The 57080-nt window shown below is 51.4% G+C and carries 56 protein-coding genes; 14 read left to right on the top strand and 42 right to left on the bottom strand.

Translation table 11 applies throughout. The features are described from left to right. Nucleotides 1-391: 391 nt before the first annotated feature. Nucleotides 392-673, bottom strand: a complete 282-nt coding sequence (locus tag FWJ25_RS12240) for a hypothetical protein (RefSeq protein ID WP_149600548.1) — start codon at nt 671-673, stop codon at nt 392-394. Between the two features lie 214 nt (nt 674-887). Here FWJ25_RS12240 and FWJ25_RS12235 point away from each other — a divergent pair, with 214 nt between their 5' ends. Both FWJ25_RS12235 and FWJ25_RS12230 read left to right on the top strand, forming a co-directional pair. Continuing rightward, the gene (locus FWJ25_RS12235; protein ID WP_149600547.1) at nt 888-1664 is read left to right on the top strand and encodes a DsbA family protein; all 777 of its coding nucleotides are present in this window, start codon (nt 888-890) and stop codon (nt 1662-1664) included. 1 nt (nt 1665) lies between these two features. Then, entirely contained in the window at nt 1666-1899 is a 234-nt protein-coding gene (locus tag FWJ25_RS12230) for a hypothetical protein (protein WP_149600546.1), read from the top strand. Between the two features lie 936 nt (nt 1900-2835). On the opposite strand, the gene FWJ25_RS12220 is transcribed toward FWJ25_RS12230, so the two are convergent. Both FWJ25_RS12220 and FWJ25_RS12215 read right to left on the bottom strand, forming a co-directional pair. Then, a complete protein-coding gene (locus FWJ25_RS12220) occupies nt 2836-7782 on the bottom strand; it encodes a DEAD/DEAH box helicase (RefSeq protein WP_149600656.1) in 4947 nt (1648 codons plus the stop codon). 92 nt (nt 7783-7874) lie between these two features. Continuing rightward, on the bottom strand, nt 7875-8438 hold the full coding sequence (locus tag FWJ25_RS12215; RefSeq protein ID WP_149600544.1) for a recombinase family protein: 564 nt from the start codon (nt 8436-8438) through the stop codon (nt 7875-7877). A gap of 361 nt (nt 8439-8799) precedes the next feature. On the opposite strand from FWJ25_RS12215, the gene FWJ25_RS12210 reads away from it, so the two are divergent. Together FWJ25_RS12210 and FWJ25_RS12205 are read left to right on the top strand one after the other, a co-directional pair. Then, complete coding sequence (locus tag FWJ25_RS12210) at nt 8800-9333, top strand: Xre family toxin-antitoxin system antitoxin (RefSeq protein WP_223163246.1); 534 nt, start codon at nt 8800-8802, stop codon at nt 9331-9333. Next, nucleotides 9330-9848, top strand: a complete 519-nt coding sequence (locus FWJ25_RS12205) for an RES family NAD+ phosphorylase (protein ID WP_149600543.1) — start codon at nt 9330-9332, stop codon at nt 9846-9848. Before FWJ25_RS12210 ends, FWJ25_RS12205 begins: the two co-directional genes overlap by 4 nt. Nucleotides 9849-10118: 270 nt before the next feature. Here FWJ25_RS12205 and FWJ25_RS12195 read toward each other — a convergent pair whose 3' ends face one another. The 3 genes from FWJ25_RS12195 to FWJ25_RS12185 are packed head-to-tail and all read right to left on the bottom strand — an operon-like array spanning nt 10119 to nt 12036. After that, on the bottom strand, nt 10119-10895 hold the full coding sequence (locus FWJ25_RS12195) for a hypothetical protein (protein ID WP_246166801.1): 777 nt from the start codon (nt 10893-10895) through the stop codon (nt 10119-10121). 53 nt (nt 10896-10948) lie between these two features. Beyond that, a complete protein-coding gene (locus FWJ25_RS12190) occupies nt 10949-11440 on the bottom strand; it encodes a hypothetical protein (protein WP_149600541.1) in 492 nt (163 codons plus the stop codon). Further along, nucleotides 11440-12036 (bottom strand): hypothetical protein, encoded by a 597-nt coding sequence (locus tag FWJ25_RS12185; RefSeq protein WP_149600540.1) that lies wholly within the window; start codon nt 12034-12036, stop codon nt 11440-11442. Before FWJ25_RS12185 ends, FWJ25_RS12190 begins: the two co-directional genes overlap by 1 nt. 24 nt (nt 12037-12060) lie before the next feature. Here FWJ25_RS12185 and FWJ25_RS12180 point away from each other — a divergent pair, with 24 nt between their 5' ends. Then, nucleotides 12061-12312, top strand: coding sequence for a hypothetical protein (locus FWJ25_RS12180; RefSeq protein WP_149600539.1), 252 nt, complete (start codon nt 12061-12063; stop codon nt 12310-12312). 164 nt (nt 12313-12476) lie between these two features. Here FWJ25_RS12180 and FWJ25_RS12175 read toward each other — a convergent pair whose 3' ends face one another. From FWJ25_RS12175 to FWJ25_RS12110, 16 genes are all read right to left on the bottom strand, one after another. Next, a complete protein-coding gene (locus tag FWJ25_RS12175) occupies nt 12477-12779 on the bottom strand; it encodes a hypothetical protein (protein WP_149600538.1) in 303 nt (100 codons plus the stop codon). A 3-nt stretch (nt 12780-12782) separates the two neighbouring features. Beyond that, complete coding sequence (locus tag FWJ25_RS12170) at nt 12783-13058, bottom strand: hypothetical protein (protein WP_014575775.1); 276 nt, start codon at nt 13056-13058, stop codon at nt 12783-12785. A gap of 12 nt (nt 13059-13070) precedes the next feature. Beyond that, the gene (locus FWJ25_RS19625) at nt 13071-13232 is read right to left on the bottom strand and encodes a hypothetical protein (RefSeq protein ID WP_188093622.1); all 162 of its coding nucleotides are present in this window, start codon (nt 13230-13232) and stop codon (nt 13071-13073) included. 83 nt (nt 13233-13315) lie between these two features. Beyond that, entirely contained in the window at nt 13316-13867 is a 552-nt protein-coding gene (locus FWJ25_RS12165; RefSeq protein ID WP_149600537.1) for a hypothetical protein, read from the bottom strand. Between the two features lie 288 nt (nt 13868-14155). Continuing rightward, on the bottom strand, nt 14156-14551 hold the full coding sequence (locus FWJ25_RS12160; RefSeq protein WP_149600536.1) for a group I intron-associated PD-(D/E)XK endonuclease: 396 nt from the start codon (nt 14549-14551) through the stop codon (nt 14156-14158). Between the two features lie 637 nt (nt 14552-15188). Beyond that, on the bottom strand, nt 15189-15551 hold the full coding sequence (locus tag FWJ25_RS12155; protein WP_149600535.1) for a hypothetical protein: 363 nt from the start codon (nt 15549-15551) through the stop codon (nt 15189-15191). Between the two features lie 93 nt (nt 15552-15644). Next, nucleotides 15645-16724, bottom strand: a complete 1080-nt coding sequence (locus tag FWJ25_RS12150; RefSeq protein ID WP_188093621.1) for a DUF7146 domain-containing protein — start codon at nt 16722-16724, stop codon at nt 15645-15647. A 78-nt stretch (nt 16725-16802) separates the two neighbouring features. Beyond that, nucleotides 16803-16970 (bottom strand): hypothetical protein, encoded by a 168-nt coding sequence (locus FWJ25_RS19620; RefSeq protein WP_188093620.1) that lies wholly within the window; start codon nt 16968-16970, stop codon nt 16803-16805. Between the two features lie 81 nt (nt 16971-17051). Beyond that, nucleotides 17052-17345, bottom strand: a complete 294-nt coding sequence (locus tag FWJ25_RS12145) for a hypothetical protein (RefSeq protein ID WP_188093619.1) — start codon at nt 17343-17345, stop codon at nt 17052-17054. Between the two features lie 75 nt (nt 17346-17420). Then, complete coding sequence (locus FWJ25_RS12140) at nt 17421-19193, bottom strand: vWA domain-containing protein (RefSeq protein WP_149600533.1); 1773 nt, start codon at nt 19191-19193, stop codon at nt 17421-17423. A gap of 10 nt (nt 19194-19203) precedes the next feature. Then, a complete protein-coding gene (locus FWJ25_RS12135) occupies nt 19204-20118 on the bottom strand; it encodes a DUF3150 domain-containing protein (RefSeq protein ID WP_149600532.1) in 915 nt (304 codons plus the stop codon). 90 nt (nt 20119-20208) lie between these two features. Beyond that, nucleotides 20209-20949, bottom strand: coding sequence for a hypothetical protein (locus FWJ25_RS12130; RefSeq protein WP_149600531.1), 741 nt, complete (start codon nt 20947-20949; stop codon nt 20209-20211). Nucleotides 20950-20951: 2 nt separating this feature from the next. Further along, nucleotides 20952-21911 (bottom strand): AAA family ATPase, encoded by a 960-nt coding sequence (locus tag FWJ25_RS12125; protein ID WP_149600530.1) that lies wholly within the window; start codon nt 21909-21911, stop codon nt 20952-20954. A gap of 304 nt (nt 21912-22215) precedes the next feature. Beyond that, complete coding sequence (locus FWJ25_RS12120) at nt 22216-23220, bottom strand: YqaJ viral recombinase family nuclease (RefSeq protein ID WP_149600529.1); 1005 nt, start codon at nt 23218-23220, stop codon at nt 22216-22218. Nucleotides 23221-23291: 71 nt separating this feature from the next. Next, nucleotides 23292-23585 (bottom strand): hypothetical protein, encoded by a 294-nt coding sequence (locus FWJ25_RS12115; RefSeq protein WP_227521132.1) that lies wholly within the window; start codon nt 23583-23585, stop codon nt 23292-23294. Nucleotides 23586-23659: 74 nt separating this feature from the next. Next, the gene (locus tag FWJ25_RS12110) at nt 23660-24616 is read right to left on the bottom strand and encodes a recombinase RecT (RefSeq protein WP_149600528.1); all 957 of its coding nucleotides are present in this window, start codon (nt 24614-24616) and stop codon (nt 23660-23662) included. A gap of 57 nt (nt 24617-24673) precedes the next feature. Here FWJ25_RS12110 and FWJ25_RS12105 point away from each other — a divergent pair, with 57 nt between their 5' ends. Then, the gene (locus FWJ25_RS12105) at nt 24674-24994 is read left to right on the top strand and encodes a hypothetical protein (protein WP_149600527.1); all 321 of its coding nucleotides are present in this window, start codon (nt 24674-24676) and stop codon (nt 24992-24994) included. Here FWJ25_RS12105 and FWJ25_RS12100 read toward each other — a convergent pair. The 7 genes from FWJ25_RS12100 to FWJ25_RS12075 all read right to left on the bottom strand — a co-directional run bounded on the left by FWJ25_RS12100 (nt 24981) and on the right by FWJ25_RS12075 (nt 28694). After that, a complete protein-coding gene (locus tag FWJ25_RS12100; protein ID WP_143743805.1) occupies nt 24981-25172 on the bottom strand; it encodes a hypothetical protein in 192 nt (63 codons plus the stop codon). The two genes, FWJ25_RS12105 and FWJ25_RS12100, sit on opposite strands and share 14 nt — an antisense overlap. Before the next feature lie 81 nt (nt 25173-25253). Further along, entirely contained in the window at nt 25254-25754 is a 501-nt protein-coding gene (gene ssb, locus FWJ25_RS12095) for a single-stranded DNA-binding protein (protein ID WP_438616567.1), read from the bottom strand. After that, nucleotides 25720-26061, bottom strand: coding sequence for a hypothetical protein (locus FWJ25_RS12090; RefSeq protein ID WP_149600525.1), 342 nt, complete (start codon nt 26059-26061; stop codon nt 25720-25722). The genes ssb and FWJ25_RS12090 overlap by 35 nt, the downstream gene beginning before the upstream one ends. Next, nucleotides 26061-26297, bottom strand: coding sequence for a hypothetical protein (locus FWJ25_RS12085; protein ID WP_149600524.1), 237 nt, complete (start codon nt 26295-26297; stop codon nt 26061-26063). Before FWJ25_RS12085 ends, FWJ25_RS12090 begins: the two co-directional genes overlap by 1 nt. A gap of 292 nt (nt 26298-26589) precedes the next feature. Then, nucleotides 26590-26715 carry a hypothetical protein gene (locus FWJ25_RS20010; RefSeq protein ID WP_281292539.1) on the bottom strand — a complete coding sequence of 42 codons (126 nt, stop codon included), beginning with the start codon at nt 26713-26715 and terminating at the stop codon, nt 26590-26592. Nucleotides 26716-26767: 52 nt separating this feature from the next. Continuing rightward, on the bottom strand, nt 26768-27058 hold the full coding sequence (locus FWJ25_RS12080; protein ID WP_149600523.1) for a hypothetical protein: 291 nt from the start codon (nt 27056-27058) through the stop codon (nt 26768-26770). A 526-nt stretch (nt 27059-27584) separates the two neighbouring features. Then, a complete protein-coding gene (locus FWJ25_RS12075; protein WP_149600522.1) occupies nt 27585-28694 on the bottom strand; it encodes a TolC family protein in 1110 nt (369 codons plus the stop codon). On the opposite strand from FWJ25_RS12075, the gene FWJ25_RS12070 reads away from it, so the two are divergent. Both FWJ25_RS12070 and FWJ25_RS12065 read left to right on the top strand, forming a co-directional pair. Continuing rightward, nucleotides 28682-29962, top strand: a complete 1281-nt coding sequence (locus tag FWJ25_RS12070; protein ID WP_246166799.1) for an ATP-binding protein — start codon at nt 28682-28684, stop codon at nt 29960-29962. The two genes, FWJ25_RS12075 and FWJ25_RS12070, sit on opposite strands and share 13 nt — an antisense overlap. Before the next feature lie 209 nt (nt 29963-30171). Then, complete coding sequence (locus FWJ25_RS12065; RefSeq protein ID WP_004581714.1) at nt 30172-30858, top strand: response regulator transcription factor; 687 nt, start codon at nt 30172-30174, stop codon at nt 30856-30858. 123 nt (nt 30859-30981) lie between these two features. On the opposite strand, the gene FWJ25_RS12060 is transcribed toward FWJ25_RS12065, so the two are convergent. Together FWJ25_RS12060 and FWJ25_RS12055 are read right to left on the bottom strand one after the other, a co-directional pair. Further along, nucleotides 30982-31710: a TorF family putative porin gene (locus FWJ25_RS12060; protein ID WP_004581713.1), complete on the bottom strand. Its 729-nt coding sequence runs from the start codon at nt 31708-31710 to the stop codon at nt 30982-30984. 528 nt (nt 31711-32238) lie between these two features. Continuing rightward, nucleotides 32239-32469: a hypothetical protein gene (locus FWJ25_RS12055; protein ID WP_004581712.1), complete on the bottom strand. Its 231-nt coding sequence runs from the start codon at nt 32467-32469 to the stop codon at nt 32239-32241. A 311-nt stretch (nt 32470-32780) separates the two neighbouring features. On the opposite strand from FWJ25_RS12055, the gene FWJ25_RS12050 reads away from it, so the two are divergent. After that, the gene (locus tag FWJ25_RS12050; RefSeq protein WP_227508341.1) at nt 32781-34148 is read left to right on the top strand and encodes a sensor histidine kinase; all 1368 of its coding nucleotides are present in this window, start codon (nt 32781-32783) and stop codon (nt 34146-34148) included. Nucleotides 34149-34235: 87 nt separating this feature from the next. Here FWJ25_RS12050 and FWJ25_RS12045 read toward each other — a convergent pair whose 3' ends face one another. The 3 genes from FWJ25_RS12045 to FWJ25_RS12035 are packed head-to-tail and all read right to left on the bottom strand — an operon-like array spanning nt 34236 to nt 39859. Next, nucleotides 34236-37433, bottom strand: a complete 3198-nt coding sequence (locus tag FWJ25_RS12045) for an efflux RND transporter permease subunit (RefSeq protein WP_058341913.1) — start codon at nt 37431-37433, stop codon at nt 34236-34238. Between the two features lie 14 nt (nt 37434-37447). Further along, nucleotides 37448-38698 (bottom strand): efflux RND transporter periplasmic adaptor subunit, encoded by a 1251-nt coding sequence (locus tag FWJ25_RS12040; RefSeq protein WP_004581709.1) that lies wholly within the window; start codon nt 38696-38698, stop codon nt 37448-37450. A gap of 24 nt (nt 38699-38722) precedes the next feature. Then, the gene (locus tag FWJ25_RS12035; RefSeq protein WP_246166797.1) at nt 38723-39859 is read right to left on the bottom strand and encodes a TolC family protein; all 1137 of its coding nucleotides are present in this window, start codon (nt 39857-39859) and stop codon (nt 38723-38725) included. Between the two features lie 356 nt (nt 39860-40215). Here FWJ25_RS12035 and FWJ25_RS12030 point away from each other — a divergent pair, with 356 nt between their 5' ends. Next, a complete protein-coding gene (locus FWJ25_RS12030) occupies nt 40216-40947 on the top strand; it encodes a hypothetical protein (RefSeq protein WP_149600519.1) in 732 nt (243 codons plus the stop codon). A gap of 50 nt (nt 40948-40997) precedes the next feature. Here FWJ25_RS12030 and FWJ25_RS12025 read toward each other — a convergent pair whose 3' ends face one another. The 5 genes from FWJ25_RS12025 to FWJ25_RS12005 all read right to left on the bottom strand — a co-directional run bounded on the left by FWJ25_RS12025 (nt 40998) and on the right by FWJ25_RS12005 (nt 48561). Beyond that, nucleotides 40998-41342, bottom strand: coding sequence for a P-II family nitrogen regulator (locus FWJ25_RS12025; RefSeq protein WP_036208664.1), 345 nt, complete (start codon nt 41340-41342; stop codon nt 40998-41000). A gap of 17 nt (nt 41343-41359) precedes the next feature. Continuing rightward, nucleotides 41360-44467, bottom strand: a complete 3108-nt coding sequence (locus FWJ25_RS12020) for an efflux RND transporter permease subunit (RefSeq protein ID WP_149600518.1) — start codon at nt 44465-44467, stop codon at nt 41360-41362. 14 nt (nt 44468-44481) lie between these two features. After that, nucleotides 44482-45666: an efflux RND transporter periplasmic adaptor subunit gene (locus FWJ25_RS12015; RefSeq protein ID WP_149600517.1), complete on the bottom strand. Its 1185-nt coding sequence runs from the start codon at nt 45664-45666 to the stop codon at nt 44482-44484. A 49-nt stretch (nt 45667-45715) separates the two neighbouring features. Further along, a complete protein-coding gene (locus tag FWJ25_RS12010; protein WP_149600516.1) occupies nt 45716-47017 on the bottom strand; it encodes a TolC family protein in 1302 nt (433 codons plus the stop codon). A gap of 290 nt (nt 47018-47307) precedes the next feature. Then, a complete protein-coding gene (locus FWJ25_RS12005) occupies nt 47308-48561 on the bottom strand; it encodes a DcaP family trimeric outer membrane transporter (protein ID WP_223163245.1) in 1254 nt (417 codons plus the stop codon). Nucleotides 48562-48893: 332 nt separating this feature from the next. Here FWJ25_RS12005 and FWJ25_RS12000 point away from each other — a divergent pair, with 332 nt between their 5' ends. Together FWJ25_RS12000 and FWJ25_RS11995 are read left to right on the top strand one after the other, a co-directional pair. Continuing rightward, on the top strand, nt 48894-49190 hold the full coding sequence (locus FWJ25_RS12000) for a hypothetical protein (protein WP_149600515.1): 297 nt from the start codon (nt 48894-48896) through the stop codon (nt 49188-49190). Nucleotides 49191-49376: 186 nt separating this feature from the next. Continuing rightward, on the top strand, nt 49377-50690 hold the full coding sequence (locus tag FWJ25_RS11995) for an ATP-binding protein (protein ID WP_149600514.1): 1314 nt from the start codon (nt 49377-49379) through the stop codon (nt 50688-50690). A gap of 30 nt (nt 50691-50720) precedes the next feature. On the opposite strand, the gene FWJ25_RS11990 is transcribed toward FWJ25_RS11995, so the two are convergent. The 3 genes from FWJ25_RS11990 to FWJ25_RS11980 all read right to left on the bottom strand — a co-directional run bounded on the left by FWJ25_RS11990 (nt 50721) and on the right by FWJ25_RS11980 (nt 54977). Next, nucleotides 50721-52259 (bottom strand): hypothetical protein, encoded by a 1539-nt coding sequence (locus FWJ25_RS11990; RefSeq protein WP_058341920.1) that lies wholly within the window; start codon nt 52257-52259, stop codon nt 50721-50723. A gap of 73 nt (nt 52260-52332) precedes the next feature. Continuing rightward, nucleotides 52333-53739, bottom strand: a complete 1407-nt coding sequence (locus FWJ25_RS11985) for a hypothetical protein (RefSeq protein ID WP_058341921.1) — start codon at nt 53737-53739, stop codon at nt 52333-52335. A gap of 248 nt (nt 53740-53987) precedes the next feature. After that, nucleotides 53988-54977, bottom strand: a complete 990-nt coding sequence (locus FWJ25_RS11980; protein WP_226595805.1) for a porin — start codon at nt 54975-54977, stop codon at nt 53988-53990. Nucleotides 54978-55652: 675 nt separating this feature from the next. On the opposite strand from FWJ25_RS11980, the gene FWJ25_RS11975 reads away from it, so the two are divergent. Continuing rightward, nucleotides 55653-56549: a cation efflux transmembrane domain-containing protein gene (locus FWJ25_RS11975; RefSeq protein ID WP_023011861.1), complete on the top strand. Its 897-nt coding sequence runs from the start codon at nt 55653-55655 to the stop codon at nt 56547-56549. Between the two features lie 4 nt (nt 56550-56553). Continuing rightward, complete coding sequence (gene lspA / locus FWJ25_RS11970; RefSeq protein ID WP_023011862.1) at nt 56554-57069, top strand: signal peptidase II; 516 nt, start codon at nt 56554-56556, stop codon at nt 57067-57069. Nucleotides 57070-57080 lie beyond the last annotated feature (11 nt).

Here is a 57080-nt window from a genome sequence, read left to right as displayed (position 1 = left end):
GTCGCCGAAGAAGTCAGCTTTTCGTTTCCATAAGGGACCATTTGACTTTGATGGCAAGGGGGTCCGCATACCGACTTGCATCCACGGGCCCGGGATTGAAGCGATGCTTCATCCGAGCCCGAAACTCATACCAACCCAAAATTTTCAGTAAAGTTTTCTTCATGATCTAAATTGAGATGTCCAATTTCGGCTACTAAGGAGCGTTTGGTCAACCTGGGCGACCAGGATCAGTTGAGCAATGGCATTGGGCAATCCATGAATCCAACAAGGAACATCAGTGGCAACGCTTGCTGGCCAAGAAGTGCGGCAGCGGACTTCTAATGGCCCCCGAGAGACGCTCCAGCTTATCAGCTGATGCATTGCCTAGACGGCAAAAGCCAGAAATAGCGGTTCAATCATAAAGGACAGATTTGATTTTTGGACTTCTGTCTATCAAGTCGAGGAGAGACTCATGGGTTTCATCCAGATCAGTTGGTTGAATGCTTACCGATCCGTAGCCGCCATCAGGAGTAATTGCGTAGGCCGCCACCCTGAAGGCTTCCATCCCTGACGATAGAACGGCAATCACATCCGAATTCGATTCCGCAACAATGGCACAGCGACCTGTGTACCCGGCGGGCAGGTAACTCGTTGCGGTCTCGCCGCCAATTTGATCTGCGACCTGTGCGATCACGATTCCACTGCTTTGGGTCTTCAAATTACGGGCCTGCCTATAAGTTGGCCAGTCAAGTCACCAGCCATTTTTGTTTGGATTTAACCGCTGGAATTCTACTTTGAGTGGCAAAGCCCAACTGAAAACAAAAAGTCATGCCTACCGGATCGTTTAAGTCTCTCTTATCAGTGCAGAGCCGATAGGATGTTGCAAAATTGTTCTGGATCCTTTCGTTATGCTCAAGCTCTCTCATGTTGTCGTGTTCGCAGCTCTTGGCGTTCTCTCTGTGAGCCATGCTTATCAGTACTCTGAGATCCAAACGCTCAAACAAGAGCGATCTCAGGCCACACAGACCCTCACGTCCAATGAAATTGTGTCCATCGTGGATCAACGGTTGGATGTCGCTGAACAAAGGCGGGCACAGGACAAATTTCAGACGCTGATAGCGGATTACGAACTGGCCTCTCCCAGAGTTCCGGAAGATCGACTCGTCTACGGCAGCCTTAACGCTCGCCTGACCATGCAGGAATTCAGCGATATTGAATGTCCGTTTTGCCGAAAAATGCATGGCGGTTTGAAATCCGTCGTTGATAACTCCCAGGGCGTCGTTAATTGGGAGTTCAAGCATTTCCCACTAAGCGGGCATAACCCGGCGGCGGCTATGCAGGCCAAGGCCGTAGAATGCGTGCGTGAGTCCTATGGCAATCGTGTTGCTTGGGCGGCTCTCGATCAGTTTTTCGAGAAAACGCGAAGTAATGGCCAGGGGGTCGGTGATTTGCCAACGTTTGCCCGATCAATGGGTTTGAGTGGGAAAGCAATGAAGCTATGTCTTCAATCCGATGCTCACCAAGACCGAATCTCCCAAGATTATCGGGAGGGATCGCAAATGGGTATTACCGGGACACCCGCTCTGAGAATTCTCGATCACAAAACTGGTCGGGATTACCTGATCAAAGGCTACAAGACACCTGAGCAGCTTACTCAAGCCCTACAGCAGATTCTGGGGACCTAACATGGCAATCTGCTTTATTGTTGATCGCGAAAATCCCCGAGAGCCTGACATCCTGGGCCCTATTGCTCATTTGCCACTGACCGTCGCGGATGCCCAAAAGAACATCGTGTTCGACATGGCGGCACCGGCAGACGGATGGACACAATTCCTTCTGGAAGCGGCCACAGCTCATCTGGAGTTCTCAGAACTGGATGCCTTTCTTGGTGCGGAATGGGTTGGATCTACAGAGGTTTGAGTGCGCCTATTGCGACCTGCCCTTTGTAACGTGGACAGCCTCGAGCTTTTCAGATTTTCCATAATCTTAGATTATGCGCAGTGTACTTGGGAGACCACCAGAGCCTGAAGCGGGTTCCAGGGCACGTCCTTGTGCCGACTTCGTTATTTTGTCTTCCGAGACGGTTTACTCTTTTCACCGACGGTTTCCCGCGGGTGTTTCTTGGCAAAGGTCTCGGTTACATAACGGCCTGTTACAGCGCTTCGGTATTTTTTGGACATGCGTCACCTCACATCAATGAAAAGATTCTAGCGATGCCCAGGGATGCCCTCGGCATCATCCTCATTTAGCGGTTTGGCCAACTCCGGAAATGGGCGCAAACACGCTGAAGCGTGCCGTTGACCATTCGGAAGTAGGCTCGAACGTAGACAGCGGGTCTGATGACCATGGCTGATCTCCTGTACGAGATAGCCAGTGAGGTGACGGTAAGAGGCGTTACGATCACGGGACGATAGATCCAAAGGGTATTGGCATACAAGCGTCTCGTTTTGTACTATTCTCAACCCATCAGTCTTACTGGCTGTGTGGATATAGGTAGGGGGTTATTCTTGGCGGAAGGCCCCTACCGCTTGGTAAAACCTCAGGGCTTCGGTCCTGGGGTTTTTTATCGCCTAAAGAAAGGCGATGGACTGATGATACTTGCCTTTGGCCACTTCGTCAGCCTACTTACCAAACAGACTCACAATATTGTGTTATCCAATATTTTCATTAAAAAACATATGGTTATATTGATTTTTCTAATTTCTATTTAAAAAATCAATGATTACTGCCAAGTACAATAGGATGAATGATTGGGCGGCAAGTTTTTCTGCCGTTTCAGACCGGTCTTCGATGATGTGAGGGTGCTCCTTTAATGCGACTAGGAGCACCATAATTTGATCGGAGATGGCTCCTATCCTAGAGGATATCCAGTTTCGGCAAATTCCTGACAATTTCCTGTGTTCTCATACTGACCGTAATCACCCGCAGGAACAGCTCAAGCGGATACCGTGGATTCCCCATGGTTTCGATCGCCCAGTCGTTTGCATCGTTGACGATGCCAGACTTTTTATCGGTCGTGACCGCCTGGCGTTCCATCACCCATTCCAGGGCTGGTTTGCCGTTTACGACGTAGTCGTAGGCTTCTTCCGGAATATTTTCGATGGTGATCTTGCCGTTGTAGATGACCTTGGATTTATCACCTCGCTTGGCGAATTTCATTTTGGTCACAGTGAAGTCGGCATCCTGACCACCTTTGACGCCCTGATCCGTGACTCGTAACCCCAGCGGGCCAGTAAGTTTGGCCTGGGTGTTTAGGTTCACGCTTTCGTAGTGCAGGTGCACCGCAGCCAGATCACGACCAGCCTGGGCAAAGGTAGCGAAGTCCGAATAGTGTTTCATACGCGGGATACGCGGCTGCTGTTTGCTGATGTTGTCGGCATAGCGCTCACGGTATTCCTCACTATGCAGAAGGCCGTAGATGTAATAGAAAATGTTCTCCTTGTTGATCGTTGAGCCAGAGTAAGCAGATTGGAAGTGCTCCAGAGCGTCATCAGTAATAGCATTCTGACGCTGACTATCTGAGTCAAAGTCAAGAGTGTCGGAAAGTCCTTGCGCATTTTCATTATAAAGATACAACGGGAAGTGTTGCCCATTAGCATTCAAGTGATACTCTGGAAAAATATCCGTAATAAGAACAGAAAAGTCTTTACCGGAGCCTGTGCCAGTCATATGAATTGATAAATTTTCTTTTTTGTAGAAAATCCTTTCATTTCTTCCAGGTCTTTCGATCAGGTCCTTATTGAATAAAAGGTTTTGCTTGAAGTATGGACGATACAGTATTTTTGAAATGTTACCTTCATCTAACTCTATAGTCTTTCTTTTCATGAGCTTACTAATCAGGCCGTCAGACCAAGAGTAGGATGCCGAGTCATAATTTACCGCATTTTTGACTACCGATTTTTCTCCTCGGCTAATGAGATCATCAAGTCTACCCATTTCGCGCTCATAGCCGTCTATAAGACTCTTTGCGTTTTTTAATAATTTATTCTTAGAGGAATTTACAACCCAAACATCACGATTAGTTTTTATGCCTCCGCTGTATAGTGAAAAAACACTATCTACAGACATATAGCGATCAAAGTTAGGATCTCTCTGATTCAGCCAGTCACCAAACTGGTCAGGTTGAATAGCCTGCCAACCTGCCTGCTGGGTAATGCCATCAATGCTGCCGAACGCAGAAACCGCTTCGAGTTTCTGTTCGCGGGTCAAGTAATCACCAATATCATGGAAGTAGATCTTACCGTGCTCGGCAGATTGGGGATTTTTGACCAGGATGGATACGGCAATAGGCGTGCGAGTGCCTTGTCCGAATACGTTGTCTTTCTCTTTTCGACGTCGCTCGCCTGAGGTTCGTGCATTACCTCGCAAATGGAAGACGTAAAGGTTACTGAACTCTTCAACCAGACACTTACGGAGCCCATCAGCCGTGTTGGCCTCGATGAACCCACCGTTGGTCACAAATCCAATCACACCACAATCTTTGACCCGGTCTGATGACCACCGAATAGCACGTACATAGGAGTCGTATAATGCATTCTTCAGCGTAGCTGATGATTTAGCTGCGTAGGTTGTACGGATGCGCTCGTCCAGCAATGGGTACTGCACATTAGCATTGTTGTCGTTCGCCGACTCCTGTCCTGCAGAGTATGGTGGGTTACCAATAACGACCCGAATATCCAGTGACTGCTGACGCTTACGCCGAGCACTGTTCTCTTCGAGAAGCTCATCAACCAGGTCAGCTTTTTCGCCCATCTGAAACGTATCAGTCAGACAGATCCCAGTGAATGGCTCATATTCTGGCTCGAAGATCAGATCATCATTTTCGCCACTCAGGTTGCCCGTCAGAATGCCGTGGTAGGTTGCCTCAATGTTGATTGCCGCAATGTAGTAGGCCAGCAGAACCAGCTCGTTGGCATGGATCTCGTGCTTGTATTTTTCAGGCAGGCGGTCGGCCGGGATGATTCCGCTTTGCAGCAAACGAGTGATAAACGTACCGGTGCCGGTGAATGGGTCCAGAATGTGGACATTCTTGTCGGCCATACTGGTGTTGAACTCGTTTTTTAGAACGTCTTCCACTGAGTGGAGGATAAAGTCCACAACCTCGATGGGGGTGTACACGATACCCAGACGATCCGTCATCCGAGGAAAGGCGTTTCGGAAGAACTTATCGTAGAGCTCCACGATGATTCGTTGCTTGCCTTCAGCGCTGTTAATGCCTTCGGCCCGAAGCTTTACGGATTCGTAGAAAGACTCCAGTGTGCTGCGCTCCTTGTCCAGGCTATGTTCATGCAGCTTATCCAGCACTTGCTGCATCGCCTGGGACATGGGGTTATGTTTGGCAAAACTATATTCTTCGAACAACGCATCAAAAACCGGCTTGGTGATCAGGTGCTGGGCCAGCATTTCGATGATTTCTTCATCTGGAATGCTGTTGTTCAAATCGTCGCGTAGTTCATTTGCAAATGCATTGAATGCGGCAATTTCCTCAACGTGGCTTTCATCTTCCAATATCGCTCTGATCCGGTCGATGTGGGTGTTGGCGATCTTGGCAATATCATTTGCCCAGTCTTCCCAGTGGTGCCTGTTGCCACATTTCTTAACGATTTTGGCGTAAAGCGCTCGCTCAATATCGCCGACCTCGAACACCAGCTCTGCCTGCTGATGATTCGGATTCGGATCATTAGAACCAATTGAACGTCCACCACGGGCACGACCGGCTTTACGCTCTTTTGTCGATTTTTTGGTGGCCTTCGGTGTCACCTTGTCTGCAACCGCCACGACCTCCATCTTGCTGGGCATGCTGCCGTTGAATTCCAGCTTGTTGATCATGGCGTCAAAGCGGTCATCGTGTGACCGAAGGGCGTTTAGAACCTGCCAAACCACGCGGTAGGTTTCGTTATTATTAAGGGCTTCTTCGGGCTCAACGCCCGCAGGAATAACGACCGGCAGAATCACGTACCCCAGGTCTTTTTCCGGAGCCAGGCGCATCACCCGGCCAACGGACTGCACCACATCCACTTGAGAGGATCTTGGTGTCAGGAACAGCACGGCATCCAGTGCGGGGACATCGACCCCTTCAGACAAGCAGCGCACATTCGAGAGAATACGGCAGGTATTGTCCTCCGTAGTGGCCTTCAACCATTCCAGTTTGGCTTCCTTTTCACTGGCGTTCATGCCACCGTCGACATGTTCAGCCTCGCAGGTCATGGTCAGCGCCTGATCAAGCGTGGCATCAGGATCTTTGTCGCGTAGCGCGGCTATTTCGGCTTCCTGATACTGCGACACTACCGCACCAAACATCTCAGAGATCAACTTCGAGCTGACCTTGTGGTTTTTGCCCTTGTATTCCTTTTCGATGACCTGGCAAAACGCAACCGCCCGCTTCATTGGGTCTGGTTCTTGCCCCATGGTTTCAACCAAGCCCTGTTTCGACAAGGCTTTCCAGCAACCCACGATCTTTGCGGCATCATCCACTTTGAGTGAGTTGTCGGCGTCTTTTAGAAGGCTCTGCAGGCGCCGGTTGACGTGGGTTTCCTCAACAGCGAGGACAATCACCTTGTAATCGACAAGCAGCTTGCGGGCTACGGCTTCGGAGAATGTGATGACATAAAGTTCCTCACCGTATAGCGACTTGTCATCCATTGAGCATAGTGTGACGTTCTCGGTGCTCTTGGCATCATCTCCATAGATGCGAGGGGTTGCTGTCATGTACAGGCGTTTGTTGCCCTGGATGTAGCTGTTGTCATGGACTCGAACAAAAGCTGATTCTTCCTCACCATCAAAAGTTGCACCGGTGGTTCGGTGCGCCTCGTCGCAGACGATCATGTCAAAGGCTGGGATCGGGTTGGCTCCAGTCGTCTGAGCCTCGTTCAGAACCCCAATGGAGTGATAGGTGGAGAACACAACGGTCATGGCGTCACCGCTGTGGTGATCTGCCATGTGTTTCTGCAGTGAGGCCGCGTTGGTGGTAGCTGGATATTGCAGGTCACTGATGCCGGCAATCACTCGGTCATCATCTTTACCGCGCCGCTTCCCGACATCGCTATCTGAGCAGACCGCAAAGCTTTTCAGGGGGATCGCAGATTCCTGAGTCCACTCTGTGAGTGTCTGACCAAGGAGAGAGAGGCTGGGGACAAGGAAAAGTACCCGTTTACCTTTACCAGCCATTGTTTCGGCTATCTTCAGCGAAGTGAACGTCTTGCCTGTGCCACAGGCCATAATCAGCTTGCCGCGATCAGCGGTCTTCAGCCCGCTCACCGCAGCGTTAAGAGCATCAACCTGGTGTTCACGGAGTTGCTTCTGAGCCTTGAGGACTGGCTTTGTATCCTCATGATACTGCGACCAGTCGATGACACTGTTTTCCAGGTTATGGAGGTCAATTCGGGACACGGGTGGGTGCTGATTCTCCAGGGAGTCCTGGGCATTGCCCGTCCATTTATCCGTTGTTGTGACAATGATCCGGTGACTGAAGTAGGTTTTGCCGGAGGCTGTGAAGAAGCTGTCGATGTCGCTTTTGCCGATCGTGTGGTCTGGCGAATAGTTCTTGCACTGAATTGCATGGAACTCGCCATCGGTGGTGATGGCTACCAGGTCGATACCGGTATCTTTCTTCGTGCTGATGCCAAGGTTTGTGCCGTATCGGTCAACCCAGTCGGAGTAGGACAGCACCTCAGAATATTGTTCTTTATAGAAGGGTTCCGTTTTGAAGTATTGAACCATCAGGTTCTCGAAGCTGGTTCCCTTGTCACGCTCTGTTAGCGTCATTTCTCTGAACTGCGACAGTATTCTTTGGAGGGCTGTCATCATCATTCCTTGGTCCATTGTTTTCATCCGCAGTCTAGGACTACTGCTTCTGGAATCTTTGCGGTAAAAATACCAGTTAGTTAGCACACAAGCTAAATAGGGTGCCCATTACGCCGAAGTGAAGCGTTGAGCGTGGTCCGACTAATCCCAAAGTGCTGCGCCACCTCTGTCTTGGTGATCTTCGGGTCCAATAACATTGCGGCAGCTTTCTGTGTGTCCGTCTTTGACAACGAGGGCTTCCGACCGCCCTTACGCCCCCTGGCCCGGGCAGCCTCCAATCCAGCCATCGTCCGTTCCCGAATCAGATCACGCTCAAATTCAGCCAGAGCCCCGAAGATATGAAACACCAAGCGGCCACCTGAACTGGTGGTGTCGATGGATTCCGTCAGGGACTTAAAGCCAATCCCGCGATCTTGGAGGTCCTGAACAATTTCTACCAGGTCCTTCAATGATCGAGCAAGGCGGTCCAGCTTCCACACGATCAGTACATCGCCCTGCCGGAGCATACGGAGACACTGCGACAACTCGGGTCGCTCACGTAAGGTTCCGGTAAATTTTTCCTGGAAGACCTGTTCGGCCCCGGCTTTCTCTAGGGCGTCCACTTGGAGTTCTGGGTTTTGGTCTTGGGTGCTGACGCGTGCATAACCTATGATCATGAAAGGGGCCTTTTCTTGTCATAGATTTTTGTACGTGATTGTTGGACACAAAACAAGACGAAATTGGTTAATTTTAAGGGGTAAGGCGGCGCGTTCAACAAACGACCGTTTTCCTGCTATCACGCGGTGCATGCTTCATTTGGATGTATTCGCAATTTAGTGGAGTTTAGCACCGCTGCAGCATGCTTCCTGTAACAGCCTAGAAATGCAATGCCCTCGGCGCTCCAGCTTCCATTGGCCAACCGCAAACAGATAGAAGGATTTGAAGGGGGCATCTTCGCTGGAGATACGAGGGACAGTTGTTGTTTCCGGCCATCTCCGGCTCTATACTGTTATCATATGAAGTATTGGAGCTTATCAAATGATAACTATTGAGTCCGGCGGAAAAGACAAATCCCGCAGCGAAGCAATGAAGGTGTTTAAGCCTCAGCTTGAAAAGCGGACGCAAAGCGATGATGAGCTACGCGCCCAAAAAGAGCTGGTGGTTAAGATCATCTTTAACAGAAACTCTACTTACCGAAAGGGAAATTCAGACATCGTTCATTCCATCATGGAAGGGTTTCCTGCGGCGGCAGTATCTCGGCTCGTTGAGTACCTCAACATTCGTCAGAATGAGATGCTAAAGCTTCTGCATATTACATCGGCAACTTTCAGTCGGCGCAGGAAAGACGGTAAGCTCGAGTCTGTAGAGTCCGATCGGGTCTACCGGTACACGCGTTTGGCTGCATTGGCTACGGATATGTTTCATGGTGATGGAGAGGCAGCCCGGCACTGGCTCAAGAGTCCTGCTTACGCCTTCAAAGGTGAAACACCGCTGGAACATGCTCAAACTGAATATGGTGCTCGTGAGGTAGAGAATCTGATCGGACGGATTCGACATGGAATTCCTTCATGAGTGATTTGAAGTTATTCAGGATATGCGACCCACAATACGCCGAGACTCCTGATCAGATGCTTTCTGGAGAGGGGGCTTTTCGATTTGGGGGGCGCTGGAATACTCCTGGGAATCGAGTTGTCTATTTAGCGGAATCCCTGTCGCTGGCTGCCTATGAGTTGCTTGTGCATGTTCCTGACCAAGTTATTGCACCCTACAAACGGATCCGGATTGAGGTTCCAGAAAAGCTAATCATGACGCTGGATGATTCTGTGCTTCCAGATGATTGGCAGGAACCCGGCCACCCTGACTTGGTAGCGATCGGTGATGACTGGATTGCCAGCGAACAGTCTCTGGGCCTGTCAGTACCTAGCGCCCTAATCCCTGGAGAACGAAACGTAATTTTGCTTCGGGATCACCCCGATTTTGACAAAGTGCGGGCTGGCGAGATTGAAGATTTTCGTTATGACGCTCGGCTTACGGGGCTTATGAAAAAGCGCTTATCGTCGATTGTCGATGATGAAGATAACGACTGAGCTCAGCCATCAAGGACAATCGCCAGCGTTAGCTTGGGGAGCATCCCCTACTCGCCGAATTTCCCGGGACCCCCAGATCAGCACACAGGGCTTACCCGAGCGGTCCCATACAGCAATCGCAGGGTCTACGGATTCTGCAGCAAGCGCCCTCGCCTTTTGTTCAGCCTCATGCAAGGATGCAAATCCGTGTTGGTCGCTCCTATCAGCCGTAAAATAACCACAGTAAAATTCTGATTCTTTCATTTCATACCTGCCTTGGTATTGCCGCATTTAGTTCAGAAGGCGGCTCGCACTCCTGCTGTATTGATCAATCAGTTGTCTGTACTGGTTTACGGTGTCTGAATCCAAGCCAATTGCTTCACCCCGCGTTGCCAACTCATGGGCTGCGGCAACGAGAGCCCCATCAAGCTTGTCCTCGTAACGCGTGTCTTTCAGGTTCACATCAATGGCGGATTGAAGGACTTTCAAACCGTCCTGAAGGTTCTGCCTGGAATTGGAGAGCCAGAAGCCCACCCGGTAGCGACAGGGCGCAAAACCAACTTCGGCACATCGGCTGAAGGCGTCCATCGTCTCTTGCGCTACCTCTCTGAGACCACTGTTCTCAATGATTGGCGCCATAGGAATGGCAACGTCCGGCCCTTTGACCAAATGCTTCAGAAGATTGGTTTCGGCCACAAAATAGTCCGCCGGCCAGTATCCTTGTTCTGAGGCCTTTTTCATTAGGTCATAGGCAGCCTTGTCCCTATTCGGTATATCCGCTTCAGCAAACAGCAGAAGCAGAGCATTGTTGACCAGGACATCAACACTCATGTCCCCGCTGGCCAGCCTGTTTACCCAGTGGTTCGGTCCGTAATGAACAATGAAAGGGATACCAACCTCTTCTTCGAAATGTGGCGACGTTGGCGTGGTGTGGTCCATGCCGATTGCTAAAAGCAGCGTTTGCAGGCGCTCTTCGCTGGTGTCCAGGTTGTGACCGAAAATTTCCGAGACGAGATCAAAGGTAACCTCTGGGAACGGCTTACCAGGAAGAGCTTCAGAGGAGGCCAAGACCGGTCCAGCCATCATGGCACCTACCAAACAAAGAGAGCCGACTAACCTCTTCATTTCACGAGCTCCCGGTCCCTTACCTCGTCGATCTGCCAACTGTCGATGTCTGTTGAGTAGCGAAGCTCGATGGTGCGTGCAATTGTCGGAACGTAGTCCACACAGGTGTTGGTCACCAGGTAATGCAGTTCAGATTGCCGGGTTTGAGAACCATAGGTTTTGGCGGCCTGGAACGTGAGGCTCTCGCACTTTGCATTCATCCGTTCGAGTTCGAGAACACGATGCTGCTCAATGTCAGCGCCCTGGCCGGTCGTCTGGGACAAATGAGCGACTAATCCGCTTAAAGAGCGGCGGTATTTCCGACTGTAGAAGACATTCAAATCTCGATCAGACAAACCAACCGCAGCCTTGTCGTAGTAAATTTCAACCAATTCTTTGGCGTTCGCTTCCGTTGCCAAACGCAGAGACTTTCGGTCGAATTCAGGGGGATCGGCGAGCGCCAATGTGCTCAGGCCTGCCGAAAGGAGCAACAGGGTCAGTTTTTTCATCACTTATCTCCAAAGTAGCCTTTGCGGTCCATTTTGAGCTTCCGCCAAATCGGCAGAATCTTCTGCACCAGCTCATCACGATTTCGAATCGCTCGAATTCGAATGATCGGTTGATCCGCATCTTTTGTTTCAAGGACCAGCGTGGACAGACCGAACAGCCCCATGAGCCCTGCCGGCGGACTCTTGATATCCGAGACCTCTGACATCTCGCAGAACAACTCTTGGCGGAAAATTGAGGTAATGCCCTTCGCTTCTTTGATCTTGTTGCGGGTGATAACTGTTCGCTCACACTTCACAGTTAGGTAGGACATGAGAACGTTCAGGACGCCAACGATGAGAAGCCCGTAGATTGAATACGTGACGACTTGATCGATCAGTGGTGTGTATTGCGCTTTAAGGCCTGCGTTCCACAACACCAGGCCAACGCCGGCTGCCGCAAAAACAAGGCCCCAAAAGATAAAGCTGCCAAGATTCACTATCTGGGATGGACTGCCCTCCCAGACGACTTCTTCGTTGTCATATGAAACGGGGGTGCTAGCGTCCAAAGGATCCGATTTCGGATTCGCTTCAGCCTCGATTTGATTGTTTTCACTCATGATGTCGTCCTATGCAGCTCGAGCATGTTCCAGGCAAGCCAGTGCCGTCGTAATCGAAGCAGTTGCCGGAACGTCGGGCTGGTGCCTGTTGGGTTTATGGTGGAGGTGGCCTGTCGAGCCCAGAACGAGGTGAACCACTGGTCTCAGTCCGGCGGAAGCCAAAAGCCAATTGTCTGGTTGATGATCAACAACGATCAGAACATCCTGCGGGCGGGATTGGGCAATCACGCTGCCCAATATGGTTTCCGGATCCCTTGCCAGGTCCAGATTGTCTAAAACCAGGACCGGGCACTCTGAGGGAATCTGAATCACGTTCTGCCTCTTGCACTCAATCAGGCAAAACTTAGAAAAGTGTTCGAGCAACTGAAATAAACTTCGTTCGATGGCCGCGTCAGCAGTGTGGAATTTGGTAACCCGCATGACATTCATTGTTACCGCCCTCACCTTAAAGCCCGCTCAAACGCGCCAAGCAACAACATGAAGCTGATCGACATGCCCAGTGCGGTGATTGCTCGACTGATGCTGCGATACACCCGCTCTTTCTCCTTATAAAGCCCCGTCACAGAGAGCCCGATCTCTACGCAGGCAAAGAGAATTCCCATTTTCGCGGAGATGAAGAGCAACAGGGGAAACGTCATGCTGACCGGGTCACCCATCTGGATGATGACAAACATCGCGATCGCAGCAGCCACGACAACGAGGATCGGGTATGACCGGGGCGAGCGAAGCCAGCGGGAAAACATCTTTTACAACCCAGACGCGATTTTCGGACGCGACCATACTTTGATGGGCGGATGATCGGCTTTTCTGTCTGCTAGGACTCCATCGAACATCGCCACGAGACGAATCACTGAAATCCCCTCTTTTACTGCGAGAGCGATGATTCGGAAATAAGCCGCAGTGGCTGAGTCGGCCGTTGCCTCGAACTGGTACTTGGTTCGGTTTTCCGTGTACACGTCAGCATTGAAAAATTGCCCATCACAAAGCCGGCCGCCGAAGTTCGCGTGAACGATATTGGTCAATGGGTCACCCCGTCAGAGAAAAAGTGAAGCGAAAAGGACCAGTGCGGCGCCTGTGATGACCACATTGATCTGCCGATCCTGAGACAGAAGCTGCTCACGCTGCTGGCCGTCGATCTTTCCGGACTGGAAAAGCCGGTTAACGAGCCATCTGATTAACGGTGTGGTGATGAACATGAAGGCGCCCTCCTGAGCTTTTGGCCAGTTTATTGAGGGCACTCGACGAATTGGGAATCAAAAGGTCAGCGGAGTGTGACCTTTTAAAATTCTGGTTTCGGGTAGTCGCCGGCGGCCAGAGCCTGCTCAACGAGCGCAATCTGGAACACCAGGTATGCGGCTGTATTCAGATTCTGCGAGTCATCCAACCACGACTGAAGTGTCCCAGCTTCCTGCTGTTTGAAAATTTGAAAGGCGTCGGCGCACGCAACCGCGGGGTTGATGTTGCTGTAGGGCAGGAAACTGGCAAGAGAGTGTTGCTCAGCCAGGCGAAGAATCACTTCGCGTGCTCTACCCAGGATCTCTCGATCATTCCGATACAAAACACCGACCGGTGTGCGCAAAGCCATCCAGGTAGCAATGTCCGCCAGCAAGAATCGTCCTGATAGTGAGTAGTGAACGAGGATGATCGAAGCCGCAACCAACCCCACTTGATCAGCGATGCCGGCCGCCTCGAAGCGAAAGCTCAGTTCAACCAGAAGAAACACTGACAAGGCCCAGATGACCAGTGACGCTCCAGCCGCAATCAGGCGAGCCGGTGTACTGGACAGACCTTGAAAAGTAACCGCCTTGAATAGCTCTGATGTGAAACCCATGTCCGCGATATCCCTGTTTTATTTACTTGTTCTTACATTCTCACGGAATTATTCACGGGCAAGAGCCTTATGCCGCCGTCAAATGTGGGATCATAATAAAGTTGGCAGCTTTTAGGTGGGGCGCCAGAAGCGGAGAGCTACGGGAGGCATACTGTAGTGGTCAACTAACCCCGGACAGTACTTTAAGTTTTTCTTCCGCAACTCTGGAAGGCCCTAAAATGGGGTCAGGTCAATCGCTTGTTCAGCCATATCAACAAAGTCTTACTGTTCGCAGCAAACGGGTAAAACTCATGCTTTATCGAACGCCCTCGCAAAGGGCTTCTGATGTTGATGGAAGCGCACATGGCCCGCAGAGTTGAGTCTGCGCCTAGCTTCTGAAAAGGCGGGAGTGATATAGCCCCAGTTGGAGGTGCGCGAGAAGTAGATAACATAGTCAATGTTGGCGTCGCGCCACTTATTCTCAACGAAAACGTTATCATCGCCACTTTCCAGTGACTTCACTTGTATGCGGTAGTAGTGGTTGTCGTCTGCCACAACAAGATCTGTTTTCCGGTCATGGTCTGTAACTGGCATAAACACTTCCCAGCCATCAGCTGTAAACCAGCTAGCGGCTAGGTTTTCGTAAGAAATTTGCTTGTAGTGTCGGTATGCGGGGGCAGTACGCTGCGCGTTTTTTATGGGCATGATGGCACCTATAAATTGATGCCGTATGTCGGGCTATGGCTTCCCGAATACGAACCGGATCACCCTAAAGGTTGATCCCCAATTTACAATCACCATGCAGCTACAACTGACATCTAGCGACAAAGACTGCCAGCCTCGAAGAACCCCGAACGGAATATCTTTCGTGAATGCCGCTATCAGACCCTAAGGGCCGTGATCAATTTGAATTTGAAATTTATCAGCGATAGGGGGTAGCGTCAATCCAAGTGTCGAGCAGAATGTTGGTGTGGCTACTCCATGAGGCGTCACCGGAGATGGTGCGTCTGTAATTATGGGGGGAACACTAGTACTAAGAATTAAAAAGCTTCTCCGATGTGAAGTCTTCTGGGCCTTGTCAGAGCCATTAAAAATAGCCGGTCGCTGTGTCGCAAAAAGGTTCGCTTTCCAATGAAAGCATGGGGACATCGAGCTCAAGAAAAAAACCCGCCGAAGCGGGTTTTGTGTGTCTATTTCAATTTTCGACAGTCTTGTTGATCCGCCAGGCGACAAATCTCTTGCCACTGAAGGCGGCGCTGATAGACCACAAAGCCGGTACCGACTGTGCCTACCAAGGTTAGGACGATTCCAAACATGAGAAAAACTGACATGGCATTGCCCATCACTGTTTACCTCTTGTCATTGGAGCGGAACCCTTACTGACAGTCAAGTTCAGCCGCTGGCTTCGCAGCACCAAAAGATCCTGGATCAGTTCATGTCCTGCGAGATCGCGAGCCATTTCCACTTCTAACATGAGAATGATGGCGAGCAACCACATCACTAGAACCATTGCGATTGCGTCAAAACTGGAAAGTTCCAGTCCATCGGCAAAGGTTTGGAACAGGTGTCCGGCCATTAAAGCTGAGGCAGCGTAGGCCATCGTTTTCAGACTGCCCACCAACCTGGTGCTTCGCCGGTAGCGCATTTTCTGAATGATCAGATCCTGCGTCCGTAGTTTGTTGAGTTTCTGGTAAAGCAATTTCATACGTGTGTTCTCTCCAGGCATGACCTCGCTCAGAGAAAACAAGCCAGACCCCGGAGAGGGTTGGCTTGCTCTCCGAGGTCGGCAGTTTGTGGTTTAAGCTGTCTGTCGTGGACGGTCCCTTAATAGGTTTCCAATCTGGCTAAAACCAGAAGGGTCACGCTTCAACTGGTCCGCCCAGTCCACACCTTTTGAATCCGATTCGAGCATCGGAATTGATGGCAAAATCAGCTGAACATCCAGGCCCAGAAGACTGAGCTTCTCGGCCAGCGTGTTGGCAGCGACTTCACCCGCTTGGTTACGATCTTTGTCGACGAAAATCAGAACCTTTTCTACCCATTCGGGCGGCAGAAACGATTGCATCATGGTCGTCGAAAGCGTTGGCCACACTGGCAGCTGCGTCATGAGTGTTACCGCAAGAGCTGTTTCCAGTCCTTCTGCGACACCCATAACGGTTCCTTTCACCGGGTTCACGCGAATCTGGCGTCCGCGGCTTTCTTTGTTGACCGCCGGCGTGAGTTTTCGCGACTTGTTCTTGCCGTCGGAAAACTCGACCTTCAGCCCACTTTTGGTGATGAACGTCCGATGAATCGAGACTGGTTCACCCGCATTGTTGCGGACCAGACCGAGGATCGCGCCGTACTGACCCAGCGTTTGACCGTCGGCACCAACGTAGTTGAGTGACGGGTGGAACCGCAGGTCATCGGCGAGCATCGCTGCTGTGCGTAGACTTCTGCGTTCGAAATAGGCTCTCGCCGGGTACGATCGCAGGTCGTTCAGTGGCAGAGCACCCCCCCAGATCTGGTTAAGCCAAAGCCGAAGCTTTGAATCGTCCTGGATCTGAGTCTTGGGCGTCCTGATAGGTTTGGCGTCCACGATCCTTCCGCCCAAAAAGGCTTCAAGTTCGTCGTAGGTCTTGGTGAATGACCAATCGTTCACCCACATCAGCATGTCGATGCCTTCGGGAATCACTCGCCAAGCCTGTTTTACGCCGCCACCAGTGGTGTTGGCGTCACGAAACAGCCGGAAGCCATCGGTACCACCGTCAACGGGACAAGGCACGTTCTGGCCAAGCTTATTGACCGCAGTTTCGAGGGCTGGCGCCAGTGCAAGGAAAGCACTGAGCCAACGTCCTTCCATGCGACGTTTCAGAGCAGTTGAGTTTCGTTTTTCCATGGTTCTCCTCCAGACAGTGAACTTTTCAAGGGACACTGCCGAGCAGTGAGTAAGAAAGGGCCGGGGCCCTTTCAATCATCAATGAAGCGTCAGAACGACTCTTTTGTATTGCACCCAGGTATTCCCAAACTGTTGGAAAAACAATTCGGTGGTTTTCCGGGGCTCATAGATCGTCATGAGTCGGATTGGCTTGCCGTTCCGCGTGGTCAGGCCGTGCTCAATCGAGAGTTCAGGTTGTTGAGACATGGTGCGTTTCCTTTTGAGTATTGAGGGAACACACCAGCCCCAAGGGACAGAGTGTGTCCCTTAGAGGGTTGAGGTCTTTTCTTAGCCAAGCATCTTCTTGCGGTAGTACCGCAGCCACTCGACCATTGTTTCCGGATCCACGCCCCACTCCCTGCAGCAAGCTGCAAATGAGAAGGGCATTTCCCGGTTTTCGGACAGAATCCACTCCCAGGCTTCATCGCACGGTTTGCGAACACCACCGTGCTGACGTATGCCAAAGGCGCTTTTTACTGACTCGATTAGAAGCCGTTCACGAATATCTGCGAAGGCTGATTCGGGGATCTCCTGTCGTGGGCCCGAAGGCTCACAGAAGTCCGGTTTCCGAGAGGTTTCCATGCGTCCTCCTTGCGAAGAACACACCAACCCAACGGGAAGATGTGTTCCCGCGTGGGCTGTTGGAAGATTGTGGAGTCAGGGATCGAGATCGAGGACGTTGCCGGCGATGCGAAACAAAGCTGATTGCAGCTCCCTCACATCGTTGATGACGGTCCAATTCCCAAAATATGACTTCACAGCGTTTGAACCTATACCAATGGCATAGGTGTCGATCTGGTGTTTCATCAGATCCAGCAGGTAGTTGACTGCGTGACCGTTGTTCGGAGAACCGTCGGTAATCACAATCAGGACCTGACGTGGTTTATGACTGGCACTGAGTTCCCGTGCCGCGTAGAGCATTGCTTCAGCCAGAGGTGTGCCACCGCCGGAACTGACCAGGAAGCGCCCAAGATTGGGTCTCACCGGTTGTCCACGATGGATCATCGGACTGACACTCCCCCCACAACCCGGAAACATCGACACCGCGATGTCACATTTCGGGATGGTGGAAATAGCCAGCGCCAACGACACAGTGGCCTGATTGGCAATCTCCTGTCTTTGGCTCATGGAACCACTCGTATCGAGCAGCACATGAACCGAGGTTTCAGGCCTCTTGTGTTCATCTCGCTGGATGAACACCCGAGTGTCGCCTGCAGCCAAACGGCTTAGACGACGGCCATCAACGCGGCGCCCGCGGTCATGCAACCACTGGCGCTGTCGGGTTTCAGCCTGTAGAAGTCCCAGCAATCGGCTGCGAATGCTTGAAGACGTCAAAATGCCCGCCTGCAATTCACTCGTGTCACCGTTACCGTTCCTCATGTCCTGGCCCACACCGGTATCAATCTCGAAAGATTTACCGGACTGGTCTTCACGGGCCTGTGAGCACAAGTCTTCTTTTAGCTGTTGACCGGGATTGGTCGGCATATCCTGCTCCGACATAACCCGTTCATAGGTGCCTCCTGCGCCAGCGTCGCTGGAATCGTCCGAAGACGAGTCCGATTCTGCCTGGTCACCAGCTGAGTCCTGATCAGACATTGATTGCTCACCGGATGCATCCGACGGGCCTTCTGTCTGGTCAGCGGCTTCAGGAGAGGAATCCCCCTGATTGTCGCCATTCTCAGATGAGGAACTGTCTGAGTTGGAGTTCGGGTCCGAAGAATCCCCCTGGCCGTCGGGTGACGGATCAGGCGGCTGTGACGAATCACTATCCGGGCCGGACTTTCGCTCCTGCTCTTCCTCTTTTTCGGCATCCTTTAACGCTTTCAAAATGGCCCGGGCCACCTTGAGAGCGTCATCACTCGTTGTCATGGACATCATGTATTTCGCCAGCAGCCCGTCCAAACGAACGAAGAAGCCTCTGGGAAACGTCTGCTCCAAGACCTTCAAAGACTCTGGAATCAGCGGTTGGTAGACCTGCCGATCCAGAAACTCCCCATACAACCGGTGGTAGAGGTAACGAAACAATTGTGATGCCTCGCTTTCTGCCGTGGTTGGTACGGGTGTCCAGCCTCGCTCATGGATGTAGTTCTCCATGGCTTCCAGCGTGAACTGAGTCCCGGGAAAGGCGTGCTGGATAGCACGCTCAATCCGGATGTCCTCAATCAAGTTGGTCATACTCTTTTCGATCTCAGACCGGCACTTTTTTAAGGTGTCGAAACTGGACTCGCGAATATGAGCTGCTTCGTGAGAGAGATAGCCAAACAGCACATCTTTCATCTCACTCATGTTGTCCAGCATAGGCAGCACAATGGTTTTGCCATCTGTCATGGCGTCTGAGCCCGAAAGCACGACGCGCACACCAAATTGCTCACCATAGGCAGCTGCCACGATTGGTAATGCCCGCTCGAGAGCGTATTGTCTTTGGTTCATAGTTCCGCTCCTAGAAGTAGGCGCCCATTGCTGATGCAGTGGTTGGATAGGTTGAGGAAGGTGAAACCTGGGGCTGTGCGTTTCCGCTCTGGAGCCCGGCGATCAGTTTTGTCACCGAGAATTCTCCAGACACGATCCGCTCCAACTTTTTATCGTCAGAACACATCGTGAGGAACGTCAGTACCCTGCCGAACACAGGATGATCCTGGTCGATTCGTTCCGCTGGGATGGAGCTACACAGCGCGCGGAATTCGCCAAGAACCCTAAGAATCCGGCCGTTGCCGAAACTCAGGGTGTCCAGCTTGGTCACCAATGGGTCGAGTTGTTTGCAAAGTGTCTTTCCGCCGATGGCGCGTTTCCGCTCCAGAAGACGGTCGGACATCTCACGGCAGCTCAGTCCGACTTCGTGCAGGATTTGATCGGCAATTTCTGCCTCATCCGGTTCGAAGCCTTCCAGGGGCTGCATTTTGTAGAGCTTGAATTCGAACTTGAATGCGCTCGCCACGGTTTCACGGTCAGGAACCTGATCCCGCATGATGTGAGCGTACTCTTCGTTCTCCGCGATCCAGTCTTCCTTGTTGCGGTCAAAATCATTGAGAAATTGCTGCAACGCGGATTCAAATCCGGCCTTCACGGTTTCGAGTTTGGCAACTACGTCATCAATTGCTTCATCGCGTACAGCGAATCCGCCCATGAAACGTGTGCCTTCAGCCAGACATGCTCTTTCTGCCGATTTGCGCTTACTGAGCAATGGATCGAGAGCTTTGGGAGGAAAGATCTTCTTTCGACCCAAATCCAGCAGTTTCTGTGGTGGCATATTGCCGTCTGTGCCCAATCGGATATCACTGTCGCGAGAGGCTTTTTTCTCACCGCTCCAACACCGCATTTTCAGATGGACAAGAGTGGTCCCATGGATGAATTCCATGTGTTATCTCCTAAGCAATTATGAGAAGAGGGTGTACCGCCGGAGGCCGGCGGTGAGTTGTGGTTCAGAGAACCGGGGTCGAGGAAAGACTCAGAAAAAGGCGGCCTTTGTGTTTGACTCAATTACCGTCAAATCAATTGGGGCCTCGATTGCGCCCAGTGCGATGGCGTATTTCCTGAAGTCAGCAGGGGGACAGCTCTGACGCATGTCCGAAAACTCCTTGGACGTTCCATAAAGCTCTGCGAGCTCATCGAAACTGTCCGTCAGGAGAGTATTGTCGTCGTCCACAATTTCTATGGGTGCAAATGAGAGCGAGGCTGAGGGGCCTTGCTCAGTCAGATGCCGACGAAGAGCAAACAGCAGCAGAATCGCCAACGGACCTTCGGAAAGTTCCGCGCCGCCGCTGTGACTGCCACTTAAAAGGCTTTTGAACACCGGTAGTGAAGCCAGTGTGGTTGCCTCATCACGGAATTGCTCCGTGAACGTGTTGAGTGCAGACGCCAAGAAGCTGGCGATCTGCGTTTCGGGAACCTGAGTCGAGATCCGAAACCAAAACTGGTTTGGAATGCTGCTCTCCAGGTCGTCTTTCGAAACAACCATGTTGGTGCTTCGATCGATCGTCAGGGATTTGAATTTGAGGTAGCCCTTGCGAAGTTTCGCTTCGTACTGCCTTCTCCAATCCGCCTTATCCGAGGAACGATAAACCAAGGGCTTCCCACGGCGTCCATACCACACATCGTGACCACCTTTGGCGTTTGGCCGCGTATCTATCGCCCAATATTTATCGGACGTTTTATCGGCGTAGTGCAGGACACGGATATCGTCGCTCATGCTCAAGCTCCTTTGGACCAGGAGGTACCAAAGATGTCTTGTGCGATTCGCTCGATTGCAATCCGTTGCTCTGGTTCCGCTTTAGCCAGGAAAGCCTGATTCAGCGAATAAGACAGAGCATTTGGTGCATTTCGGAAGGCCAGAGCCAATTTTGCCCAGCGACACAGCGTGCGCGTGGACATGGTGATGGTCAGCGGCGTCGCCGTTTCCTCACCCCCAATGAACAGCTTCCGAATCTGATTAGCTACGCGAACCATCTTTTTACGCAGCTCTTCGGGAAGGTCTGGTGCCTTCTTTTCAAGGATCGTCAGTTCAACGTCCTCGGTTGGATAGTCCACGTGCACCATCCGGAATCGGTCAAGGAAGGCGATATCAAGCTGGTGTACACCCTGATACAGGCCGGTGCTGTCGCCAGAACCAACGCTGTTGCCGTTCACAATGAACCGAAAGTTTTGATGAGCGTGAATCACTTCGCCACCGTTTGTCGCAATGACCAACGGGTGTCCTTCGAGGACATCATGCAAAGCGGCAAGCTGACCGGGATCAGCTCGATCGACCTCATTCAAAATGAACAGGTGACCATCACGCATGGCAACAGAAAGGGGGCCGTAAACGAACTCCATCGTGCCGTTAACCAATTTCCAAGTGCCTACCAGGTCGTCGAACTCCATGCGCGAGTGCGCAGTGAAGCTCTGCGTCGGCCAGTTAAGGCGTGACGCAACTTGGTAAGGCAAGGTGGTCTTCCCTGCTCCGTAATGACCAGAGAAGTAGAGCCCATCATCGTCGGGATCATCCAGAAAGTTCAGGATGTCCCGCAAAGTTTCCCGGCGGAAAACGTAGGAATCGTTTCGCTTGGGAATGTAGGGATTGGTGGAATCGGCGAAACCGGCTGTGATTACTTCAGCTGGAACGTCGAGGTTGAAGGTGTTGCGAATGGGCAGTGCCTTGTCGCGAACGATCATAAAAAGCTCCTTTTCAGTGAGAATTCACTAATTCCAGAGCGGCATCACACACCAGAAGGTGATGATGGCCTTCTGGCAAGTGAGATTTTTTGAGAGAGAGGAATTACAGCCGTGGCTGACGTGTCCGTTTCAAATTCCGGTATAGACACTTATTTTGTCGTGCAAGCACGATCAAAATGCTCAAGGGATTACCAGGTCTGGTAACCGCCTTCCATAACACCCTGGTTGGCAGGGCCCTAGAGAAGGCAGACACGAAAAATGGAACTGTTCCGAGGATAAAATCCCCGGAACAGCCATTGCTGGTTTAGAAGTAAGCCGCTTTGACCGGTGTAATCACCTCATCCAAGTCGCGATTAACCAGTTCATCCTCAGAACGAGTGAACCGGACCTCCTCACGAACAGGCTTGCGGTAATTCTCCAGCTCTGTGTTCAAATCCACCTCAGGGAAGTTTTCCTTCAGGTATTTGAGATAGTCGACGGATCCCGACTTTTCGAAGCGCGTGACTTTTACGCCACCAACATCAGCGTGGCGAAAAGGCCCCATCATGTTGATCATGGCCTTTTGGACATCCCTCTGGTCTTTTTCAAGAACCTTCAGTCTGTCCTTCAAGGACTTGATCTGTTCCTGTTGCGTCCGCCAGGCATCCGCGTGAGCTTCCCACTTGAATTTTTCCTTTCCGCCCTCTGGAATGTACCAGTCGCGTTCGGGATCGAGCTCAGGTGGAGTCTTGGTCTGTACCAACTCCCAAAACTGCTTGGCAGCCTCAAGAATCTGGTTTTCGCGCTCCGGCGTCAGTCGAATTTCGAAGTCCTGATCCGAACCGTCTTCTCGGTAAAAGATTAGCCGGCCGACGCTGGTACCCGCCACAGTAAGCTGTGTCTGGACCTGAGCTTCGTAGAGCTTGAAGGTCGCAGACTCAATGCCTTTGGTTTCAAGTTCGTCCCAAACGGACTTGGAAGGTGCCTTGAACTCATAGGGCAAATTGTTTGAATCGATGCCGTCGAACGATGCCCTGAGGACATCCCAACGCGCACATTCACCACAAACAGGTAGCAAGATTTCGCCGTAGCGAGCCTCGGCTATCTGTCGTGCCTCATCCTCGAGTTTTACACCTCGCTGGATGTTTGGATTTCCTGAAAGGTCTGGCGGGTTAATCCGTCCGATCTTTTCAGCCCAAAGTTGCCAGGGGGTTTTATAGGGGCTCAGTCCGAGGATTACCGGAATATCTGTTGCGGTGATCCCCAGGGATCGCCATTTCAGCCATTCTTCAGAGCGTTGGTTCAGGTCAACTACAGTCATTTTCGGCATTACGAATCTCCAAAGGAGGGGTAATGCCGCCCAAGGGGTGCATTACCCCATTGGGTTGAGAGAGTGAGTGTTTAGGCTGTCTGGCTCATGGCCGGAAAGTCTTTGATGTACTGTTCGCAGAGTTCTGCAAACATCCTCGCGTAGCTTTCCGATGGAAAGTCAGCCACCGGGAATTCCGGATATTGAAATTGAACACCGGGCCGGAGGTGGCCGATGACCGAATAGAAGTTCGGTCGGCCGTCGTTGCGCTGAGGTTCCGAGTGAGACAGATAAACGGCTTTGACTCGGAAGGAGTCGTAGTCGCGGATCTTCTCCAAGCTATCGAAGTAGAACATCGTCATCTTTGGTTGAGTTTGAGCATTCATGATTATTCCTCTTGAGTAGAGATGAGAGGCATGAACACCCGCGTTGGGGTCCATGCCCCAAGTGGGTTTAGGTTTTATTGATTTACCGCTGCGGACGGGACGGGTTGGGCTTTCGCCTTATCCAATTCGTCCAGAGCGTAGGCCAGCTCAGAGGGATCTTTGATCCTCTCCATCATGACCTCTTTGCACGCTTCAAAAGCGTTTTGGTTCTTTGCCCGGTCCACCAGATTTTTCACGGTGTTGAGCAGTTGGGCCGAGAGTTCTTCTCTTGGCGGTGGTGCAGGAAGCGCCGAAGGCGTAACCGGCTTGTGCTGGTTTGCCAGAATCGCCAGGCCTTCTCCGTTCTCCTCGTTAAGGATCCTGAGTGCCTGTGCCATGCGAGGGTTCGAGATTGGCCACCACTTGCTGGCTCGCTTCACGATGCTTTTCAACATCATTTGTTCAGCCCAATCGACCCAGGGTCCAAAACCTTTTTTGAAGGCTTCAGAAACGTCCCGAACCTTGTCCATGTCAGCTTTCGACATGGCTTCGACCAGAACGCCCCCGGAAGGTAGCTCTGCGATGCAGTAACCACCCCGAATGGAGCCACGATCCGTCGAGAAGGGATCACAGACGTGATCTGGCTTCTCGGCGGGGCCTTTGTAGGAAAACTGGTCTTTCTCGTACACCAGTTCAGCCTTGGCCCAGCGAATCGCACCGGTTTCCACGCCAATTGCAATCAATCCCCGATAGGAAATATCGAGCATGACCTTGGCGTCTTCATTGCGGCGTAGACGACGGGGGACCAAAAACGCCAAGCCCTGGTTGGGATTGAGCGTCAATCCGACCGCGGCGACGTTATACATCGCAAGCCGAAGTGATGAGAGGTTCTTCTTAGCCACATCCAGCAGATAGGAGTTGTTCATCAACTGCTGGGTGGCAAAGATCTGCTCCTGCTTGAAATCCAAACTGGAGCTGTTGAACTTATCTTTTGAGGATTCAATGATCTGATGCCATTGAGCGGGTTGTACTGCCTGAGGTGCCTGATTCATAAAAAGGTCCTTGCGCGTCAAGAATTCCGGGCGATAATTCCCGGAGAGGTGAGAGAAATGCAGACCAACCATTACATCGTCGATGACGAGGGCAATTTCAGGTTCACATCGGTAGGACTTGAGGAAGAAGGACCGCTGCTGGCCAGAGCCGGCATTGATCCCACATCTATCAAGACGTATGAGGCATATATCCAGGCAAGGAAGACCGCAGGTCCTTACTTTATGGATTACCTCAGAGAAGAAACTGACCGTATGCTGGAAGGTAAGCCGGACACTGTTGAGTGGCAGGCCATTAGATCCATCGCGTTTGGGTCAGATGAAGAGCAGAAAGCTCTGATCGAAAAGATGAAGCGGAAACGGTCGTTTAAGACTGTTTAGCTTCTTTACGGGCGTTGATTTCCTCAATGATGCGACTGCGAAGCCACTTCAAAGATTTGATCTGTTCCCGATCGGTGAGAAGCACCAGCATTTCCTGAGAATTGCGAAGGTGCGCCTGAAGTTGTTCATCACTTGCCGTTTCCAGCCAGTAATAAACCTCTTTCCTTGAGAACCCCATGATGTTGTCTCCATCGCGAAGATGGGGCTCTCCCGTCTGGGGTCGAAGCCCCATTCGGGTTTACGGTGAAAAAGCCAGTCGCTAGAACGGGTAGTCGTCGTCAAAGCCATAGGCTTCAACTGGCGGCTGTTCCAGATGCCCGGGCTGACTCGGTGAAGCATGAGCCTGCTGTTGGGGCTGTGGCGCGGGAGCGGCCTGCTGCGAACCATTTTTGGAAAAATACTTCGGCAGCTTGCGTGGGAAATCATTGACCACGATTTCTGTGGTGTAACGATCTTCACCGCTCTGGGTTTGCCATTTCCTGGTTCTCAACTCGCCCTCAAGGAACAAGAGATCTCCAGGTTCAACGTTCATGCCGATGTGCTCAGCAGTCTTGTTGAAACTGACGCAACGGTGCCATTCGGTGTTCTCTTTCCATTCACCAGTTTCCTTGTCCTTGAGAGACTGGTTGTAGCGATTGAATAAGAAACCACCTGGTTGCCGTTTGGGATGGATCGAACCTCTTTTTGACCGAGACGGCCAATGAGCTGTGCTTTGTTGAGCATGATTATTTCCTCGTGAGCTTAGGTTGAGAGTATTCAATCTCGACAGGCGCTCGCTTGCCGGATTGAAGGAGGTGCTGATTTCTCATGTGCTGAAGTTCAGCAGGAGAATCGATGATTGACCGGATGGTCATTTGCTCGGGTTCAGGCTTGTAGAATCGATGGAGAACCCAACGAATCACGAAGACCATTCCTCGAAGCAAGGCTTTGGTGTACAGCGTCAAACGACGTTCACACGCTGCGAGAAGACGGTCTCCAGTTTCGAAACCGAGATCGACCAGGAAAACAATAATCCTGCTACCGAACATCAGGACCAGGATTGCAGACAGACCCAAAACGAGTTCCATCAAGCACTCCTTTTCTCAGGTGAGAAGACATACCCGTACTCGGTGTCATAGACCCAAGTCAGATTCTGTCTCAGAGAGGCGTTAAAGTGCGGCAGTAGCAGCACATTTCCGGCCTCAGAAGTGGCAACGACAAAACGTCCTTTGTCCGCTTTTTCGATTGCCTGTTGGATGACCTCATCAACGTGGTTGACGAATTGAGAGAGATGCTTGTTGGCATCGTGTTCACTTCGATTCATGGGAGTGATTCCTTTGGAGTGTTAAGCCAATTGCCGTAGCAACCGCGTCCGTTTCATGGCTAGGTGAGGACGCTGATCAAGTGCCGAGTTCAGTTGAACTGCAGCAACAAGATTCGAGGAATCACAGGGAAAGCATTCAAGTCTGGATCCGATACGGGTCCAGGCCGCAATGCTCGTGAGGGGTAGGGAAGGAAAGGCAGACGCACGAAACCTAGCAGTTGAGAATCAACTGAGGATCATGCGGTCTGTCGGGGATGTGTTCGTAAAAACGAACAGAGTTAAGGCCGTAGGCCTAGAGGTTTTTCTCTTCGCGTTCGACTTCAGCAATCAATAGCTGCTCGTTCTTCGAGTCGATGTGGGCCGCTATCAAAACGCTGCTTACTACGACGGCTACAAAGCAAGTCATAAAAATAAGCATGGAAGGCTCCATAGGTTGCGTCTCTTTAAGAATGTTGGTGGATTTTTACTCGCTAATCAAGTCTTTCAGACTTGTTCGGAGGGTGATCCAGTCGCATTCGGATTCGCTCTACAGAGTGCTTGTAATGAGCAATTTTTCCAGCGCAGATGACGTTTAGGCTCACAATGATGATCGTGAGAACGAGATAGATAGCCAGTTGGATGAGATCGCCGTTATTGAGCAATTCCCAAAGAGCGACAGATGTGGGCGCCATTGAACTTGCGTTGACGCTTACCATTGCTGCTCTCCATCGTGCATGAAGTTCAGAATTTCGAATGAAGAGTTTTTCTTTTGCAGTAAACATAATTTTCTCCGGTTTAGTGTTAAGCCAAATCGCCGTGGCGATCGCATCCGTTTCGTGGCTAGATTGAGGATGCTTATCAGGTGCCGCTGTTCAGGGAACAAGCAGCAACAAGATCCGGAGAAACCAAAAGGCGGTCTGCCCTGCCCTGAGAAACTCACAGGCACGGCAAAACACCCTCAGGAGAGGGGTGGGACTATCAAAGAGGTCTGATTAATCTGTCTTTGGGTAAAGGTGCGCGGAGGTGCGCGATCTGGAGAGATGGGTCCCGACGAGGCGGTGTGCCGAATGACCCGGTGAGGCACTATTTGGAAATTACACCAGCCTTGTGCGAGGTACAAGGCAAAATATTGTCTCGACGCTCACAATTCTTGAATTTCTGCGAAATGCAGGCTGAGGTCGCAAAGCGAACATTCAGGAAGGTTCATGAGTTTTGGTCCAAGTGGTTTTTTCGAGTCTTCGGGCATTTGGAATGGAACTTTCTGGTGCTATCCAAAATGCCCGAAGACTTGACCATTGAATTACCTCTTTAATTTAACGCATTGATAGTACGCACCGGTATCAGGGCTTCGTATCCGGCCGAGGCACTATATAGATCACGGATCACCCCAGCTCGACGGAGTTTGACCCCAGTAAGCTGTCTTGCGCTATTTATTGCGTCCTCCAGTCTGCCAGTGCCACTGGCCAGCTCGTTCAGACTGGCTTCCCAGTGCGCGCGCTGGTTTGGCAAGTGTCGCTCGTTGAGGATGTTCAGGCGACCATGGCCGGCCTCAACGCTTGCCCTCAGTTTAGCGATCGAAGCCCGCCATTCCCGCTGAGCCTGAGTGGCCAGCCATCGTTTTTGTGAGGCTTCGGCAGTCGCCTTTCGAACGGCGCTGTGCTGGCGCTGCCCACTAAATGGAATCCGAACGCCAATGCCGACGACCCAACGTTTTCTCTCGTCAGCCCACAGGCTGTTATAGCCGGCATTAGCTGTGAACGTAGGTCTACGATCGACTTCGGCAACATCCAGCCGCGCGCGCGCCTCGGCTTCCCTTGCCTCGGCTGCCCGAATCAGCGGATGATCTGGTTCCAACTGTCCATCGGCGAACAGAAGCGTTTCAGATGCCTCCGTCAGTTGCAAACTGGCCCCCGTCGGACGACGCCCAAGCAGAGGAATCAGGTCGCTGGCTAGCCCGGCCTTTTCCGCTTGCAGCTCTACTAGTCTGGCATCTAGAGTGTCCAACTCCGTTTTGACCCTGAGCATTTCACTTTGCGAGCCGATGCCATAGTCAAGCCTCTGTTCCGTTACGGTGGCCAGTTGCTCTACCAAAGCGCGTGTCTCATGATGGAGATTGATCGCTTCATTGGTATACCACCAATATGCATACGCCTCCTTAACGCGAGCTGTCAGCTGCCTTATTAGCCACTGAGTCTCCTGCTGGGCGGCAAGCATTCCGGCCTCCGCTGCCTTGCGAGACGCCGACAGATGATCCGGCCAGGGCAGCTGCTGGCTTACCTCAAAGCGATGCCCAACTGTATTAGGTCCCTCTAGAGTTTCAGGCGCAATGCCATACTTGATGACCGGGTCGGCCCAAGTATCTGTGCACCTTGCTTTTATTGCTACTGCCAGCGGGCATTGCGCTAATGGGGCTTGCATGGCTGGTTCACGGCCTCTTACTGGACCGGATGTCCCGGGAATTCGTCGAGACACGTCTCAAGGATGAGGTCGCCTTTCTGGAGCATCAGATTCGTGATTCTGGCGGTCAATTGGACAGTCTCCAGACTGGTGACTATTTTCAGGAAGTCTTTCACCACGCCTTCGCCATACATTCTCCGTCCAGAACGATCATTTCCCCGGATTCCTGGGCACCGGTGTTAACGTCGTTAATAGAATCAGCAAAGGATGGGACCGTTCGTGTTCGGGATGCGGACACCGTCGAAGGCCCAAAGAGCATTCTTGCGTACCGAAAGTCGTTCCGGATCGGCGATACGCCGATTGTAGTGATCGTGTCCGAGGATCTTGGCGCACTGAAACGCAGCCAGGCAGAGTTGCACGGGTGGACGGCCATCGTCTCTATTCTGCTGATTCTGCTGTTGGTCGTTGTGATCTGGTTCGGTATCAATCTGCCCATGCGCCCTGTCGTCGAACTGAAGGCCACGCTGAAGCGACTTCAGGATGGCAAGGTCTCGCGGATTCATGTCCAAGCACCTGAGGAATTTCGACCGCTGGTCCAGCAGCTCAACCAATTGCTCGACTCGCTGGATCAACGCCTGGAACGATCAAGGGATGCGCTGGCGAATCTGTCTCACAGCGTCAAAACCCCCATTGCGGCCGTCCGGCAGATTCTTGAGGACACCAGTCGTCCGCTCTCCAACGATCTCCGCCTTCAGATGACCGCGAGACTCAATGACATCGACAAACAGCTTGAAGCCGAGATGCGCCGAAGTCGCTTTGCAGGGCCACAGGTTGGGAAAAGCGCTTACCCTCTGAAACAGGCACGGGATCTAGTCTGGATGCTGGGGCGACTATACCCGGAAAAGTCCTTTGAACTGTCGAGCTCCCTGCCGGAGGACGCCCGCTGGCCGATCGAGGAGCACGACCTGAATGAAATCATGGGCAAACTTCTGGACAATGCAGGCAAATGGTCGGAACGATGCGTGGAGCTGTCACTCGTTCAACACTCCGGAAATCTGCAGATCGGCGTAACAGACGATGGGCTCGGCGTCGCGGACGCTGAAATCGGCAATCTGGGTCGACGGGGGTTGCGGCTGGACGAGCAGACCCCAGGCCATGGCCTTGGGCTGGCGATTGTTCGAGAAATTGTCGAACGCTACAGTGGAACCCTCAACTTCTCACCTGCTCCGAAAAGTGGGTTGTCCGTGATAGTTGACCTTCCCAGGGCGGTCCCGGTGATCAATCGTTGACCCGGCCACCTGGTATGTGGTTAAGCGATCACATGTGGATAGTGTTTGTATAGAAAACTTTCCTCACCGTAATGCCTTTTTCAAGCTAGATTCAGCTTCGTCTGTTGTTATAGCGGGTCGCTTGAAGTCCGGTCTCTTAGCTAATTTTGATTTGCTCTCGAGAAGGGCGACAGCCACAATTTTCCAACATCCAGAGACGGCGCTTATAGATGAAGGTTCTAATTGTCGAAGACAACGCGGTACTCGCAGAAAAAATCTCCGTTTGGCTTGCGAAGGAAAACTTTACTGTAGATGTTGCCCAAAACGGAAAAGAGGCAAATTTCTTCGTAGAGACAAGCAGTTATCAGGCGATCATTCTGGATATAGGACTGCCCGACGAGAACGGGCTTTCTTTGATGCAAAAATGGAGAAGCAGTGGCAGAGATGAAGCTATTCTTATTTTAACTGCCCGCTCCAACTGGACAGAGAGAGTTGAGGGCTTGAATGCCGGGGCAGACGATTATCTTCCAAAACCCTTCGAATTCGATGAACTAAAAGCTCGACTTAGCGCCATAATACGAAGAAAAGACGGGCGAGCAACTGATAAGATCATCGTGGATGGTTTTCTACTTAATGCAACCTATAGAACCCTAACAACTCCCGATCATAAAGAGTTCAGACTAACCGCAACGGAGTACCGCCTTTTACAATGCTTTCTTCGCTCTCCTGACAGAGTTTTCTCACAGGACGAACTTGTTGAAGCACTCTATAATATCGAAAGGTGCCCAACCAGAAATGTCGTTCAAGTCTACATAGCCAGGCTCAGAAAGATACTCGGAAAAAAACGAATAAAAACATTGAGAGGACAAGGATATTACTTTGCAAGAGATTCTCTTCAAAAAAGGGTTGAAGCTTAAATGATTTTACTGTGATTTAACCATTTTCCTCAAGGACCAGGGCTCGCCAGATAAATGCGCTGGCCCACAAACCGGGCCAGCTTTCTCAACGATTAACCATTTCGGTGAAAAATACCAAATAGATTAAAAAGACTTAGTCCAGCCCAGCCAAAACTTCGGGTCGTCCGAACTGACCGAACCAAGTGCGTTACTTGAATCGATATCAGCGTACTCCAGATTAACACTAAAAGCTCCAAAGCTTCCCGCATCTTTGGTGACGTTAACAGCTGCATGTCCGTAGCTCGCCTCGCCAATAGACGCCTTGCCATCATCAGTGAAATCATAATAGCCAATCAAAACACCTGTGCTGAAATCGTCTTCCAGTGGCACATCAACTGATGCGTAATAATAGATATCGCCTGGAACGAACAGCCCTTCGCCGCTTACGTCGCTGTTTGCTGTGTAAGCAACACCTATAGATACAATGCTGTAACTCAACTCTCCGTATATTTCGCCAAAATCAATAGATTCAGGAGCATCAGGGTAAGAGTAATAAATGTAGCCAACATCGTAACCGATATCCTCAATTACACCGGAGAAGCCAGCATAAAGATCAAGCTCGTAGCTCGTCCCATCGCCGAAATCCACATTGGAGCCCCAGCCGCCAACATAAAGCCCCGACGCATGTTCGTAGTCAAGCCCGCCTTGCGTCGCCGTTGAGCCATCTGTTTGTGTCACACCGCGAAATAAGTAGTTGCTTGTTATGCCCAAATTAGCACTAACACCTGCGCTGGCAATTAACGGGACCGCTTGGAGAGTTACGAGCAAACCAACACTTAGCAAACAATCTTTAGTCGAGATACGTCTTTTCATCGTTTTTACCTTCTATTTGGGCAGCTTAGTTATTTGCGCATTGAATAACGCACCTATAATGCATACACGTTTTGTGCCACCTTTTAAAAAACTTATTCTATGAGCAATTATTGTCAAATCAGGGCCGCAGTTCATAAAAATGATTAAATATTTAACAATTCAATGCAATAAGCACTCTGCTTCAAGTGTTGCATTGCTCGTCGATAGTGCGCTCATCAATAATGCGCACCAAATAGGAACAAGAATTGAAAAAACGATGACTAAAATAGAACTATTTTTAACTTGGTAATTCTAGATTAGATATGGTTTTATGAAAAATCGAGGGAGGTCTGAATTAGCCATGAATACTGCAAAATATCTTAGTTAAGAATGCAGCTTTCCAACATTTTGCGCTCTGTCTTCCTTACGAGATTCATCAATACTAAAGCGCGACTTTCGCAATTTTGGGAAAATTAACAAAATCTACCATTAAATTAATCTTGGAGCCACGTAATTGCCCGTCTGGCTCCAAGTAAACAACGATAAATGTTATTGCTTTTCCAAGAGATCCCCAATCAACTCTTTAATCAATCTATGTTCTTCCTTCAGTTTTTTGATGGTCTCGCTCTCTTCCACACGATACTGGGAGGAACGTTCATCTATGCTCTTATTAGGATAGCTTCTTGCCTCGTTGTATCTGTCCGCTTGCCCTCCTGCGTGGGCTATAGAAGCACCACTTGCCACGAAAGAAGCTACTATAATCATGGATACTTTCTTCATAAAACGGCTCCGACATTTTTTTCAATTAGACCAGCAACATTCAATGGCCTTGGGTGTTTAGTAGAACATCGAAACTTTAAACACACTTGAAAATATATGCTGATGAAACGTTTTTTTTCAGCGGCTACCACAAGCTCAAAAGCCATTTAGGTCGGCTTTGATTTGATGACACTAAATCAAGTTATTCAAATGCCTAAGAACGATAAGACCAAGCCAGACCGATCTGAAGACCAGAGCGTCCCTCGCTCCGGCTCGCACCCGTTGCGGCACGCTTCGATTCCAACTATGCTTTCCGATCAGAGCACCTCTATGTGCCTTCAACTGAAGCCTTCCGCTCAATCGACAAAAGCACCTTCATGACAGCGCAGAAAAGCATCCGAAAAACTCTCCTCCAATATGGCATCGCTTTCAGCCTCTTGTATTTTTTACTAATTTTTTTCTCGCACACTTATGTAATAGAGCAGCTTTCGAACGAGTCCAGAAAACATCGCCTTGACAAGGAGGTGGAGAGTTTTCAAACCATCATTGAAAACGAAGTTCCGACGCCCGACGAGATTGGCAGCATGATTGATCGATTCCAATTGCTACTGGAGCACGCCCTCGTCGTCGAAGTGAAAGACGGAAGCATCATTGCCAGTAGCAACATAGATCAAACAACGTTGCGAATGGTTTCAAGAAAGCCGGCGGGCTTTGTAGAAATATCCCAAGGTGCAGATGGCCTTCTTGGATTGAAACGAGGTTTCGGAATTGACAGCCCGCTTTCGTCAGTCACCATCCTGGAAATGGAAAGTGGACTCGCCGAGCGATCCAGTGGGGCTCACCTGACCTTGCTGGCTGCCTCCGCATTATTACTTGTTGTTCTCTTGGCTCTGGTAGGCACCACTACTTACCTCGCTTTGAAACCGATCGAACACATCAAGGAAGACATGAGGAGACTGCAATCTGGCAAACAACCTCGTTTGAATCCTGACGCACCAGAGGAGTTCAGTCCGCTGATCAAACAGTTCAATAACCTACTTGAACTAGCAAGTCGTCGCCTTGACCGCCACCGCCGCCTCAATTCCGATCTTTCTCACATGGTCAAGACCTCGATCTCTGCCAATCTCGCAATCTTGTCAGACACTGGTTCATTACCTCCGTCCCGCGACGACATAGAGTTCATGACCTCCAACCTAAAGGATCTAAGCCGGTCCTTGAACTACCGCATGAGCAAGGCAGATATCTCCGGCAGGCAGATGGGGCAAACATGTTTTCCGATTGAAATAGCGAACAACGTCATTTCTGTCATGGAAAAAATCTTTCCCGATAAGAGTTTCCGTATTAATACATCCTTGCCGAATAACTTCAGTTGGCCCATGGAGCGTCAGGACCTATCAGAGTTATTCGGTAACCTGCTCGAAAACGGCGGGAAATGGAGTCAGGCTGAGATTGACGTTTCAATAAGCCAGACCGATTCCGGGCTAACGATAGAAGTTGCAGACGACGGCCCTGGGATTACTCCAGAAGCGGCCTCAAAAGTGATGGATAGAGGTTCCCGGCTTGACGAAACCGTTTCTGGATTTGGATTGGGACTGTCCATCGTGTCCGAAATACTAGAAGACAATTTCGGACGGATGAACATTGGCCCCTCAGAAACAGGGGGCGCCAGAATTACAGTTGTGCTTCCTTTCCCAGAGTAGAGCACAACCATAATTCCTCCGCCCCGCTATGACGGAGGGATTACCCTCCCCTGCTCGCGATCAAAACTGTGTATTTCCACCTCTCTTCTACCGTTGCATATCATCGAGTTTAGACCTTGAGAAGCGCGTGAATAGAGCCGGCAAAACAAAAAGCGTTAGGAAAGTCGCAGTCACGAGGCCACCTACAATCACGCTGGCCAATGGCTTCTGGATTTCCGCACCCACGCCCGTCGACAATAGCATCGGTATCAAACCGAGTGCCGAGGTTATTGCTGTCATCAAGACAGGACGCAAACGGGAGACGGCACCTTCAAACACCGCAGTATCCACGTTCAACCCATCCTGTATTCGCTGATTGATGCTTTCGACCATTACGACCCCGTTAAGCACCGCCACACCAAACAGTGTGATAAATCCAACGGAACTGGGCACCGAAAGATACTGGCCGGAGATCCAGAGTGAAAAGACGCCACCAATAACGGCAAGCGGCACGTTGACCAGAATCAACAGCGCTTGACCAACCGAACTGAAAGCAAAGTACAGCAACAGCGCGATCAGGCCCAGAGATACAGGTACCACAATGGTCAATCGCTTCTGAGCTCGTTGCTGGTTTTCAAACTGACCACCAATATCCACCGAATAGCCGGGGGGAAGGTTCACTTCTGTCGCGATGGTATCCTGAATATCGGCAACCACACTGCCCATGTCACGACCCTGCACATTAGACTGAATGACCACACGGCGCTGAACGTCATCGCGGCGCACCTGAGGCGGGCCGGACTCAATAGATACATCGGCCACATCACCGAGTCTCACCCAGGCTCCGGACGGCGCCTGTAACCTGAAATCGGCAATGGCATCCCGGTCTTCCCGGAAACGTTTGGCCAGACGCACATAGATATCGTACCGCTCATTTCCGTTGATGATCTGGCCCGCGGCGGCACCACCCAGTCCATCCCGGACGACACTCATCACATCAGACACGGCAAGTCCGTACCGGGAGAGTGCCTGACGGTCAGGCTGAACCACCAACTGCGCTTCACCAGCAATCTGCTCCATGGCCACGTCTCGTGTTCCCTGAACTGTTCGGACCGCCGCTTCAATCTGCTGGCCTTTCTCCGCCAGTACGTCGAGATCCGGGCCAAAGAGCTTGATGGCCAACTGCGCACGAACACCTGACAACAATTCATCAACCCGAGTCGCGATAGGCTGAGAAAAGTTAAACAGTAGCCCCGGGTGCTGTTCGAGCTTCTCCTCAAACAGGGCCTGCAATTCATAGCGATTACTGGCGCTGGTCCACTCCGAAGTTGGTTTTAAGCCAATATAGATCTCTATATTGTTAACGGGCTCCGGGTCGCCACCTATTTCTGCTCGGCCAGCCCGGGAGAGAGCGTAAGTCACTTCTGGAAACTCCATCAACATGGCTTCCAATTTTGGCGCAACTTCAAGCGCCGTATCAAGGCTTGATGAAGGGGCCAGCGTAACCCGGAGGTTGATCGTTCCCTCTTCCAGCTCAGGGACAAACTCAGTGCCGAGTCGAGGCACGACCAGAGCCGCCAGCACAACAAGAACAGCAGCAGCACCGACAACAGATCTGGTGTGTTTCAGCGACCAGTCAAGGCCCTTGCGGTAGAACTTCTCAAGAGGTTTTAAAACGAAGCTTTCCCGCTCCCGAATACCCTTGCGAAACATAAACGATGCCAAGGCCGGCACAACCACCAGAGCAACGATCACAGCGGACACGATGGCCAACATTATGCTGATCGCCATTGGCTGAAAAAGCTTGGCTTCCACACCTTCAAAGCTGAATAAAGGCATGAAAACGACCAGGATAATCGCCGTCGCGAAAAAAATTGGTCGCGCCACTTCCCGGCCTGCCTCCTGCAGTCGAAGCGCAATGCCATGGTCATCGTGTGACGCGTCCAATGGGTCAGGGTCGTTTTTCACCAATTCATCCCGACGGGCGTCATGCTCAGCATCCGGATGCGTCAGATGTTTGAACATGTTCTCGACCATAACAACAGAGCCGTCCACCAGCATGCCAATTGCCACAGCAATGCCGCCCAGAGACATCAAGTTGGCCGAGAGACCGAACCAGGCCATGATCATCAGCGCAATACCGATAGAAATCGGTATAGAAAGCAGCACGAGCGTTGTTGCCCGAAGATTCATCAGAAACAGGGCAAGCACGATCGCAATAAACACAAAAGCCAACAGAAGTGCATTGGTCACCGTCTCTACGGCCTTGGTCACCAGATCCGCCTGGTTGTAATAGGGCTCAAAACGAACCCCACTCGGAAGCGCCTGATTTATGCGATCAATGCGGGCCTCGATGCCGTCGATGGTGGCTTTTGTATTGGCCCCCATTCGTTTGAGTACAATGCCAGAAACCACTTCACCCAGTTGTTCAACCTGACCGTCTTCATCCTTCCGGGTCATGGTCACCGCACCCTGGCGAATTTCAGTGCCCAGCGCTACCTGGGCGACATCGCTCACCGTCACTGTAATGCCATCACTGGTTTTAACGGGCACTTGACGGATCTGCTCCAGCCCCTGCTCGCCATTACCCAGCCAGCCCATACCGCGAATAACCAACTGCTCCTGTCCACGGCCCATATACCAGCCCCCAACATTGGAGTTGGTGTTCTCCAGGGCGTCCATGACGTCGTTCTGTGATAAGTCATAGGACAGCATTCGCGCCGGGTTCAGATTGACCTGGTACTGGCGGACCTCTCCGCCAAACGACAGAATCTCTGTTACCCCTTCAGCAGGTATCAGCAACAGCTTGACCAGCCAGTCGTGCAAGCTGCGTAATTCCATTGCGTCGTACCCCGAATCCGGGTCCGCTATCAGCAAGTACTGGTAGACCTGGCCGAGACCGGACGTATTCGGGCCCATTTCAGGCACCCCGACCCCGTCCGGAATCAGCTCCCGCGCGGCCTGCAACCGCTCGAACACCAGTTGGCGCGCGAAATAGATATCCGTGCCCTCTTTAAAGACCACGGTGACACCAGACAACCCGGTTTTGGAGATGGACCGAACCTCCTCAACATCCGGCAACGCATACATCACCGCTTCAATGGGATAGGTGATCAGTTGCTCGACTTCCTCGGCCGCAAGTCCGGGCGCCTCTGTATTAACAGCGACCTGGACGTTTGTAACGTCAGGGAAAGCATCAAGATTCAGTTTTGGGATCTGAAACGCGGCCGTGGCGATAAGCACTGCAAGCGCAATAAGAACCAACAGGCGGTTCTGAACCGCCCAGTCGACAACTCGGTTGAACATAATGGCTCCCGGAATCAGTGGTTGTGTGGGTCAAAGCCGCCTTTGGCAATTTCAGAGGCCACAAAAAATGCGCCCCGCGAAACGATCCGTTGGCCTGCAGTCAGGCCCGAAATTTCACGGAGTCCGCCAATTGCGCGACCCAGTTCCACTTCCACAGGCTCGTACTCCCCTTCAGCCTCTTCCACATAGACCGTCCAGTCGCCATCGGCGCCTCGCATCAACGCACTCTCCGGCACCGCAAGCACCGGCTCCGTGGTTTTAAAAAGGAAATACACATCTGCAAACATTCCGGGATGAAAACGATCTTCCGGATTGTCCAGCTCCAACCGAACAATTCGCGTGCGGGTCACAGCGTCAATGGTATGAGCTTCCTGGGATACCGTTGCCACAGCTACTCGGCCTGCAACTCTTACTTCCGCTTCGGCCCCTTGCTTAAGGACAATGTCGGAGTTTGCTGGCAGGTGAGCCTCTACCCAAAGTTCGCTTTCATTAGCCAGAGTCACCAGCGGTTGGCCTGCCTCAACTCTTTGTCCTTGCTCAAACTCATCGGTCAGCACTGCGCCATCCACGCGAGCTCTGAGCGTGTATTCACCGAGACTACCTACGCCGCTGGCCTTCAACGCACCAATGTCATCATCGTTTAGCCCATAAGCAAGCAGAGTCGCCCTCGCCGCTTCAATATTCGCTTTCGCCGTATTGAACCGCTGATCACCAACCACGGAACGACCCAGCCCGCTGATTCGCTCCCATTCAGGAAAAGCCTTCCTGTAATCAGCCTGCGCCTGTGCCACCGTCTCACTGAACAGGGTTACCAGTTGCTGACCTTTGGTTACGTGCTCACCCAATTCCACGTGACGTCTCAACACCACCGAGGCAACCCGGGGGGACACGTGATAGCTGGTATAGCCGTTGGTCAGCAGCTCACCGGGAGCGTAGATTTCATAGTCAACGCGCTTGCTCTCGAGGGTTGCTACCTCAATGCCGGCGAGCTCTTTCTGTTTGGCATTGATGCTTGCGGTAGTTGATTCTTCATGACCACCATCGCTCTCCTCTTCGTGGCCATGACCTTCTTCCTCTTCATGCTCACGTTCTTCAGCATGCCCGCCCTCATGCTCATCCTCTTCACCGGTACCTTCTCGATGATCGTCGCCACCGGCGGCATGATCATGGCCCGCCTCGTTATGCGCATCTTCCTCGGCCTGCACCAATGAAGGGGGAGCTATAAACAGCGTCAATACAAATACTGAAATCAGAGTTTTTTTCATGATGACTATCCAGTTTCCAGAATATTATTGGAAGGGGGTGATCAGTTCGCCAGACTGGCTCAAGAGTTCAATCAGGCCCAGCTGCGCCAGCTTTTCCAGTTCAATACCGGTTTTCAGGCTCTCCGCGCGCTGGCCTAACGCCTGGAGATACTCAGAGGTGGAGAGGTCGCCGACCTGCCACTGCTTCTCAAGCAAATCGGCACTTCGCTGTACACGCCCCTGGGATAGTTCTTTCCATCGACGAAGTTGCTTGTCGTATCGCTTCCAGGAAGCGCGAGCGCCTGCCAGGTCATATTGTTGTTTCCGGTAGAGCGCCTGAAACCGCGCTTCGGCCTCCAGAGCCCGTCGATTCGCGGCCCGGATTTCAGCGCTGTAGTTATTACGGACGTTCAGAGGGATCGAGAATGTCAGGCCAACCACGTTCTCGCCGCCGTCACGCCCTCCGCTCAGCCCTACTGTCGGCGATGCTGTGGCTTTGCGTCTCGCAACCTCTGCCTCACTTTTCAGCACCTGCCACTCGGCTCGAGCGACTGCAATTGACGGGTGTGACAGCAGATCAGCCTCACCAATCTGGGACTCCAGCGCTGGCCATATATACTCGGGGATTCCCCCATCCTGAGGCCTCCAGTCCGGCAGACGTTCTTGAACCTGAGTTTCTGCCCGATCAACTGCGGCCTTTGCCTGGGCGACTTCGCTCAACTGACGGGATAGATTTAGAAACAGAAGCTCTGCATCGGCACGCCCCAGATCACCTGCCTGCTGGCGCTGTTCAACCTGGTCCAGCAAAGCATCCAGGCGCTGCTGTTGGGATTCAGCAATTTCCTCAAACAGCGTAGTGGCGCGCCACTCGACAAGCGCAAACAATGATTCAGACGTTTGTGTCAGAACTGCTTCGCTCAAGCCAGCTTGCGCAGACAGCCTGATCAGCTTTGCCTTCTCCTGTAATGCGCCCTGTTGATCAGACCAATCGATCGTTTGTGACAGCCCTGCCTCAAAGTTGTTTTCACTGCCCGTTCTGTCTGCTCCAACAGACAGCTCCGGGTTATACAGCGGTTGTTCGCTTGCCTCTGCATCCGAATTCCGGGCTGCCGCCTGCTCTGTCGCCGCCATGACATCCGGATGCTTGCTTATCTGGCCAGTGAGCCAATTTGTCCAATTCACAGTCTCCGCTTGACCGAACAGAGGAATAGACAATAGTACTGAACACAGCAACGCCCTGGGCGAGTGCTTGCTTGCCTTCATCGACTTTCTCCCGAAGGGGTTGTTAGCCACAATTCATAGGCGCGAGGCGTCCATGATGAGGCAGGAAGAGCCCGGGATAGTAAGTGAAAAGATTGAAATGAACTTGAATTCGAAGCGTCATCCACAAAAGAAACCGCTCTCCGGCTCCAGCAGCATTCCCGGACCGTCCTTTTGACGGACAAAATGAGCACCAAAGGCTTATGTTTCTGCAGCGTTCAGATCAATAGACTGTCATTCGATGCCCCTTACTTTCCAACACTTTATCAAGGTGATCTATGTCTGGAGCAACGAATAAAGCAGGCGCACCGCGCCACGTATTCAAACTCAAACTGGCTTTCCTGGTTCTGTTATGGCCCCTCACGGTCAAATCAGAGCTCGCAGTCGATGAAATTTACTCCCCCCGGGTAACTGCGGGGGATCTCGAAATCGGAGTGGTTGGGGCGTTTCTGGACAGTGAGGGGAGCGAAATTGACAACCTTCGTGCCGATCAGTGGGAGGTGGGTTACGGGCTATCTGAACGCCTGAGCGCCGAACTTAACTTCAACGCAATCAAGAGACCGGGGCGAGCGTATTCACTTGAGGAATACGAAATCGAACTGATTGGAAACTTTTTTCAAGACACTGAGAGCGCTGCGGGCTTGTTCATTGAACTGTCAAAAGAACATGGCCAAAAAGCCGGTGGAGTGACCCTTGGGTCACTTTACGAGAGACAGCTATACACGCATTTCAGGATCCTGACGAACCTTTTGGTTAGCCGCTCATTTGGCGAAGACGACGAGCAGCTTGAGCCCACGGGCTCATTACAGGTCGCCTACACGAAGTCTGACACGTTTCAGCCAGGTCTGGAGTATTACGGGGCCGAAAATAATCATTTGATGGGACCTGCGATCCTGGCTGAGTTCAGAATGGGCTCCAGTATTCTGGAACTCCAGGCGGGCGTTGCATTTGGCCTCACCAGGGACTCAGACGATATGATCTATCGCTGGGAACTAGGGATAGAACTGTGATGGCGGCCCGCAACCAAAAGCCGCAAAACCGCCATCCAGTTTCCGGAGCACTAGCTTGAAGCAGGCTCCAGTGCACTCTCACCGGTTTCGCCGTCCTCGATACGAACAGCCCGAACCAGACGGGATACAAGTACCTTGCCGTCGCCCGGGTGCCCATCCTGGGTTCTGCCCGTTCTGACAATGAGTTCCACAACTTCACCAGCGACATCATCGGTCGCTACGTCTACTTCCAGCTTGACCATCTTCACTTTCTCCAGAGGCGACTCATCGCCGACCAGATGACCAAATTCGCTGAGAGGCACGACAGCAATGCTTGTCACGCCCTTGACTCTGGCCAGAGCATCAACCACATGCTCTGCCATAACCTCTCTGACATAAGCCTTTATTTCATACATAAGCCTTCTCCTGCCTATCAGACTTCAACGTCACGACGTTCGGATGCAAACCACTGATACACGCTGGGCAACACTACCAACGTCAGCAGCGTTGAAGTGATCAGACCGCCAACCACAACCGTTGCCAGTGGACGCTGGACATTGGAACCAATACCGTCAGCAAGCAACAGAGGAATAAGCCCCAGAATAGCCACCGAGGCTGTCATCAGAACCGGCCGCAAACGGCGTTGAGCACCCAGCTTGACCGCTTCAATGACTTCGTAGCCTTCGTCACGCAACTGATTGATGTAGCTAACCATCACCACGCCGTTCAGCACGGCTACGCCGAACACCGCGATGAATCCCACGGCAGCGGGCACAGAGAGGTAAAGCCCCGTCACAAACAGCGCGACAATGCCACCAGTAACCGCAAAGGGCACATTCATGAAGATCAGCGCCGCATAGCGAAGACTACTGAATGCCGAAAAGAGAAGCAGGAAAATAAGCGCCAGAGTAATGGGCACAACGATCGCTAGCCGCGCCATGGCCCTTTCCTGGTTCTCAAACTGACCGCCGAACTCCACGAAATACCCCGGCGGCATATCCACTTGCTCCTCGATCCGCTTGCGCAAATCCTGAACAACACCACCCATATCGCGACCACGCACGTTCATCTGCACGTACTGACGGCGACTGGCATTGGAGCGTGAAATTTTCTTGGGGCCTGCGTACATTTCAACATCGGCCACCCGTGAAAGCGGGATAAGCTCGCCACTGTTGCCCCTGAGGGGAAGCTTTCTGATTTCATCGATGGACCCGCGATAGGACTCTTGCAGCCGGGCGAAAATCTCAAATCGACGGACACCGTCGAAGACCAGCCCGGCGCCTTTACCACCTATACCGGTTTCAACCGTACTCATCAGGTTATCGACGCTGATGCCGAACTGCGCCAGCACTTCACGGTCGGGGCGAATAACGATCTGTTTTTTACCCGCACTCTGCTGAGCGCGGACGTCCGTTGCACCCGGCACCTCTTGCGCCAGTGCCGCCACTTCCCTGCCGATCCGGCCCAACTCGTCCAGGTCGTCGCCGAAAATGCTGGCAACCAGTTGCGCCTGAACGCCTGACAGGAGTTCGTCGGTTCTGAGCTGAATCGGTTGGGACAGATTGTTGGCAAGCCCGGGAACCCGCTCATCCAAAGCATCCGCAATCCTGCTTTGGAGATCCTCGTAGCTCACGTCCTCTCGCCACTGATCCAGGGGCTTCAGATTGACAAGCGTCGCAACAACGTTCACAGGTTCAGGATCACCACCGACCTCGGCACGACCGATCCTGGCATAGGTGCCGGTGACCTCTGGAAATTCGTCTACAACGGACTGAATCCTTTTGCCATATTTGATGGCGGATTCAAGACTGGCTCCAGGAGGCAGTGTCGATCGAATCTGGAACGTGCCTTCCCTGAGCGTGGGCACGAATTCGCTCCCGAGATAGGGAAACAGCAGAAGACTGCCGGCAAAAGCAATGACGGCAACGCCCATCACAATCTTAGGGGCTTTGACGACAGTATTCACTACCGGCTTGTATAGCCGGTTCAGGAACAGAACCAGCTTCGGCTCTTTGTGACGCCCGCCCATCTTGAATGTCAGGGAGGCCAGAACAGGCACCAACGTCAACGCGAGTAACAGCGCACCGATCAACGCAAAGCTGATGGTGTATGCCATGGGCGAAAACAGCTTGCCCTCAACGCCCTGTAGCGTAAACAACGGAAGAAAAACGATGATAATAATGCCAATCGCAAATACGATCGGACGGGCCACTTCCCGGGCTGACTCACCTACAAGCCTCAGAACGCTGATCTTTTCATCGGATCGCTCCTCAAGGTGTCGGAAGATGTTCTCTATCATCACGACAGCGCCGTCCACCATCATGCCGATGCCGATAGCCAGCCCCCCCAGACTCATCAGGTTGGCCGACAGGCCCGACATGCGCATAGCAATGAACGCAAAGAGTACAGACAACGGCAACGTCGCCACCACGATCAGTGTGGAACGAATATTACCCAGGAACAGATAGAGAAAAACCAGCACCAGAACCGAGCCTTCAAGCAGCGCTTTCTCGACAGTGCCTATAGCCTTGCCCACCAAGTCTGCCTGAGAGTAATACGCTTCTATTTTCAGCCCTTCAGGAAGTGACTTGTTCAGATCATCGATTTTTGCGTTGACATCCTCTAGAACCTGACTGGTGTTGGTACCAATCAATTTCATCACGTAGCCGCCCACGGACTCCTCACCTGAGGACACCTCTGCGCCACGGCGAATTGCCGGTCCAAGGCCAACCTCCGCCACATCCTTGACGTAAATAGGAGATTCTCCCTCACTCTTGGACACAATGATGTTCCGGATATCTTTGATGCCTGCGGTACCGGAGTTGACCCAGCCGTAACCACGGACAATGTACTCTTCACCTCCTCGAGTAATGAATGAGGCGCCAACGTTACGATTATTCTGGGTGAGGGCACCTCGAACATCAGACACCGTCAGGTTCCTTGCCTGAAGCTTCTGCGCATCAATATTGACCTGGTACTGCTTTACCTCGCCGCCGATAGAAAGCACACCGGTTACGCCCGGCACGGTCCTGAGCTGGGGTTTGACAATCCAGTCCTGAATCGTGCGAATTTCCTGCAGGCTGTATTGATCTTTATCCTCAGCTTCCAGGGAATACATCAGGATGCGCCCAAGACCGCTTGCGATGGGCCCGAGTTCGGGTTCCCCCATCCCTTCGGGAATCTGGCGCTTGGCCTCGGATAGCCGTTCGTTTACCAGCCGCCTGGCGAAGTAGATATCGGTGCCATCTTCGAAATAGATGGTCACCCGCGAAAGTCCGAAAATCGACGTGCTCTGCACTTTTTCTAACTTGGGAATACCATACATGCTGATCTCAACGGGATAGGAAATCAGCGTTTCGATATCAACCGGCGACAATCCAGGACTGGTAGTAAATACCTGAACCATGGTCGGTGTCGCGTCCGGAAACGCATCCACCGGCAGTTTTTGAAATGAAAATACGCCGGCAACGATCACGGCGATAGCAAAGACAAGCGTCATCAGACGATTGTTCAGCGCATAATTCACAATTGCGTTGATCATGCTCCCCCCGAGTATTAGTGTCCGTGAGCGGCGCTGCGGCCACTGGCGGTAATGGCCGACATCAGATCAAAAGCGCCCACTGAAACCACTTCCGTGTTTGCGCTGATGCCGGACTTAATCTCTATCCAGTCGTTAGCCTCCTTACCGAGAGTGACTGGAACCGCCTTGTAGGCTCCCCCTTCATTACCCGGAACAAATACAACGGACTCGTCATCGATGGTTTGCACGGCATCGTGTGGAACTAGGGGCAGTGATGCCGCCGATTGAGTCATGACTCTCGCTTTGGCATAGGTATTTGGACGAAGGTCGCCGTTGGGGGATTCGAGTACAACGCGAACCGGAATGGTGCGGGTTTCCTCATCAAGCTCATTTGAGATCCAGGACACTTCCCCGGTGTGAAAGCGGTCTGCAACCGACTTTGAGAAGACCTGAACTTCATCTCCGACGGATACCCTTCCAATGTCAGTTTCGGCAACTTGCAACATCACCCACACCACAGAGGTATCAGCTACGGTAAAAGGCGTATCTGAAGAGCTTAAGGTTTGGCCCAACCGGGCATCCATGCGCTCAATGCGCCCCTGGATAGGAGAACGGAGCGCGTACTGTGCAAGACTGCTATCTGCGCCTGACGAATCACTGCCAAAAACCTCCAGTTGCTCACGAATTGAATCGTACTCCGCTGTAATCTCAAGATAAGCGGCCTTGGCGTCCAGGAACTCTTCTTCGCTGGTGAAGCTTTCACTCCGCAATTGCTTTTCTCGCTGATACTCCGCAGTCGCGGCTTCTTTCCGAGCTTTCAACGAGTTCAGGCGGGAACGAATGCGAGCCAACTCAACGCTGTTCAGCGTGGCCAACAACTGGCCTTTTTCAACCTGGTCCCCCAGATCAACAGCCAGTCTCGTAAGCTTTCCCTGCAATAGCGGCCCTACCTCAGCGACGCGATCCGGAACATAATGAACTTCAGCTGGCGCAGTAACGATATTATCAGCACGACCTCGGGGCACCGTTACAGTCTGCACGGAGAGCAACTCCCTCTGCTCTGGAGTCAGATGAACTTCGCGGGCCTCACTGCCTTCAGCCGAGTGCCCAGCCTCACCCTTTTGGTGCTGCCCTCCTTCGGCTTCTTCGGCGCCGTACGCCAGTGGCTGATAGACCAGAAAACTGATCGCGACAAACAATATCTGCAGATTTCGAATCATCTAAACACCTTCGATATAAGAGAACGTTCAACCATTAATTTTCTTGTCATCAGGAACCGGATGACATTGAAAGGGCACCGCCGGTGCTCACTTCCAACGCCCGGACGGCGTCGATATAGTCGTGTTGCACTTGGACGTATTCCTTCCTCACCGACAAAAGATTGTCCTGAGCGGACAGGACATCGGAAGCATCGACTTTTCCCGCTTGAAGAGCTTTCTGCATAAGTTGCAGCGTTTCCTCCGAACGCTCGAGAATCGACTCGTTCATCTGGCGCAATCTGCGTACGGCGGATTCGTACTGAGCTACAGCAGATACGACCTGGCGTTCAGTCGCCAAACGCAGCGCCTCGGCCTCAAGCTCGGAGATTTTCAACTGAGCCGAGGCCTTCCTTTTTTCGCCGGAATAATCATGAAACACGGTCAGAGGCATCGACACACCTGCACCAAAAAGGTTGGAGCTTTCCTCCCGCTCGTAGAATCCGAACACTTTCAGGTTCGGAATCGTTAGACTCTTGGCCAGTTCCAGGCCGGACTCATTCGCAGCAATTCTGGCTGCTGCCGCCTTCAGATCCCCTCTCTGGCGCTGAGCCATCGCGACAAGCCGATTAGTTGGTGGCAAATTGGCACGAGCTACATTGAACTCTCCCGCGACCCCTACCGCATCGGAGGGGGACACTCCAAGAACTTCCGTCAGGTCAATTTTTGACTGCCTAAGCTTTTGCGCCGCTTCGGCCTTTTGGTTCTTAGCTCTTGCCAAGCCAATGACGGCGGTATTGAGCTCAACCCGGGTCTGTTTGCCCCGCTCAACGGACACCTCAACCAGCTCTTTGGTTCGCTGCATCAGCTCAACGGTGCGGGTTGCGGTTTCCAGCTCTTTCTGTGCAAGCAGTATCTTGAAGTAGGCTGACCGCACTCGGGCCTTGATCGCCACCTTCAGGTATTCAAGTTCCTGCTGTTGAGAAGTGAGAGTGCTCTGAGCACGCGACTGACCGAGATCGCCCCGATTGCCCATCCAGACTTCCTGAGTAACCCGAACCTCGTAATTCAGTGACTGATCCGCCTGATCTGGGTTGTCACGGCCACTCAGCTCAAGCTCGGGGTTGCTGGGCGCCCAGCGGCTGGCATGATCGAGCCCAGCTTCCTGCATGGACACCGCAGCCCGCCTCAAAGCCAACACCGGGCTATTCTCAAATGCCATTACCATTGCCTCGTTCAAGGAGACAGCCTGGCTGCCCTTGGCTTGCTGGTACTCCTTGAGTGACACGCTCTCCCCGGCCGTGGCAGCCGAAGAAGGCATGACGTTCAAGACTCCGGGTACTATCAGCACCCACAACAACAGTCGTTTGTTCATTCAATATCATCCTGGCTATTTGACTGAGATACATGAATCAGCGTTTTCGCCGTAAATGCCAGGACGACCCTACAGATAGACCTTTAAATCAGTCTGAATTCGGCGTCATCAGACCTTAACTCGTACGGAGTGCGACGGAACTATGGCGAGATATAGTCAAAAATCGGGGAAAGAAAGGGATAAAAGAGGAGAACTTCATCCAGCGCATCGGAGGGAACTGGAGATAAAAAACGACGGGCTTATCTAAGCCCGTCGTTGGGTCCAATGGTGTGGAGCAACACTATGAACGATTAAAAATCGAACTGTGCAGCCAGTTGCAGTCGAGTGTTGTCAGCAGATTCGCCGTTGGCCAGCTCTTTGTCCGCGAAGGAAAGCTCCAATCCCAGCGTTACCGGGTCAGCAACTTTGTAAAAGTTGCTGAAGTGAACGCTTTGCAGAGTTTCGAAGGAGTTCGGGAACAAATCTTCTGGCTGATCACCCTCTACGCGCCCATAAGACAGACCAGAGGAGAACTTTGGCGTCCACTGTTGACTAATAGCAACGTTGGCGCCATATGCCTCAATGGTTTCAAGGTTTCCGTTGGCGTCAACGTATGCCTCGCCAATACCAGTGCGGCTAGCGCTGCTATCATTATTGCTGAAGGAACTATAAATGTAACGACCCACGCCGTCACCAAAGATTGCCCCTGCCATGACCGTGGTGGTGTCGGTCAGGTTTAGCCGACCAGCAATCAAAACGCCATAACCAAAGGCGTTATCGTCGCCCGTAGCAGCGGCAGAGTCAGTCTGAAACGAACGTGCAAGACCGGCAACTTCAATGCCACCAGCACTACCGGCCCACTTGTATTTGGCGGTTAGATCCGGCGCATTATCGCGAGAGCCGTCAAAACCCGTTGTTTCCGGATTCTCAGCGGAAACTGAAAAATTAGCACCGCCACCCAGAGGCATGGTGTAGCGTAGCTGTGCCTGACGAATAAACGAAACACCTACAGGGCCGTCAAAATCAACGGTGGACGGATAGGCGGTAAACTGCATGAAGTTGGTCCAAGTCTGACCTGCGAGCAGACCGTTCAGCTCACCATAAGCGTGACGAAGACGCAGCCCTCTGGAGTTCGAGAAAATTTCGTTGCCGCCACCACCGAAGAAGTCACCTTCAACGGTCGTTTTGACATCGCCCACGTCGGTTGGCGTGGTTGTCTTAATGCGAACCCGTGATTGTTGAGCATGGGCTCGGAATGAAGGGTCGCTTTCGCTATTAGCAGTGTCAAGACCTGCTACGAACAGACTGTCTCCCATGTCCTGATCAAAATCATAGATCATGTCCAGCTTGACATAGCCACCGATTGTTACAGTGGTGTTAGTGCCAGGCACCATCCAACCTTCCGACCCCTTACTTTCCGCCATGTCATCCAATTGGCGCTGCAAATCATTAATCTGTGTCTGAAGTTCAGTTGCAGATTGCGCATGAACAGACGGGGCCAGCAGACCCGTAACCGCAAGCGCTAGTGTTGCTCTCATCGCTAGCCTGAGTTTATTAGTTTGCATTGTAAATCAGTCTCCATGAGCTTTCGTTGTATGTCATCTGACCGGTATTTGGCCCTTAACAAACAGACAGCTAATGCGCTTCAGTTGTCGGCCACTACCGGTAAGTTGTTCATTGATCTCGCACTTTCCGCCAGAACAACGACTCGCCATTGATAGCAGATGAACTTGAAACGAAATTGAAAAAAAGCCCCCTTAATACCTTTGTATTAACGCCCCATCGCAACCGCTCTTCTAACTGAGCCCTTTTCATCATCTAATTTTATTTTTTCAAGCTGAGTTAAAGTTCATCTGTTTCCATCGGGATGCAGACCATTCAACTTAAAGGTGACTCTATGAGAAAACATCTCTTGCTCACATCTCTAGCATTAACCTTGGCGGCAGGAAGTCTCCATGCCTCTGAGGCCAATGATGGCAACCTGGCACAAAACATGCTATCCGAAAGCAGCGTTCAGGACATGAAGAGACAGCATAGGGTAATGACTCAGGCAGCCTTATCTAAAGTAGGCATGGAAGCTCGCCGAAAATTGATGCAATCGAATAAAGACGACATTTATCACGAGATGATAAAGTCGGGCGATATTAATCTATCTAAATCAGACCAATTCTCAAAAGATCAGCTGATTCATTAGAAATAATGTCGCACCAATAGCTTTTTCGATTGAATAATAGAAACTTGTCGACACACGACATTTTAAAACCAGTTGCATCGTGAATGGTCTCCACCATTCCGTCTTGCCGCACTACTTTTGTAGTGCGGCTTTTTTAGGCCTAGATTTAGTCGATAACAAATTCTAACCACCTGCTTGGCAGACAACATGTCCAGAAAACAACAACGCCCTTCAATAAAACGGAAACTGCTTACTTTCCTGACACTAACGGGTTTCGCGTGTACCGGGCTAATATTCTTCTCACACACCCTTTTAATCGACTATATCCATGACGAGCTTCACAGGCAGCAGCTAGAGGCTGCAGCTAACCGACTCTCAAAGATGCTAACAAATGATAAAGAAGAAATTACAAAATCCTCTCTCAGAAATTTTTCATTGTCTCAATATTCTGTTCACATCGAAGACAGTCAAGGTCGGAGTTTTACAAGCGAGAACATTAAACCGAAATTACAGGTGGTAGAATCGTTCAAAAAGCCTGGAATTTTTCACATATCGGATGATGATCGCTCAATCCTTGGCTATTACAAAATATTTAATAACAGACAAGATAAACTAAGCGTTACTATAATTGAAAAAAGCTCCTACTCCCCAAACACGCTTGACAAAATTCACGTTCTTATATGGATAATATCTTTTGCAATTCTCGTTACGATATCAATGATCATATTTATTGGGGTAACTATCGCACTAAAACCCTTAAAAATGATGAGTTCCCAATTAACGTCGCTTAAAAAGGGTGAGCGTAATAGACTGGATGAGAACGTACCTGAAGAATTCAATGAACTTGTCAAACATCTTAATCGTCTATTAGAGTCGTACGACAAAAAACTTACCCGTTCACGCCACCTAGCCGCAGATATTTCTCATAGCTTAAAAACCCCCCTTGCCGTCATAAACTCCATGATCAATGACGAAGCCATTCCCACCACAATCGCGAGTCAAATTAAGTCTCAACTGTCTGAAATGCACGAGCTGATCGACACTCAAATGAGAAAAACCGAAATGTCCGGTCAGTACATTGGAAAGGCGACACCGATCATTGAGAGAACTCTGGCACTGGTGGACGTAGTCAGTCGAATCTATCCTTACAAACAGATCCATCTTCAAGAAACATTACCCAGAGAGCTTGTCTGGCCAATTGATGAGCGTGATTTTAATGAGATCTTGGGTAATGTGCTTGATAACGCAAGCAAATGGTGCTCTCAGGAAGTTCATCTACACTTGAAACTTCACGATGACACTTTGACCATTCTTGTTGAAGATGACGGCCCCGGAGTAGCGTCACACCAACTCGCCGATCTTACCAAGCGCCAGAAAAGACTGGACGAAAAAACCCCTGGCTATGGCCTTGGCCTATCAATCGTTGAGGAAATCATCAATGACTACGGTGGTGCCATGCATTTTTCTTTATCACCCAAAGGTGGTCTTCGGGTTCTAATCGAGCTTCCCAGAAGCATTTGACGACTACAAGGGCAACTTATCCAGCTTTAGTCAGCGACCAGTAGGCATAGCAGCCCGATACACCAACGTCTCAACGTCAAAACTGTCACTTTGAACTGAGTTTTCATCCGGCGACATAAAGAATAACTCTGTATTGCCTGATACGGGGGACACCGGAACCGACGTTAGAAGACTTGTTGACTGCGTTTTGGGAGATTTCCCGGATCTCAGCGTCAACCAATCAACTCGAGTATCATAAACACCTATCATATCTTCGGCTGCACTGGATTCCTGTGGAATCCCGATATTAACTGCGTCCCCACCGGAGCGTACGAGCAGGTTCGGCAAAAATAGTGTTTGCCTCGGACTAAACACCAACTCAGGCGACACGTCGTAAGTCATACTCGTGCCTGCCACCCGGCTTCCAATCTCATAGTCCAGATGTGGGCCCTCGGTGCCAGCAGGGAAAAATGAAACCTTCCCTTGGGAGACGGTCACCATATTCAAAGGTCTCGGTTCGTTCTGAACAACGGCACCGATTACCCGGAACACTGGCGTGTACTGGCTTAATTCTTCATGAACGGCCTTCTCAAGATCAGGCCCGTTCGGTGAGATTGATATTTTATAGATCTCTGAACCAAACCCCTGCTCTGAGTAGAAAGACTGCCCGAGAATAGTTTCCCGGCGACCGTCAGCGTCCAAATCCTGCAATCCCAAGATTAAGGGAATGAAACCGATGGTTTCAGCCTTCCCCTCGGCCAACTGGATCAAAGAACTTGAAACACTACGGCCATTCCACTGATTCAAAATGAGGTAATATGAGTTCTCTGAAACGTACCAGTCCATTCGGATGACTTTCTCCCGACGGGGCACCTCAATGGACGCCAGGCTCTGAACAGCCCCGCTGGAATCAACAAGGAAAAAGCTGAGTTTGTTTCCATGCTCCGCCGCAAAATAGTAATCGCTGCCAGAACGAAACGCGGACAACGACTTTGCATTGATTGGCAGCTTCGCATATGGAGACGATGAAGCCTCCCCCTCAACTGAACCTACCCGATGTGCTTCAGCATCGGTCTGTACGATGCCGACCAACCAGGTGTTATTGTAGGTCGCAACGGCTTGACCTCTCCCGGTAACTTGAAAGCGCACCAATGGCACATCGTTTGACGCCTCTGGCTCGTCCCGCCACAAAAGATCAGGAAATCGGGCTTTCAACGCCGGCGTTACCGGCGTGGGATCGCCGACTCTGTCAGTAAACACCGCCGGAATACCGTAGAAGCGTTTCGATACAGCGCCAACGGAGGGCATCGTTCCAAACAGCACTTTCCCTACTGCTTGATCCTTTCCGATACTCTCGATACCGATGACTGCAAGGTTTTTCTCCGGGATGCCTGCATGATCAGGCTCCCGCAACACAACAAACAAATCACCTACCTCAACAGTGGCATCGTCGACTGTGAGGGAAAGCACTTTTTGATCACGATCTACCTGAATGACCTTTGCCTTTGCTGGATGCTCACGCTCAACCGCCTGTACCGCACCAGCTAGTAGTAGCATCAGGAACACAAATACTGCAGAACGAGTCATCATAGGAAAAAGTCACTTAATGCGGATTCATTTCGTATAACAAAAGCGGGGTGGCGCTCCCACCACCCCGTTCTTGTTAGAACTTGTACCTTACCCGACCGGCAACATGAACAATGTCCTGATCGCTTTTGCCGTCCTGTAAGGCAGTTTCCTCCAGCGCATCCATGGCATCGCCTGATGCCAGGTATGCAGCTTCTGCCGACAGCTCAAGCGAAGGGTATGGGAAGTACGAGACCTTGGAGCCAAATTCCAGTCCGAGATCTTTTGAGGACGATCCATCGGCAAGTGCAATGTCCTCAGCCAAGCGGTTGTAGACAATCATTCCGCTGACCGTAATATTGGCCGCTACTTTATGATCGAGCTGTAGCTTGTTCATGAAATACCCTTTGTCGAGGATATAGGGCGTTTCGGCGAAGTAGTCATCGCTCGTCATGTTTTCCTGAAAAATCATACTGTCGCTGAAGTCGACATCCGTGGCGATGAAGGCGTCGAAGTCCCCGTCTTGCTCATTGCCATCGCCCGATGCGTAGAGCACGGTGTACGTCAGTTGGTTTGGTCCAAATTGCAGCCCGAGCTCGCCGCGTCCCAGAACGGTCGAAAGGTCATAGTTCGTATTGGGATTCGTAGCACCATTCAATGGGACGAAATTTACACCTTCTATTGTTCCGCTTTGGCCAATCACCGTACCCTTCACGAACATGCGGCCTAGCGACGTCTCTTGACCATAATCCATCTCCACCCCAAAGCTGGAAACGGAATATTTGGAGTTATCAGCGATACTCTTCAGTTCATACTCCCTGCTATTTACCGTACCTACTCCCTCAGCAATTTGATCATTCATCTGATAGAGATAGAATAGGCCCGCGCTCAGGTTCGGTGAGTAACGCTTGTTCAGGTTGATCGCGAAGTTGTCCGCGCCATCCCAGCCTTCGTCCTGTTCTGAGTCGACGCCGCTCTCATTGGAAGAGTCACCTCGCCCCCATAACAACTGATAGTCAAATCCAGAGCCCAGTGAGCCTTTCCAAACAGCGGCTGTGGCGGTTTCAGTCCAGACATGTCGGTTCACTGACACTGGCTGCAAGCCCAGCGAGACGCGCTGGTCTAGCGTGTTGGGCACCAAGAAATCCACATAAGCCCACCGTGTTTCGATGTTCACACCATCACCGGAATAGTCGCCACCCGACCCCTCACCGTAGCGGATGCCACCAATCTCCGTCGCGAATACACCGGTAACTTTCTTGTCGTCGGAAGTTGCCTTCGCCCAGAAGCGATATTTGACCTCGCCGAAGCTCTCGGTCGGCTCGTCATCTTTCAGCGTACCGCCACCTGAGTTACCACCAGCAAACCAGTCTCTTTGATTGGTGTAGGCCTGAAAGCGGTTATCCATATCACCGTGGAATTCAACCTCCGCTGCCGTCGCGGCCCAACTTCCCGACAGTGTTGTCATCCCTGCAATCGCAGTGGCCAGAATGTTGCGCTTCAACGTATTCCCCTCCAGTTTCTTTCTTAATTGTTTGTGATATCCGATTCGTACGGATCGTGGCGCAAATCTTAAAACCAGCTAGAACAACGAACTAAAGGTCAAAAAAAAGGCGAGAATGAAGCATTCCCGCCATTAAATAACCTTAGTTAACTCACAAGTAGACTCTCACACGAACCTTAAATGAGCTTGAAATCCGGAAAAGATTTCAGATACGTCGGTCCCCCTGTATTCAGCGATCACGCTCGACTCTACATGGAAAACTTATGCTCGAAGCCCACACCAAATGTGGAGTCCTCAGAGTCGGCCAAGTCCGCCTCCACCTGAGACACATACGCATAGACCTTACTCTTGCTCGCCAGTTTATAATCGAGCCCCAAGGCCAGCAGGGTTAGCTCCTCGTTTGTTGTCTCGGCTTCGGTCAGTCCGTACTGTGCCTTGATCTTCCAACGCTCAAGATTAACGGCACCACCAACCAGATAAGACGTATCTTCTCCAGGGCCATCGCTTTCTTCTGCCAACTGGTAAACTGCGCCGATCTCGAAGTTGCTTAATCGGACCTTCCCTACGGTTCGCAGGATATTAAGACGACTATCGCCACTTGAATCGGCTTCCAGTGAATCTTCGATATCAGAATCGTAGGCAATACTTCCGTAAAAACGATCATTCTCAAACGTAAAAGAGCTGGAAACTGCATCCGCAGGTCCGTCGTTCTCTGCCCCAGCTGACTGCTCTTCACCCGGGATGACGGCAACACTAACGCCCACAGCATCAAACAGACGTGGAGAACTGTATTGAACAATGTTGCTGGTCCGATTTTCACCAGCCATGATATTTTTTATATCCGCCTGTAAGTCGTTGAACTGGTCAACCTTGCCCTGCGCTGACTTTAAAGGTGTGTCAAATTTTCCCGCAATCAGTGCACCGAGGTTCGCCTGCTTGAAGCCACCGTAAATATTACGCTGCGAGAAAGTCTGGCCATCCTTATCTCCATCATCAATCGATATTTCAAATTCTGCCTTGTAGATCGCCTCCAAGCCTTCGAGGTCGGTATTGAGCGCCCCTTTTACCCCCAGACGGGACGCATTACTCTGGAGCTTCCAGGTATCGCTATTACCGTCGTCCTGGTTTTCATACGAAACATTGGCTTTGCCGTACAGGATAGGACCTTCCCCCGCTAGTGCATTCATTGAAGTTACTGCAACCCCACCAAACACCAACATTGATAGACACTTTTTCATGGACACCTCTTCAGATTAGATAGATTCAAAATGACACTTGAAGTCTTTCAAATGCTGAGTAGATGGTGCTTTGCACTTATTGCAGAGTTGTTACATTTTTAAATTTTTTCTTTGTATTTCAACAACCTAAAACCAAAACCTTTTATTATATCCTTTGACACTGAATTGAACTTGAATATAAGCGGCTGTCTTCGTACATCGCGTCGTGGGCACGGAAGCGCTTTCCGTCTGACGCCAGGTCATTCACTAAATTCTTCTGTTCGCTCCCTGTGGTGGCCCCCGCTAAACCGGACACCACCTTGTTAATTTGATGCCAGCTCTGCCCGGTATTCCCCGGGCGATCTAATTGTTCCGCCCGTTCACGCCCTTTTTCCAGCGACCGGCCTGCCAAGACAATGTCGCTGTCGATCCGTTGCCCAAGAGTGTTGCAATAGCCGCCCCTGCAGCTCCGTAGCTACCAAGGATTAGTACGCTCTTGTTGCCCTGCCTCATCGTTGCTCAAACTCCTTTTAATGTACTCCAGTTCAACTCTTTAGTTACTACAGGGTCATACCGCAAGTCGTCGAATCGCGGTGGGTTCACCAGTGTCGTCAAAAACTAACAACTTAACGTTGACCCTGTAGTGACTACAGGGTTTTAAATAACGGAACTTGTGTGAGAACCGGAGCCGCGAAAATGAGCAAACCCTGCGATGGACAGTGTGGCAGCGAAGATTCTGTCGTTAACAATGAGCTTCAGAGCCCCGTCACCGCCGAAACAGACAGCCAGCTCAGCACCTACAGCGTGCCGAAAATGGATTGCCCCTCAGAAGAGCGAATGATTCGAATGGCGCTCACGGGTTTTGACAACATTCAGTCACTCTCATTCGACCTATCGAATCGAAAGCTGGAAATTATCCATCAAGGCGAAGTCGGACCTATTACCAGCAAACTGGAAACCCTGGGTCTGGGCGCTTCCTTGCAGAGGACAGAAGACGCCAGCGCTGAATCCGTCAGAGCGGCTGAATCTTCTAAGGCCAACGAAAGCGAAGAGTCCGGCACTTTATGGATACTGCTGGCAATCAACGCACTGATGTTTCTGGTCGAGATGACGATGGGCCTGATCGCCCAGTCCGCTGGCCTGATTGCAGACTCGCTAGACATGCTTGCCGATGCCGCCGTCTACGGTCTCGCGCTTTACGCCGTTGGGCACGGCATCAAAATGCAGGTCAGAGCGGCGCATGTGGCTGGCATACTCCAGCTTATCCTTGCCGCTGGGGTACTGGTTGAAGTTGGCAGGCGCTTTCTGTTTGGCAGTGATCCCCAGTCGTCAATGATGATGGCCGTCGCATCTGTGGCCCTTATTGCCAACATCAGTTGCCTGCTCCTGATCGCCAAACACCGTGACGGCGGTGCTCACATGAAAGCCAGCTGGATATTTTCGGCCAATGATGTGGTTATCAATCTGGGAGTTATCCTTGCAGCCCTTCTTGTTGCCTGGACCGGCTCCAACTACCCGGATCTGGTTATTGGCGGTATTGTGGGAGGCATTGTACTCATTGGTGCCAAGCGCATCCTTGCGCTAAAAGGATAATTCGATGTCTGAAGACCGTTCTCGCTTTTTTACGCTCACTTTTCTCGGCTTTTCGGCACTTATAGCTCTGGCCGACCAACTTATTAAATGGCTCGTCCAGCAATCCATGGCTTACGGACAATCGGTTGAGATCACCCCTTTCTTTAATTGGGTGCACGTATGGAATAAAGGCGCTGCCTTCAGTCTCTTTGCCGATGGCGGTGGCTGGCAGCGATATTTTTTTATTGCGATAGCCATTGTCGTCTCGGCTGTTCTGGTCAAATTGATTCGGGACAGCCATAAGCGAACCGAAGCACTAGCCTATTCGATGGTACTTGGCGGTGCATTTGGAAATGTCATCGACCGAGTTTTTCGAGGCTATGTTGTCGATTACCTGGATTTTCATTGGCAATCCCGGCACTGGCCGGCGTTCAACCTTGCCGACGTGTTCATCGTCCTGGGCGTGGCCATGATTTTGGTCACGAGCTTCACAGCCGAGAAAGGTGCCGGGAATAACATGGAAAATCGCCAGAATGGCTAGTTTTCGCGCGG

It is taken from the genome of Marinobacter salinexigens, from assembly GCF_008370345.1.
Classification (GTDB): Bacteria; Pseudomonadota; Gammaproteobacteria; order Pseudomonadales; family Oleiphilaceae; genus Marinobacter; species Marinobacter salinexigens.
Note: the sequence above shows the minus strand (reverse complement) of the source record. Positions and strands in the feature narration are given on the sequence as shown.

Excerpts from the sequence above, each read along its gene's own strand:
- FWJ25_RS12105 (WP_149600527.1), top strand. The coding sequence starts at position 24,674 with ATGCAGACCAACCATTACATCGTCGATGACGAGGGCAATTTCAGGTTC.
- FWJ25_RS11995 (WP_149600514.1), top strand. The coding sequence starts at position 49,377 with ATGTCCAGAAAACAACAACGCCCTTCAATAAAACGGAAACTGCTTACT.
- FWJ25_RS12175 (WP_149600538.1), bottom strand. The coding sequence starts at position 12,779 with ATGTTTTCCCGCTGGCTTCGCTCGCCCCGGTCATACCCGATCCTCGTT.
- FWJ25_RS12000 (WP_149600515.1), top strand. The coding sequence starts at position 48,894 with ATGAGAAAACATCTCTTGCTCACATCTCTAGCATTAACCTTGGCGGCA.
- FWJ25_RS12230 (WP_149600546.1), top strand. The coding sequence starts at position 1,666 with ATGGCAATCTGCTTTATTGTTGATCGCGAAAATCCCCGAGAGCCTGAC.
- FWJ25_RS12115 (WP_227521132.1), bottom strand. The coding sequence starts at position 23,585 with ATGAATGCTCAAACTCAACCAAAGATGACGATGTTCTACTTCGATAGC.
- FWJ25_RS12205 (WP_149600543.1), top strand. The coding sequence starts at position 9,330 with ATGAGTGATTTGAAGTTATTCAGGATATGCGACCCACAATACGCCGAG.
- FWJ25_RS12060 (WP_004581713.1), bottom strand. The coding sequence starts at position 31,710 with ATGAAAAGACGTATCTCGACTAAAGATTGTTTGCTAAGTGTTGGTTTG.
- FWJ25_RS12155 (WP_149600535.1), bottom strand. The coding sequence starts at position 15,551 with ATGAAATTGCTTTACCAGAAACTCAACAAACTACGGACGCAGGATCTG.
- FWJ25_RS12100 (WP_143743805.1), bottom strand. The coding sequence starts at position 25,172 with ATGGGGTTCTCAAGGAAAGAGGTTTATTACTGGCTGGAAACGGCAAGT.
- FWJ25_RS12125 (WP_149600530.1), bottom strand. The coding sequence starts at position 21,911 with ATGATCGTTCGCGACAAGGCACTGCCCATTCGCAACACCTTCAACCTC.
- FWJ25_RS12025 (WP_036208664.1), bottom strand. The coding sequence starts at position 41,342 with ATGTATGAAATAAAGGCTTATGTCAGAGAGGTTATGGCAGAGCATGTG.
- FWJ25_RS12065 (WP_004581714.1), top strand. The coding sequence starts at position 30,172 with ATGAAGGTTCTAATTGTCGAAGACAACGCGGTACTCGCAGAAAAAATC.
- FWJ25_RS12145 (WP_188093619.1), bottom strand. The coding sequence starts at position 17,345 with ATGGAAACCTCTCGGAAACCGGACTTCTGTGAGCCTTCGGGCCCACGA.
- FWJ25_RS12210 (WP_223163246.1), top strand. The coding sequence starts at position 8,800 with ATGATAACTATTGAGTCCGGCGGAAAAGACAAATCCCGCAGCGAAGCA.
- FWJ25_RS12165 (WP_149600537.1), bottom strand. The coding sequence starts at position 13,867 with ATGGGTTTCACATCAGAGCTATTCAAGGCGGTTACTTTTCAAGGTCTG.
- FWJ25_RS12190 (WP_149600541.1), bottom strand. The coding sequence starts at position 11,440 with ATGAAAAAACTGACCCTGTTGCTCCTTTCGGCAGGCCTGAGCACATTG.
- FWJ25_RS11980 (WP_226595805.1), bottom strand. The coding sequence starts at position 54,977 with ATGAAAAAGTGTCTATCAATGTTGGTGTTTGGTGGGGTTGCAGTAACT.
- FWJ25_RS20010 (WP_281292539.1), bottom strand. The coding sequence starts at position 26,715 with ATGCTTATTTTTATGACTTGCTTTGTAGCCGTCGTAGTAAGCAGCGTT.
- FWJ25_RS12055 (WP_004581712.1), bottom strand. The coding sequence starts at position 32,469 with ATGAAGAAAGTATCCATGATTATAGTAGCTTCTTTCGTGGCAAGTGGT.
- FWJ25_RS12135 (WP_149600532.1), bottom strand. The coding sequence starts at position 20,118 with ATGGAATTCATCCATGGGACCACTCTTGTCCATCTGAAAATGCGGTGT.
- FWJ25_RS12045 (WP_058341913.1), bottom strand. The coding sequence starts at position 37,433 with ATGTTCAACCGAGTTGTCGACTGGGCGGTTCAGAACCGCCTGTTGGTT.
- FWJ25_RS11975 (WP_023011861.1), top strand. The coding sequence starts at position 55,653 with ATGAGCAAACCCTGCGATGGACAGTGTGGCAGCGAAGATTCTGTCGTT.
- FWJ25_RS12030 (WP_149600519.1), top strand. The coding sequence starts at position 40,216 with ATGTCTGGAGCAACGAATAAAGCAGGCGCACCGCGCCACGTATTCAAA.
- FWJ25_RS12040 (WP_004581709.1), bottom strand. The coding sequence starts at position 38,698 with ATGAAAAAAACTCTGATTTCAGTATTTGTATTGACGCTGTTTATAGCT.
- FWJ25_RS19625 (WP_188093622.1), bottom strand. The coding sequence starts at position 13,232 with ATGTTCATCACCACACCGTTAATCAGATGGCTCGTTAACCGGCTTTTC.
- FWJ25_RS12015 (WP_149600517.1), bottom strand. The coding sequence starts at position 45,666 with ATGATTCGAAATCTGCAGATATTGTTTGTCGCGATCAGTTTTCTGGTC.
- FWJ25_RS12150 (WP_188093621.1), bottom strand. The coding sequence starts at position 16,724 with ATGGAAAAACGAAACTCAACTGCTCTGAAACGTCGCATGGAAGGACGT.
- FWJ25_RS12070 (WP_246166799.1), top strand. The coding sequence starts at position 28,682 with ATGGGGCTTGCATGGCTGGTTCACGGCCTCTTACTGGACCGGATGTCC.
- FWJ25_RS12180 (WP_149600539.1), top strand. The coding sequence starts at position 12,061 with ATGTTCCAGGCAAGCCAGTGCCGTCGTAATCGAAGCAGTTGCCGGAAC.
- FWJ25_RS12235 (WP_149600547.1), top strand. The coding sequence starts at position 888 with ATGCTCAAGCTCTCTCATGTTGTCGTGTTCGCAGCTCTTGGCGTTCTC.
- FWJ25_RS12110 (WP_149600528.1), bottom strand. The coding sequence starts at position 24,616 with ATGAATCAGGCACCTCAGGCAGTACAACCCGCTCAATGGCATCAGATC.
- FWJ25_RS12160 (WP_149600536.1), bottom strand. The coding sequence starts at position 14,551 with ATGCCCATAAAAAACGCGCAGCGTACTGCCCCCGCATACCGACACTAC.
- FWJ25_RS12010 (WP_149600516.1), bottom strand. The coding sequence starts at position 47,017 with ATGAACAAACGACTGTTGTTGTGGGTGCTGATAGTACCCGGAGTCTTG.
- FWJ25_RS12090 (WP_149600525.1), bottom strand. The coding sequence starts at position 26,061 with ATGGAACTCGTTTTGGGTCTGTCTGCAATCCTGGTCCTGATGTTCGGT.
- FWJ25_RS12085 (WP_149600524.1), bottom strand. The coding sequence starts at position 26,297 with ATGAATCGAAGTGAACACGATGCCAACAAGCATCTCTCTCAATTCGTC.
- FWJ25_RS12005 (WP_223163245.1), bottom strand. The coding sequence starts at position 48,561 with ATGCAAACTAATAAACTCAGGCTAGCGATGAGAGCAACACTAGCGCTT.
- FWJ25_RS12185 (WP_149600540.1), bottom strand. The coding sequence starts at position 12,036 with ATGAGTGAAAACAATCAAATCGAGGCTGAAGCGAATCCGAAATCGGAT.
- FWJ25_RS12220 (WP_149600656.1), bottom strand. The coding sequence starts at position 7,782 with ATGACAGCCCTCCAAAGAATACTGTCGCAGTTCAGAGAAATGACGCTA.
- FWJ25_RS12120 (WP_149600529.1), bottom strand. The coding sequence starts at position 23,220 with ATGCCGAAAATGACTGTAGTTGACCTGAACCAACGCTCTGAAGAATGG.
- FWJ25_RS12140 (WP_149600533.1), bottom strand. The coding sequence starts at position 19,193 with ATGAACCAAAGACAATACGCTCTCGAGCGGGCATTACCAATCGTGGCA.
- FWJ25_RS19620 (WP_188093620.1), bottom strand. The coding sequence starts at position 16,970 with ATGTCTCAACAACCTGAACTCTCGATTGAGCACGGCCTGACCACGCGG.
- FWJ25_RS12215 (WP_149600544.1), bottom strand. The coding sequence starts at position 8,438 with ATGATCATAGGTTATGCACGCGTCAGCACCCAAGACCAAAACCCAGAA.
- FWJ25_RS12020 (WP_149600518.1), bottom strand. The coding sequence starts at position 44,467 with ATGATCAACGCAATTGTGAATTATGCGCTGAACAATCGTCTGATGACG.
- FWJ25_RS12080 (WP_149600523.1), bottom strand. The coding sequence starts at position 27,058 with ATGTTTACTGCAAAAGAAAAACTCTTCATTCGAAATTCTGAACTTCAT.
- FWJ25_RS11990 (WP_058341920.1), bottom strand. The coding sequence starts at position 52,259 with ATGATGACTCGTTCTGCAGTATTTGTGTTCCTGATGCTACTACTAGCT.
- FWJ25_RS12130 (WP_149600531.1), bottom strand. The coding sequence starts at position 20,949 with ATGAGCGACGATATCCGTGTCCTGCACTACGCCGATAAAACGTCCGAT.
- FWJ25_RS12075 (WP_149600522.1), bottom strand. The coding sequence starts at position 28,694 with ATGCAAGCCCCATTAGCGCAATGCCCGCTGGCAGTAGCAATAAAAGCA.
- lspA (WP_023011862.1), top strand. The coding sequence starts at position 56,554 with ATGTCTGAAGACCGTTCTCGCTTTTTTACGCTCACTTTTCTCGGCTTT.